Origin of the sequence: Acidovorax sp. sif0632, assembly GCF_019218805.1 — a bacterium.
GTDB classification, from domain to species: domain Bacteria; phylum Pseudomonadota; class Gammaproteobacteria; order Burkholderiales; family Burkholderiaceae_C; genus Acidovorax; species Acidovorax facilis.
Map to the genome: position 1 here is coordinate 1 of NZ_JAHUWW010000006.1, position 55,211 is coordinate 55,211.

54 protein-coding genes (1 of these 54 running past the window's edge) are annotated in these 55,211 nt (G+C 65.0%); 15 read left to right on the plus strand and 39 right to left on the minus strand.

Translation table 11 applies throughout. The features are described from left to right. Positions 1 to 188 precede the first annotated feature (188 nt). Complete coding sequence (locus KW832_RS18110) at positions 189 to 797, plus strand: SIR2 family protein (protein ID WP_218301189.1); 609 nt, start codon at positions 189 to 191, stop codon at positions 795 to 797. A 271-nt stretch (positions 798 to 1,068) separates the two neighbouring features. On the opposite strand, the gene mmsB is transcribed toward KW832_RS18110, so the two are convergent. The 11 genes from mmsB to KW832_RS18165 all read right to left on the minus strand — a co-directional run bounded on the left by mmsB (position 1,069) and on the right by KW832_RS18165 (position 11,000). Then, the gene (gene mmsB, locus KW832_RS18115; protein ID WP_370633162.1) at positions 1,069 to 2,028 is read right to left on the minus strand and encodes a 3-hydroxyisobutyrate dehydrogenase; all 960 of its coding nucleotides are present in this window, start codon (positions 2,026 to 2,028) and stop codon (positions 1,069 to 1,071) included. A 7-nt stretch (positions 2,029 to 2,035) separates the two neighbouring features. Continuing rightward, positions 2,036 to 2,176 carry a hypothetical protein gene (locus KW832_RS25940; protein WP_218301188.1) on the minus strand — a complete coding sequence of 47 codons (141 nt, stop codon included), beginning with the start codon at positions 2,174 to 2,176 and terminating at the stop codon, positions 2,036 to 2,038. Positions 2,177 to 2,206: 30 nt separating this feature from the next. Next, the gene (locus KW832_RS18125) at positions 2,207 to 2,677 is read right to left on the minus strand and encodes a TfoX/Sxy family protein (protein ID WP_218301187.1); all 471 of its coding nucleotides are present in this window, start codon (positions 2,675 to 2,677) and stop codon (positions 2,207 to 2,209) included. 278 nt (positions 2,678 to 2,955) lie between these two features. Beyond that, positions 2,956 to 4,122, minus strand: a complete 1,167-nt coding sequence (locus KW832_RS18130; protein WP_218301186.1) for an acyl-CoA dehydrogenase family protein — start codon at positions 4,120 to 4,122, stop codon at positions 2,956 to 2,958. Positions 4,123 to 4,164: 42 nt separating this feature from the next. Continuing rightward, positions 4,165 to 4,587, minus strand: a complete 423-nt coding sequence (locus KW832_RS18135; RefSeq protein ID WP_218301185.1) for a lysozyme inhibitor LprI family protein — start codon at positions 4,585 to 4,587, stop codon at positions 4,165 to 4,167. A 163-nt stretch (positions 4,588 to 4,750) separates the two neighbouring features. Then, positions 4,751 to 6,274, minus strand: a complete 1,524-nt coding sequence (locus KW832_RS18140; protein ID WP_055396084.1) for a CoA-acylating methylmalonate-semialdehyde dehydrogenase — start codon at positions 6,272 to 6,274, stop codon at positions 4,751 to 4,753. Positions 6,275 to 6,552: 278 nt separating this feature from the next. Continuing rightward, positions 6,553 to 7,098 (minus strand): phage tail protein, encoded by a 546-nt coding sequence (locus KW832_RS18145; RefSeq protein ID WP_218301184.1) that lies wholly within the window; start codon positions 7,096 to 7,098, stop codon positions 6,553 to 6,555. Positions 7,099 to 7,109: 11 nt separating this feature from the next. Further along, entirely contained in the window at positions 7,110 to 8,300 is a 1,191-nt protein-coding gene (locus tag KW832_RS18150) for an ABC transporter substrate-binding protein (RefSeq protein WP_218301183.1), read from the minus strand. Continuing rightward, positions 8,297 to 9,322: a sulfotransferase family protein gene (locus tag KW832_RS18155; RefSeq protein ID WP_218301182.1), complete on the minus strand. Its 1,026-nt coding sequence runs from the start codon at positions 9,320 to 9,322 to the stop codon at positions 8,297 to 8,299. The genes KW832_RS18150 and KW832_RS18155 overlap by 4 nt, the downstream gene beginning before the upstream one ends. Beyond that, entirely contained in the window at positions 9,310 to 10,161 is an 852-nt protein-coding gene (locus KW832_RS18160) for an aspartyl/asparaginyl beta-hydroxylase domain-containing protein (RefSeq protein WP_218301181.1), read from the minus strand. The genes KW832_RS18155 and KW832_RS18160 overlap by 13 nt, the downstream gene beginning before the upstream one ends. Next, entirely contained in the window at positions 10,158 to 11,000 is an 843-nt protein-coding gene (locus KW832_RS18165) for a collagen-like protein (RefSeq protein ID WP_199726989.1), read from the minus strand. Before KW832_RS18165 ends, KW832_RS18160 begins: the two co-directional genes overlap by 4 nt. A gap of 479 nt (positions 11,001 to 11,479) precedes the next feature. On the opposite strand from KW832_RS18165, the gene KW832_RS18170 reads away from it, so the two are divergent. Then, positions 11,480 to 12,373: a LysR family transcriptional regulator gene (locus KW832_RS18170; RefSeq protein ID WP_055396113.1), complete on the plus strand. Its 894-nt coding sequence runs from the start codon at positions 11,480 to 11,482 to the stop codon at positions 12,371 to 12,373. A 125-nt stretch (positions 12,374 to 12,498) separates the two neighbouring features. Beyond that, complete coding sequence (locus KW832_RS18175) at positions 12,499 to 12,987, plus strand: NUDIX hydrolase (protein ID WP_218301180.1); 489 nt, start codon at positions 12,499 to 12,501, stop codon at positions 12,985 to 12,987. Positions 12,988 to 13,046: 59 nt separating this feature from the next. Here KW832_RS18175 and KW832_RS18180 read toward each other — a convergent pair whose 3' ends face one another. From KW832_RS18180 to KW832_RS18195, 4 genes are all read right to left on the minus strand, one after another. Further along, positions 13,047 to 14,312: an SEL1-like repeat protein gene (locus tag KW832_RS18180; RefSeq protein WP_218301179.1), complete on the minus strand. Its 1,266-nt coding sequence runs from the start codon at positions 14,310 to 14,312 to the stop codon at positions 13,047 to 13,049. Between the two features lie 35 nt (positions 14,313 to 14,347). Further along, complete coding sequence (locus KW832_RS18185; RefSeq protein ID WP_255577829.1) at positions 14,348 to 16,108, minus strand: DUF4384 domain-containing protein; 1,761 nt, start codon at positions 16,106 to 16,108, stop codon at positions 14,348 to 14,350. A 67-nt stretch (positions 16,109 to 16,175) separates the two neighbouring features. Beyond that, positions 16,176 to 16,604 (minus strand): hypothetical protein, encoded by a 429-nt coding sequence (locus tag KW832_RS18190; RefSeq protein ID WP_218301178.1) that lies wholly within the window; start codon positions 16,602 to 16,604, stop codon positions 16,176 to 16,178. A 151-nt stretch (positions 16,605 to 16,755) separates the two neighbouring features. After that, positions 16,756 to 17,229 carry a hypothetical protein gene (locus KW832_RS18195; RefSeq protein ID WP_218301177.1) on the minus strand — a complete coding sequence of 158 codons (474 nt, stop codon included), beginning with the start codon at positions 17,227 to 17,229 and terminating at the stop codon, positions 16,756 to 16,758. 509 nt (positions 17,230 to 17,738) lie between these two features. Here KW832_RS18195 and KW832_RS18200 point away from each other — a divergent pair. The 6 genes from KW832_RS18200 (at position 17,739) to KW832_RS18225 (ending at position 22,093) form a co-directional block, all read left to right on the plus strand. Continuing rightward, a complete protein-coding gene (locus KW832_RS18200) occupies positions 17,739 to 18,521 on the plus strand; it encodes a response regulator transcription factor (RefSeq protein ID WP_218301215.1) in 783 nt (260 codons plus the stop codon). 59 nt (positions 18,522 to 18,580) lie between these two features. Continuing rightward, positions 18,581 to 19,237 carry a sensor histidine kinase gene (locus KW832_RS18205; protein WP_218301176.1) on the plus strand — a complete coding sequence of 219 codons (657 nt, stop codon included), beginning with the start codon at positions 18,581 to 18,583 and terminating at the stop codon, positions 19,235 to 19,237. 421 nt (positions 19,238 to 19,658) lie between these two features. Beyond that, complete coding sequence (locus tag KW832_RS18210) at positions 19,659 to 20,453, plus strand: expansin EXLX1 family cellulose-binding protein (RefSeq protein ID WP_218301175.1); 795 nt, start codon at positions 19,659 to 19,661, stop codon at positions 20,451 to 20,453. A gap of 52 nt (positions 20,454 to 20,505) precedes the next feature. After that, positions 20,506 to 20,958: a YiiD C-terminal domain-containing protein gene (locus KW832_RS18215; protein WP_218301174.1), complete on the plus strand. Its 453-nt coding sequence runs from the start codon at positions 20,506 to 20,508 to the stop codon at positions 20,956 to 20,958. Positions 20,959 to 21,006: 48 nt separating this feature from the next. Further along, positions 21,007 to 21,384, plus strand: a complete 378-nt coding sequence (locus tag KW832_RS18220; RefSeq protein WP_218301173.1) for a PH domain-containing protein — start codon at positions 21,007 to 21,009, stop codon at positions 21,382 to 21,384. A 130-nt stretch (positions 21,385 to 21,514) separates the two neighbouring features. Next, on the plus strand, positions 21,515 to 22,093 hold the full coding sequence (locus KW832_RS18225; RefSeq protein WP_218301172.1) for a hypothetical protein: 579 nt from the start codon (positions 21,515 to 21,517) through the stop codon (positions 22,091 to 22,093). 139 nt (positions 22,094 to 22,232) lie between these two features. Here KW832_RS18225 and KW832_RS18230 read toward each other — a convergent pair whose 3' ends face one another. The 7 genes from KW832_RS18230 to KW832_RS18260 form a co-directional block, all read right to left on the minus strand. Further along, positions 22,233 to 22,391: a DUF3309 family protein gene (locus KW832_RS18230; RefSeq protein WP_007856361.1), complete on the minus strand. Its 159-nt coding sequence runs from the start codon at positions 22,389 to 22,391 to the stop codon at positions 22,233 to 22,235. Positions 22,392 to 22,603: 212 nt separating this feature from the next. Beyond that, positions 22,604 to 24,232: a DHA2 family efflux MFS transporter permease subunit gene (locus KW832_RS18235; RefSeq protein ID WP_255577830.1), complete on the minus strand. Its 1,629-nt coding sequence runs from the start codon at positions 24,230 to 24,232 to the stop codon at positions 22,604 to 22,606. A gap of 16 nt (positions 24,233 to 24,248) precedes the next feature. Then, a complete protein-coding gene (locus tag KW832_RS18240; RefSeq protein ID WP_218301171.1) occupies positions 24,249 to 25,574 on the minus strand; it encodes an HlyD family efflux transporter periplasmic adaptor subunit in 1,326 nt (441 codons plus the stop codon). A gap of 184 nt (positions 25,575 to 25,758) precedes the next feature. Then, a complete protein-coding gene (locus KW832_RS18245; RefSeq protein WP_370628756.1) occupies positions 25,759 to 27,213 on the minus strand; it encodes an efflux transporter outer membrane subunit in 1,455 nt (484 codons plus the stop codon). Between the two features lie 63 nt (positions 27,214 to 27,276). Beyond that, positions 27,277 to 27,789: a MarR family winged helix-turn-helix transcriptional regulator gene (locus KW832_RS18250; RefSeq protein ID WP_218301170.1), complete on the minus strand. Its 513-nt coding sequence runs from the start codon at positions 27,787 to 27,789 to the stop codon at positions 27,277 to 27,279. Between the two features lie 215 nt (positions 27,790 to 28,004). Further along, positions 28,005 to 28,646: a zeta toxin family protein gene (locus KW832_RS18255; RefSeq protein ID WP_218301169.1), complete on the minus strand. Its 642-nt coding sequence runs from the start codon at positions 28,644 to 28,646 to the stop codon at positions 28,005 to 28,007. 6 nt (positions 28,647 to 28,652) lie between these two features. After that, the gene (locus KW832_RS18260; RefSeq protein WP_218301168.1) at positions 28,653 to 28,994 is read right to left on the minus strand and encodes a ParD-like family protein; all 342 of its coding nucleotides are present in this window, start codon (positions 28,992 to 28,994) and stop codon (positions 28,653 to 28,655) included. Positions 28,995 to 29,143: 149 nt separating this feature from the next. Here KW832_RS18260 and KW832_RS18265 point away from each other — a divergent pair, with 149 nt between their 5' ends. After that, entirely contained in the window at positions 29,144 to 30,097 is a 954-nt protein-coding gene (locus KW832_RS18265) for a ketopantoate reductase family protein (RefSeq protein WP_218301167.1), read from the plus strand. A gap of 12 nt (positions 30,098 to 30,109) precedes the next feature. On the opposite strand, the gene metE is transcribed toward KW832_RS18265, so the two are convergent. Further along, positions 30,110 to 32,491, minus strand: a complete 2,382-nt coding sequence (gene metE, locus KW832_RS18270; protein ID WP_218301166.1) for a 5-methyltetrahydropteroyltriglutamate--homocysteine S-methyltransferase — start codon at positions 32,489 to 32,491, stop codon at positions 30,110 to 30,112. A 108-nt stretch (positions 32,492 to 32,599) separates the two neighbouring features. Here metE and KW832_RS18275 point away from each other — a divergent pair, with 108 nt between their 5' ends. Then, positions 32,600 to 33,526: a LysR family transcriptional regulator gene (locus KW832_RS18275; protein WP_218301165.1), complete on the plus strand. Its 927-nt coding sequence runs from the start codon at positions 32,600 to 32,602 to the stop codon at positions 33,524 to 33,526. Here the strand turns inward: KW832_RS18275 and KW832_RS18280 are convergent. Next, positions 33,504 to 33,932 (minus strand): nuclear transport factor 2 family protein, encoded by a 429-nt coding sequence (locus KW832_RS18280; RefSeq protein WP_218301164.1) that lies wholly within the window; start codon positions 33,930 to 33,932, stop codon positions 33,504 to 33,506. The genes KW832_RS18275 and KW832_RS18280 overlap by 23 nt on opposite strands. A gap of 93 nt (positions 33,933 to 34,025) precedes the next feature. On the opposite strand from KW832_RS18280, the gene KW832_RS18285 reads away from it, so the two are divergent. Then, positions 34,026 to 34,892, plus strand: a complete 867-nt coding sequence (locus tag KW832_RS18285; protein ID WP_218301163.1) for a LysR family transcriptional regulator — start codon at positions 34,026 to 34,028, stop codon at positions 34,890 to 34,892. 101 nt (positions 34,893 to 34,993) lie between these two features. On the opposite strand, the gene KW832_RS18290 is transcribed toward KW832_RS18285, so the two are convergent. The 4 genes from KW832_RS18290 to KW832_RS18305 form a co-directional block, all read right to left on the minus strand. After that, a complete protein-coding gene (locus KW832_RS18290; protein ID WP_218301162.1) occupies positions 34,994 to 35,962 on the minus strand; it encodes a 2-hydroxyacid dehydrogenase in 969 nt (322 codons plus the stop codon). A gap of 70 nt (positions 35,963 to 36,032) precedes the next feature. Then, entirely contained in the window at positions 36,033 to 36,506 is a 474-nt protein-coding gene (locus KW832_RS18295; RefSeq protein ID WP_218301161.1) for a nuclear transport factor 2 family protein, read from the minus strand. A gap of 142 nt (positions 36,507 to 36,648) precedes the next feature. After that, positions 36,649 to 37,560 carry a 5-dehydro-4-deoxyglucarate dehydratase gene (gene kdgD, locus KW832_RS18300; protein ID WP_121420251.1) on the minus strand — a complete coding sequence of 304 codons (912 nt, stop codon included), beginning with the start codon at positions 37,558 to 37,560 and terminating at the stop codon, positions 36,649 to 36,651. A gap of 198 nt (positions 37,561 to 37,758) precedes the next feature. Next, positions 37,759 to 38,730 (minus strand): tripartite tricarboxylate transporter substrate binding protein, encoded by a 972-nt coding sequence (locus KW832_RS18305; RefSeq protein ID WP_121506279.1) that lies wholly within the window; start codon positions 38,728 to 38,730, stop codon positions 37,759 to 37,761. A gap of 378 nt (positions 38,731 to 39,108) precedes the next feature. Here KW832_RS18305 and KW832_RS18310 point away from each other — a divergent pair, with 378 nt between their 5' ends. Both KW832_RS18310 and KW832_RS18315 read left to right on the plus strand, forming a co-directional pair. Next, positions 39,109 to 40,206, plus strand: coding sequence for a beta-propeller fold lactonase family protein (locus tag KW832_RS18310; RefSeq protein WP_218301160.1), 1,098 nt, complete (start codon positions 39,109 to 39,111; stop codon positions 40,204 to 40,206). A gap of 102 nt (positions 40,207 to 40,308) precedes the next feature. Further along, positions 40,309 to 41,307 carry a tripartite tricarboxylate transporter substrate binding protein gene (locus KW832_RS18315; protein WP_121506281.1) on the plus strand — a complete coding sequence of 333 codons (999 nt, stop codon included), beginning with the start codon at positions 40,309 to 40,311 and terminating at the stop codon, positions 41,305 to 41,307. A 92-nt stretch (positions 41,308 to 41,399) separates the two neighbouring features. On the opposite strand, the gene KW832_RS18320 is transcribed toward KW832_RS18315, so the two are convergent. Further along, on the minus strand, positions 41,400 to 41,669 hold the full coding sequence (locus tag KW832_RS18320) for a DNA-binding transcriptional regulator (protein ID WP_255484928.1): 270 nt from the start codon (positions 41,667 to 41,669) through the stop codon (positions 41,400 to 41,402). Between the two features lie 266 nt (positions 41,670 to 41,935). Here KW832_RS18320 and KW832_RS25945 point away from each other — a divergent pair, with 266 nt between their 5' ends. Further along, positions 41,936 to 43,930: a tetratricopeptide repeat protein gene (locus KW832_RS25945; protein ID WP_218301159.1), complete on the plus strand. Its 1,995-nt coding sequence runs from the start codon at positions 41,936 to 41,938 to the stop codon at positions 43,928 to 43,930. Here the strand turns inward: KW832_RS25945 and KW832_RS18330 are convergent. The 10 genes from KW832_RS18330 to prpC form a co-directional block, all read right to left on the minus strand. Then, positions 43,927 to 44,268, minus strand: a complete 342-nt coding sequence (locus KW832_RS18330) for an EthD family reductase (RefSeq protein ID WP_218301158.1) — start codon at positions 44,266 to 44,268, stop codon at positions 43,927 to 43,929. The genes KW832_RS25945 and KW832_RS18330 overlap by 4 nt on opposite strands. A gap of 114 nt (positions 44,269 to 44,382) precedes the next feature. Next, positions 44,383 to 46,227 carry an ABC transporter ATP-binding protein gene (locus tag KW832_RS18335; RefSeq protein ID WP_218301157.1) on the minus strand — a complete coding sequence of 615 codons (1,845 nt, stop codon included), beginning with the start codon at positions 46,225 to 46,227 and terminating at the stop codon, positions 44,383 to 44,385. A 122-nt stretch (positions 46,228 to 46,349) separates the two neighbouring features. Beyond that, positions 46,350 to 47,027, minus strand: a complete 678-nt coding sequence (locus KW832_RS18340; RefSeq protein ID WP_218301156.1) for a hypothetical protein — start codon at positions 47,025 to 47,027, stop codon at positions 46,350 to 46,352. Positions 47,028 to 47,085: 58 nt separating this feature from the next. Next, entirely contained in the window at positions 47,086 to 47,553 is a 468-nt protein-coding gene (locus KW832_RS18345) for a CopD family protein (RefSeq protein WP_121420245.1), read from the minus strand. Positions 47,554 to 47,647: 94 nt separating this feature from the next. Next, positions 47,648 to 49,030 carry a diguanylate cyclase domain-containing protein gene (locus KW832_RS18350; RefSeq protein WP_121420244.1) on the minus strand — a complete coding sequence of 461 codons (1,383 nt, stop codon included), beginning with the start codon at positions 49,028 to 49,030 and terminating at the stop codon, positions 47,648 to 47,650. Positions 49,031 to 49,196: 166 nt separating this feature from the next. Continuing rightward, positions 49,197 to 50,057 carry an oxaloacetate decarboxylase gene (locus KW832_RS18355; RefSeq protein ID WP_218301155.1) on the minus strand — a complete coding sequence of 287 codons (861 nt, stop codon included), beginning with the start codon at positions 50,055 to 50,057 and terminating at the stop codon, positions 49,197 to 49,199. Between the two features lie 76 nt (positions 50,058 to 50,133). Next, positions 50,134 to 51,324, minus strand: a complete 1,191-nt coding sequence (gene prpF, locus KW832_RS18360) for a 2-methylaconitate cis-trans isomerase PrpF (RefSeq protein ID WP_218301154.1) — start codon at positions 51,322 to 51,324, stop codon at positions 50,134 to 50,136. Further along, a complete protein-coding gene (locus KW832_RS18365) occupies positions 51,321 to 51,704 on the minus strand; it encodes an endonuclease domain-containing protein (RefSeq protein ID WP_218301153.1) in 384 nt (127 codons plus the stop codon). The genes prpF and KW832_RS18365 overlap by 4 nt, the downstream gene beginning before the upstream one ends. Positions 51,705 to 51,774: 70 nt before the next feature. Next, a complete protein-coding gene (gene acnD, locus KW832_RS18370; RefSeq protein WP_255577851.1) occupies positions 51,775 to 54,441 on the minus strand; it encodes a Fe/S-dependent 2-methylisocitrate dehydratase AcnD in 2,667 nt (888 codons plus the stop codon). Positions 54,442 to 54,475: 34 nt separating this feature from the next. Then, positions 54,476 to 55,211, minus strand: partial view of a 2-methylcitrate synthase gene (prpC, locus tag KW832_RS18375; protein ID WP_218301152.1) — the 3' portion only. Its footprint extends 422 nt past the window's final position; 736 of the gene's 1,158 nt are visible here — the last part of the coding sequence; the start codon falls outside the window, past its right edge; the stop codon is at positions 54,476 to 54,478.

The window sequence follows — 55,211 nt, forward strand, 5'->3', positions numbered from 1 at the left end:
TGCAGGGCTATCAACATGGCTTCACTCCCCGGGTGGATTGCAAGGACTCTATCAACTCCTTTAGAACCGCTCGCGCCATGAAGAGTGGATAGCGTTTGGAGTCTATGCAATCGTCCGGGATGCGACAGCTACGAAACAAAAGCTTTGATTTGGATTCTCGATTAATAAAATCAATTGTGGAAATGTGTATGCCACGACGAACCGGGGCAAAAGTTAAATCTGTTATTACATACAATTTTGACGACCTCCTCGAACGACAACTGGAAAAGAACAGAATTCTCTGCCGCTGTATTTATTCGGATACAGAAACATATGATCCAGATGAGCTCCCCGTTTACCACGTTCACGGATTTTTGCCAGAGGATAGAAAAAAATACGATCGACTTGATAAATCAACACTAGTTTTCTCGGAGGAGGGCTATCATCGTATTTATTCTGACTCATATCATTGGTCAAACCTTGTGCAATTAAATAGCTTGCGTGAGAATAATTGTCTAATGGTGGGACTATCAATGGCCGACCCTAATTTGCGACGACTTCTTGACTTGTCAGCTAAGAATATTGAGCGCAGCAAACACTATGCATTCATGAAGCGATTGACAAGAGAAAATTTTTGTTTTGAGCGCAAAGACGGCATGTCGGAGCCAGTGGTAAATGACCTCCCACTTGCTGACAAATTCCTCGATGGCCACCACACTTTAAACGAGCAACTGATGAAAGAATTAGGTGTGAGCGTTATTTGGTATGAAAACTATGATGAAATTCCGCAATTTATTGAAGAGGTTGTGCGTCAATAATTTAGCAAAGAATCTAACTGCCAGTTTAATGCGGAAAAAATGCTCAATTTTCGCCATATTAACTTGGGTATTTCACGGCACACGACGGAAAGATAGTCGGTAAATGCATGCTACGCCAATTGAACCGGTTTTGCGCGTCTATATCGTTGATGCCGGAATACCATCAAATACAAGTGTCGCCCACGCGTTGTGTGAGTAGTTTCTTCCTCCCGGTCACCCCAAGAAAAAACGCCAGCAGACGCTGGCGTTTTTTTAGTGAAAGAGTGCTCAATCACCCCTTCTGCACCATCTTAATAATGCTGGAAAAATCCAGCGCCCCATGCCCCGCCAAGCTGTGCGCCGCATACAGATTGCGCGCCATGCCACCCAGCGGCGTGGCAGCCTTCACCGCCATCGCGTTCTCTTGCGCCAGGCCCAGGTCCTTGAGCATCAGGTCCGTGCCAAAGCCACCCGCGTAACCCTTGCTCGCAGGCGCGGTTTCCATCACGCCGGGGAAGGGGTTGTACTTCTCCAGCGCCCAGTTGCCGCCCGAGCTGCGGCGCATGATTTCGCTGAGTACCTTGGGGTCCAGGCCGTTGGCTACGCCCAGGGCAATGGCCTCGCTGGTGCCGGCCATCAGAATGCCGAGCAGCATGTTGTTGCAGATCTTGGCCGTTTGGCCCGCGCCCACGCTGCCTGCGTGGAAGATGTTGGCGCCCATTTTTTCGAGCACGGGGCGGGCGCGTTCCAGGTCGGCGGCGTCGCCGCCCACCATGAAGGTCAGCGTGCCCGCAATGGCACCGCCGGTCCCGCCCGACACGGGGGCGTCGATAAAGGCCACGCCCTTGGCCTTGGCGGCTTCGGCCACCTTGCGGGAGGTGGCGGCGGCGATGGTGGAGCAGTCGATGATCAGCGTGCCGGCAGGCAGCTGGGCCAGCAGCTCGCCCGCGCCGAGGAACAGGCCTTCCACATGCTGGCTGGCGGGCAGCATGCTGATGACGACTTCGGCGCCTGCGACAGCCGCCTTGGCGTCGGTGGCGATGGGCACGCCGTCTGCGGCCAGCTTGTCGCGGGCGGGCTGGGAGAGGTCGAACGCGCGCACTTCGTGGCCTGCCTTGTGCAGGTTGTGTGCCATGGGGCCGCCCATGTTGCCGAGGCCGATGAATGCGATTTTCATGGTGTGTTGCTCCTGGATGTCGTTGTGATGGTGAAAAGGAAAGGGAATGGGAATAGGTGCAGGTTTGTTATGAATTTGATAGCTAGAAGCGCTTGTCCATCGCGCGGAAAGGGCTAAAAAAGCTTGAAATTTCGGGGCTGATGTTGTCCTTCTGGCTGGCGTGCCTGGGCCGGGGGCTGCCAGGCGGTGGGCAGTGGCGCATGGTGTCGATGTGGAGGTGCATGGCGGTGGGCCTTGGGGGCGGCGAGGCGGGTCAGTCGTCGGCTTCGAAGATGCTGTGTTTTTTGACGGGGGCCTTTTTTTTCGGCTTTGCGCTGGCGCTGGTGCGGGTGGCCGCTTTCTTAGCCGCAGCCGGGGCGCTTGTTGTCTTCTTCTTGCGCGGGGATGCCTTGGCCAGTGGGTTGTAGGCCAGGGCTTCCTGAACCCAGTAGTTCCACTGCGCGCGGGTGGCGTAGCCGTTGGGCTCCACCCAAAAGTAGCCCTGCATGCCGCCGCCGGGCGAGAGTTCGCGGGTGTTCTGCATCTCCTGCAATGCGCCGTGGCGGTCCGGTGGCAGGCGCACCAGCAGGTCTTCGCCCTTGACGGCGATGCACACCTTGCCGTCCACAAAGAATGCATAGGTGCCGAACAGCGGCCGCTCTTCCACGTCGCTGCGATGCGCGAGCGCCGTGCGGATGGCGTCGATCAGGTGCAGGGTTTCGTCGGAGAGGGGGCGGGCGGGCATGGTGGCTGGTTCAAATGGCGCGGCTAGATAGCTGGCTCAGAGGGCTGTCGCTCCCTCTCCCCGTGTGGGAGAGGGCTGGGGAGAGGGGTGAAACCGGCGTGGCGCGGGTGCAGCCCCCTCTCCCCAACCCTCTCCCGCGAGGGGAGAGGGGGTAGCCCCCGGCGCTGCTGCGGGTGCGTGGGCTGGTGTTCCTGTCTGAGAGAGGTGCTTCATGAGGAAAATTGGCCGTTTCCGCGCATTGGATAAGCGCTGGTAGCTATGAAAACAGGAGTAAACGCTCAGCGAATCACCTCCGTCGCATCCCCATCCAGCATGCGCCGCGCAATGATGACGCGCATGATTTCGTTGGTGCCTTCCAGGATCTGGTGCACGCGGGCGTCGCGCAGCAGGCGCTCTAGCGGGTATTCGCGGATGTAGCCGTAGCCGCCGTGCAGTTGCAGGGCGTCGTTGATCACGGTAAAGCCTGCGTCGGTGGCAAAGCGCTTGGCCATGGCGCAGTAGGTGGAGGCGTCGCGCGCTCCGGCGTCGAGCTTGGCTGCGGCCAGGCGCACCATCTGGCGGGCGGCGACGAGTTCCGTCGCCATGTCGGCCAGCTTGAACTGCAGAGCCTGGAAGCTGGCGATGGGTTTGCCGAACTGCTTGCGGTCTTGCATGTACTGCTGCGCGGCGTTGAGCGCGCCTTGTGCCGCGCCCACCGAGCAGGTAGCGATGTTGATGCGGCCACCGTCCAGGCCCTTCATGGCGATCTTGAAGCCTTCGCCTTCGCGGCCCAGCAGGTTTTCGGCAGGGATACGCACGTTGTCAAAACTGATGGTGCGTGTGGGCTGGCTGTTCCAGCCCATCTTCTGTTCCTTCTTGCCGTAGCTGATGCCGGGTGTGTCGGCAGGCACGGCAAAGGCGCTGATGCCGCTGGCGCCCGATTGCGCATCGCCGGTGCGGGCCATGAGCACCAGCACGTCGGTGCTGCCCGCGCCGCTGATGAAGGCCTTGGCGCCGTTGATGACGTATTCGTTGCCGACCAGCTCGGCGCGGGTCTTGAGCGAGGCGGCGTCGGAGCCAGCGCCGGGCTCGGTGAGGCAGTAGGAGGCGAGCTTTTCGCCAGTGGTGAGCAGCGGGCCCCAGTGGTCGCGCACGGCAGGCGTGGCCCAGGTGCCCAGCATCCAGGTGGCCATATTGTGGATGGTGATGAAGGCGGTGGTGCTGGGGTCCACAGCCGCCATTTCTTCAAAGACCAGCGTGGCATCCAGCCGGGGCAGGGCGAGGCCACCGGCGGCTTCGGGCGCGTACAGGCCACAAAAGCCCAGCTCGCCCGCCTTGGCAATCGCCTCGCGCGGGAAGATGCCTTCCTCGTCCCAGTGCGCGGCGTGGGGTGCGAACTCAGCTTGTGCAAAGTCGCGGGCCGTCTGGGCAAAGGCGCGTTGTTCTTCGGTGAGTTCAAAGTCCATGCTGCTTGTCTCGTTGGTTCTTGTTGTTCTGGGGTGGAGTTTTTAAGGCTTGGCAGACGGATGGTCCAGCGTCAGCCAGCGCATCAGGCCTCTGCGGCGGTTCTCGGTCTCTGCGGTGAGGCAGTCGTGGTACAGGCGCGGCCACTCGGGTTCTGACTCACTGGCGCGTGTGGCCTGCTTGCAGCGCGTGATGCGGTCGCGCTGCCAATTGGTGTGCTCCTGGCGCAGCTGGGGGCGTTCATGGGCCGACAGGGCGCGCATCACATCACCGTAGAGGATGGCGATCTGCGTGTCCGCGACCTGGTAGGCCTTGACTGCGCACGCGTTGGTCTCTTCCAGGCTACCGGCGTCGCGGCACGCGGCGCCTGCCTGGGCGAAAACACCCGGGCTCAGCAACAACGCACCCCCGGCGGTTGCAGTTACGGCCACCGCTGACACCCAATTCTTCAGTTTGAAAATTTGCATGTCCTGCTTTTACCACCGACCAATGCAGTCAAAACCGGCGCGACCCAATGCCAACGCCACCGTGCAAGGGCCGCCATCTCACGGTTCAGGCACGGGTGGCGTCCCCCTTCCGCATCGCGCAGCGATGCAGAGAAAGGGGGAAGCGGCGCAGCCGCTCAGGGGGTTATTTCAGGCTAATTGTGGTGTTGACACCCTGGCTCACCGTGCTGTCATCAAACCAGCGGGCCGTTACCGTCTTGGTCTGCGTGTAGAACATCACGACCTGCTTGCCGTATGGACCCAAGTCACCCAGCTTGGAAGCGCGCGAGCCGGTGAACGAGAACAGTGGCACTGGCACGGGGATTGGCACGTTGATGCCGACCTGGCCCACGTCGATCTCTTCTTGGAACTTGCGCGCTGCCGCACCCGACTGGGTGAAGATGGCAGTGCCATTGCCGTTGGGGTTGGCGTTGATGAACTCGATGGCTTCGTCGATGTCGGCGGCGGGCACCAAGGCCAGCACGGGGCCAAAGATTTCCTGGTCGTAGATGGCCATGCCGGGCTTCACGTTCGAGAAGATCGTCGGGCCCACAAAGTTGCCCTTTTCATAGCCGGGCACCACGGGCTTGCGGCCATCGAGCTCCAGCGTGGCGCCGTCGGCAATGCCGCGCTCGATCAGGCCTTCCACGCGGGCGAGGGCGGCGCAGGACACCAGTGGGCCCACATCGGTGCCCTTTTCGGTGCCGCCGTTGACCTTGAGCGTCTTGGCCTTGGCCACCAGCTCGGGAATCCACTTTTGTGCCTCGCCCACCAGCACCACCACGGGCAGGGCCATGCAGCGCTGGCCAGCGGCGCCAAACGAGGCACCGGCAATCGCGTTGAGCGTTTGCTCCTTGTTCGCGTCGGGCAGGATGATGGCGTGGTTCTTGGCGCCCATCATGCATTGCGCGCGCTTGCCGGCCAGGGTGGCGCGGTTGTACACATGGGTGCCCACCTTGGTGGAGCCCACGAACGACACGGCCTTGATGTCCTTGTGGTCGCAGATCGCGTTCACGGCCATTTCGCCGCCGTGGATCACGTTGAGCACGCCGGGTGGAATGCCTGCTTCGAGCGCCAGCTCCACCAGGCGCATGGTCACCATGGGGTCTTGCTCGGAGGGCTTCAGCACAAAGGTGTTGCCCGTGGCAATCGCCATGGGGAACATCCACAGCGGGATCATGGCCGGGAAGTTGAAGGGGGTAATGCCTGCGCACACGCCCAGTGGTTGCAGCAGGGTGTAGGTATCGACACCACCGGCCACGTTGTTGGCCAGCTCGCCCAGCTGCAGGTTGCCGATGCTGGCGGCGTGTTCGACCACTTCGAGGCCACGGAACACGTCACCTTCGGCGTCCGGCAAGGTCTTGCCTTGTTCTGCCGTCAGGATCGCGGCCAGCTCGGCCATGTTTTCGCGGATGAGCTGTTGGTACTTGAGGAAGATGCGGGCGCGGGTGCCGATTGGCGTCTTCTTCCAGGTCTTGAACGCTTCCTTGGCCGAGGCCACGGCGGCGTCGATTTCTTCAGCGGTGGCAAACGGCACGCGGGCCAGCACCTCTTGCGTGGCGGGGTTGACTACGTCGCGCCATTCAGTGGTCTTGGATTCGACGAACTGGCCGCCGATCAGCAGCTTGACGGTGGGGGCCAGTGCGGCCACGTTGGTGGGTGCGTTCATGGGTTTGTCTCCGGGGTGTGGTGAAGGGCCTGCAAAGGGGCCAACCTGTGCATGGTATGCGTGCAAATATGTAATTGCAATGCGTCAAATTGCAATTTGGATGTGCTTCTACGCACATTGCTTGCCTTGCACCTTCGCCCTTCAGCTCATGGGCCTCCGGATGCTGGGAAGCCCTGGGGGTCCGCGTTTCGCTCAATCGGCGGTAGGGCCCGCCTTCAGAAAAAAAAGGGGCAGGCCTTGCGGCCTGCCCCTGTTTCTGATGCTGCAGCGCGGTGCATTCAATTTCTAGAGGGAAAAATGCCTTCCAAGGCGATGATGAAGCTCACAGCGAGAGAGGGTTGCATCACGGAAACGGGCGAGTTGTTTCCAGCGCTTCCGGTGTTGCCATTGCTCACCGGAAGTTGCGTATTGGCGCTGGCACTGGGCGCGTACTGCGCATTGCGCTGGTTGGACGCTGCCGGTACGTTACCTGGACCGGGTTCCATGAGCGTGCCAAGCGTGGTTGTTGCGGGTGAAGAGAGAGACACGGTGTGCGTGTGTGCCGGTAAATTTGTGGAGAGCAACGTGACATTTTCAGCGCCGCTAACCTCACCCAAGCTGCGAAATGAAAGCCCCGGACCCGAACCTTGGCCCATGGGAACTCGACCTCGCAGATCGGGCAAAGCAAAGGTGGTTGATCCGTTGCCGCCATAGGTGGTGCCAAGCAGGGAAAACAATGCAGTGTTTTGGGCAATGGAGAGAATCTGGCCATTGCAAAACGCCCAGCCGTTGGGGGCAAAGGTGCCTCCGAACATTCGTATTTCACCGATAAACGGATTGGACATAGGTGTACTCCTTAAGTCAAAAGATAGCCAGTGGTCCAGCCGCGTTGTGCAACGGCTGCTGCTGGTGTGGGGTGTGAGGTAGGGTGTTGTCGTCGGGCGCTGACGCCCAGGAAGGTGTTTTCCCACAGGGGGCCTGCGCTGTCGGTGCCTGCATTCACCCATTGGCGCTCCCCGCGGGGGCCTACAAGGGGGGTGTGGTGCAGGTCGGCCCAAAGGTCGCGCATGTGGGTGCCTAGGGGGGCAGTGACCAGGGCTGTTCCCAGAGTAGCGCCCGCCTCGGCGCCTAGCAGTGCAGCGGCCGTCCAGCCCAGGCCCGCTTGGGCCAAGCGGGCCTTCCAGCCTGCGTCGGCCGATTCGGCCTGGGGCCAGGTCGCAATCGTGTGTGCATGTACACCTGGGTTGTGTTCAGACAGCCACGGCAAGCCCGCCAGATTGGTGCGCAGCGCTGCAGAGTGCTTTTGCCACCATTGGGCAAAGCGCTGCGACTGGGAGCCCGAATACAGTGCAACCACTGCGTCGGGCTGGTGCGACATGATGGACTGCTTCAGGCCCCCAAATTCGGAGGCGTTGCCCGGCATGTCGGCTATGCGGCGGCCCACAATCTGCCCACCCAGCGCCTGCCAGCGCTGCTGAAAAGACTGCAGGAAGTCAAAACCCGACTCGTGCCGCCCCATGCTGAGAAAGGCGCGCGGGCCGCATTGCGCGTACACCCGGTCGGCGAGGGCTGTGGCCATGGCACAAAGTTCCAGGCTGTGGCGAACCGTCAGCGGGTGGGTATCAGACTGCGAAACCATGTCTGCGCCCGTGTCGCTGATCCACAGTGGCACGCCTGCCGACTCTGTCAAGGGCGACACCTTGTTTGCCAGCGCGGGAGGCATCCATCCCATCACCGCGTCAAACGGCCTGGCTTGAAGCGCCGCACCCACTGCCTTGGCAGGCGCTGATGGCAGCAAGCCTGCAGTCAGCCAGGTCAGGGCGACTTGGGACGAGGCTCCGGCCTGGGCCAGCCCCAACTCCACACCTTGCTGGTAGTCACGGGTCAGCTCCGGCAGTTTTGCAGAGCTGGGGGCGATGGCCAAGATGCGCCAGCGTGGGTTTGCTGTGCCCAGGGAGTTCAGGAAGGGGGTGGAAGCCTGAACGCCGGTGGCCGCTGCAGCCCCGCCGGTGGCCAGAAAATGACGTCGATGCAGTGCCGCGATCATTGCAGTGCTTCCTCAGACTGGGTGGTAACTGCCGCAGGGTGGCTGCGCCGCTTGGCGTGGAGCCTCTCGTAGTGAGGTGCGATCCACTGCGCAGTCAAGGATTGGAGAAGGTCGCTTGCCATGCTGTGTTTGGTTTGTGTATCTGGTTCAAAGACTTCGTGGGGTTGCTTGCCGTGCCGTGTGGCGCGCTCGCGCATTCTTTCGCGATCCTCTTGCGAGACCTGCCAGCGCATGTGGGGGAGCACCTGCGTTTCGATGGCATCGGGCAGTTGGGCGTAGTCGAGCAACAGCGCGCGTGTGGGGTCGAACTGCTGCGCCATGGCTGCGTAGATACTGCCAAGCACCTGGGCGCAGTGCAGCTCAGCAGACATGGCGGGCATTTCGCCAGGGTTGACCCCACCAAAGTTCAGGCCCAGCGCGCCCGGGATCATAAAAAACGCACGCTCGCGCATCTGGGACACCAGCACCGCGAGCGGCTCGCGGGTGAGGAAAACCCAAGGCGCATCAGGCCAGGCTTTTGCAAACAGCGGTGCCTTGTCGGTGTTCCAGGCGTCCTGCTTGAGGCTCATGGTTTGCAGCGGCGGGCTGGTGCTGTCGCAGCGTTGCGCCCAGGCGCTGGTCCACGCGCGCAACGCACGGACCACCTGGGCTTCGTCGATCAGCTCACTGGCCAGCGCCTGTCTTACCAGGAAGTCCACGGGGCCAGGCTCAGACAGTTGCAGGTGGTGGGGGCTTTCTGCCAGCGTCTGTGTGATCAGGGTGGACCCGCAGCGCGACACATGGAAGATGACGAGCGAAGGATCGAGACCTGGGGATCGCTCATGCCAGGCTAGCAGGTCGTGAAGCGGCGTCTGGCGCCGAAACGCCAGGTGGAAGGGGTGCCTCAGCTGATTCTGGATGCCATGCTGGAAAAACGGTTCACGCAGCGGCGCGTCCAGCAGGCGAGCCCAGTCCACCATCACCTGGCCCTGTGCGATGTAAAAGCGAATGGGTCGCCAGCCGCTGAAGTTCACAGTACCCATTGCTCAGTCCATGCGCGGCGCCCGGCCTTCATGGCCGACTCCACGTCCGATGCGTCAAATTGAAAGCCCGCGGCCTGCCCCATGTGCACCGACTCACGCACGAAGTCGGCCAGGTTGGTGATGGTGCTGAGTCGCTCTGCATAGTCAGCGTTGGTGCCCACCAGGTCGCGGAACTGGATGAACTGGCGCCACGGGTCATCCGCGTCGGGCAGGGGGTCACCGCAGTCGCTCGCGCGCAGGGCATCGACCAAGCGCATGTCCACCGAGGTGTCGGCCACCAGGTGGACTCGGCTCAGGGTTCCACGGTTGCGCACCCGGTGCGGGCGCGACACATCCACATACCAGCATTCGCCAGCGCGCAGCGGAATGCGCTCTCCATCCACATGGAAGAACACCCGTTCGCCGGTTTGTAGCGGCACATGCAGGCGAGCCTCACCGCGCCCCACACACAGGTCGGCGTCGGTGTGCTCCTTGATCTCGCAGCCCGGCAGCAATTGCATCAGCCGCACGGACTTCCATGGCAATGCCATGGTGTCCAGCATGGCGCGCAGAGTGGGGCATTGGTCCAGGGCCGGTGTGTCGGCATAGCGCGAGGCAGCCACATCCACGGGAACGACATCGATAGGTGCCTCGGGCGCAGAACGCAGCGCCAACGCCTGCCATCCCCCGTCATGGCGGCCTTCATTGAAATGGGTGCGCCAGAGGGAGGCCGGCAGCGCATTCACCTCTGCCAGGGCGGCGGGGGTGTCAAACCGCCAGGGCAGCCGAGCTGTCTGCGCGCCCTGCACCCACAGGCCCCGTGGTGGCAGTTCAGCAAGCGATGATTCCGCAGACGTCATTGCGTGCAGATGGCGTAAGCACTGCAGGCGGTCGTCAAAGCGGGAACGCGGTAGGAGTTGAGCAGGCGGACTGACCAGCCCTGCACCCCGGCCGCACAAGCACCGCCTTCGACGGGGCGGTTGGCCGCCACATATACACCGTCTGCTTCAATCCCCCCAGCGCCACTGGCCCCTTCGTACCCGCCGCCGATGACTTTCTCGCCCGCATTGCAGCAGGAGGTCACAGCGCAGCTGTCTGCCGTGCCTGTGCCAGTGGCTGGCCGAATATTGACAGTGATCGCGTTGCTGCCTGCAGGACCCTGGGGGCCGGTGGCCCCTGTGGCACCTGCCGGGCCCACCGAGCCGGTGGCACCCGTGGCGCCGGTGAGGCCTGCTGTTCCCTGGGCGCCGGGTGTTCCCGCTGGTCCGGTAGCGCCTGTAGCACCGGCCGAGCCCGTGGCACCCGTTGGACCTGCGCTGCCCGTGGCGCCGGTGGCACCGGCCGGGCCGGTGGCGCCTGTAGCCCCTGTCAGGCCCGCCGGGCCTGTTGCTCCTGTTGCACCGGTGGCGCCTGTCGCTCCGGTGGTGACCCCGGGAGCACATTGGCCCAGACGCCCGGTCGGGCCGTCAAAACACAGCACATTGGCATTGGTGTTGGCCGTTCCCGAGAGACTGGGAACCCGCACTTCGCCAGAGTCTTGTACGCGCAGGCGCTCGGTATTGCCCGGCCCCTTGACCACGAATCCACCACCTGCCGGGGGCGTGAAACTTATATCCGCAGCGTGGACGGACACAGTGGCCAGTGCCAGGCAGGCTGGACCAGCCCAAAGCGACTTATAGGGAAAAGTGGTGCGTTTCATAGAGGTTGAGGGCTAAGGATGCGGGTGGGCAAAGCAGGGCAGGACAGGCCCCGTGGTGCGAAAAGATGGGAGGGGTGACAAATGGCCCGTGGCCGCGAAGGTGAACGCCCTGGACAGGGGCGGGAGCCGGTGGGACCCGTTGCACGGCATGGGCATGCCGGCAGACAGCCCCGGAGGCTGCGCGAATGCGTTCATCTTTTCTCCCTTGCGCTGAACTGTTGCTGGCCGCCATGGCGGGTGTGTAGACCCGTTTGGCTCTGGTTGCGGTGCGCTGCCCTGTTCTGTGTGCAGGTTTCAGCGCGGGCGGAGTGTGCAATAGAAAGCATACTGTGTAAATTGTTAAATTACATGTATCAAACGATACGTGGCGACATGACGTACCTATCCAGTGGGTCTTGGTGGGCCGGACCGGGCTGATTTCGGCGGCGCTGGGCCGGGTGTTCTTCCTCCATCTCTGCGCGGAGCGCCACAATCGGGCCATGGATTGGGACCATTTCCGCTATTTTCTGGAGCTGGCGCGCGCTGGCACGCTGGCAGGCGCCGCCCGCCGCCTTGGGGTGGAGCACACCACTGTGTCGCGCCGGTTGCAGGCGCTGGAAAAGCAGGTCGGCTCGGCCCTGTTTGCCCGTGAAGCAGGCGGCCACCGGCTGACCGAGGCCGGGCGGCAGCTGATGCCCAAGGTGGAGGCGATGGAGACGGCCTTTCTCGCGGTCGAGAGCGCGGCCCCGGGTGTGCGCCAGGGCCTGCACGGCCTGGTGCGCATTGGCACCACCGAAGGTTTTGGCAATTTGATCCTGGCGCCCCAACTGGCCCGCTTTGCGCTGGGCCACCCGGGCCTGGTGGTGGACCTGCTGGCGCTGCCCCGGCTGGTGCACCTGTCGCGGCGCGAGGCGGACATCGTGATCTCGCTGGAGCGCCCGGCGCGTGGGGCGGTGCTGGTGGTCAAACTCACTGACTATGTGCTGCAGCTGTACGGTGCGCGCAACTACTTGGCGGGTCATGCGCCCATCCATACGGCGGATGATTTGCGCGGCCACACCTTCATCAGCTATGTGGATGACCTGCTGTTCAGCAAAGAGCTGCAGATCCTGGACGAGCTGCACCGCCCGGCGCACTTTGCGCTGCGCAGCACCAGCATCCTGGCCCAGTACGAGGCCGCGCGCGTGGGCGCCGGGCTGGCGGTGCTGCCTGCGTTTGTGGCTGCACAAGACCCGTCGTTGGTCTCGGTGTTGCCCGGCGTGGCGCGGTTTCAGCGTACGTTCTGGATGTCGATGCCAGCAGAGAACAAACACGTTGCGCGCATGCAGGCCACCTGGGCTTTTTTGCGCGAAACCGTGGCTACGCAGCAGGGGCTGTTGATGCCTTCTGCCTAGGTCTAAATAGCTATAGTATTGATAGCTTGTGCCGCCTGAATTATTTGCGCCTCCGGCACTTTTGCCTGCAATCCTTTTGGCATGTGACAACCAAGCTCTCAAATCCGTCTGCACCTGTCCCACGCGTGCGTCAGCGTGTGGCAGCGCTTATCACCCAACAGGGCCGGGTGCTGCTGCACTGCGCGCAAGGTGACCCCTTCTGGGCGTTACCGGGGGGTGGTATTGAGCCAGGAGAGACTGCAGCGCAGGCGCTGGTGCGTGAGTTACAGGAAGAGCTGGGGCAGGCGGTGGAACCGGGGGCGCTGTCTTGCGTGGTGGAGAACTTCTTCCTTCATGCAGGCCAGCTGCACCATGAAATTGGACTGTGCCTGCATGCCAGCCCGCTGCAGGATGGCCCCTTGGCAAACGGGGAGGGACCGTATGAAGGAGTGGAAGGAGGGCGCAGGCTGGTGTTTGCTTGGTTTTCCAGCGATGACCTGGCGCACATGGACATCCGCCCGACCATCCTGCGCAGCTATTTGCGTGAACTCCTGGCGTGTGGCTCAAGGGGCGTGGCTCACCTTGTGCACCGGGAGGAGCCTCTGCCCTCCATACCGGCTACTTCGCCCGCATAGAGGACTCACTTGGTTGCCCTTGCCTGCACCAGTGGGAACTTGGGGGAGCGAGGGCCGGTTCAGCGGCGTGGATAGAGCCCAGTCGTTCGCCACTGCAGTGGCACCAGGTCATACAAGGGACTTGGCTCCCGCTGCCAGCCATTGGGTGGCGCCGAGGGGCGCGCGCTGGCGGACGAGCCGTTGACGCCCATGTGGAGACCGGCAAGCTGCTGCATCCATGTGACGTCGATGGTGCCGCCTTGCAAAGGCCTTGAGAAAATCAGCTCTAGCATCTTGCGGGCCTGCGGGTCGCCGCTGCTGGCCGCCACCTGGTACAGGCGCACAGCCTCGGTGTAGTTGGCGGGTACACCGTCGCCTCGGTGGTACCGCTGGGCCTCCACGTACCAGTCCGCAGCGCTGTAGCGGGCTGATCGGATGCGGGCGTCGGGATCGTTGTGGAAGCGGCGGGCCAGAAGGCTGGCGTTGGCGGCAGCGGCCTCAGACTTTGCAGACGCTGATTGAAATTGAACCATCGCCTGTTCGATATCGCCGCTGGCGATGAACTCCAGCCCCAGTTCGTTGCTGGCCTGCGCACTGCCTGCACGCACGGCTTGCGTCAACAGTTTTTGCAGCGGTGGGTTGGCCGCCGCTGGCGCCACCGAGCCGGGGTACCGGTCTGGTGAGGGCGAACGGGGCTCGGCCAACGGGGCCAATGCCTTGGCCGCATGCCATTCGAGGTATTTGGCAAGCCCTGGATCGGTACGGTCCACCAGCGCAATCCAGTGCATGGCGGTTGAAGGATTGGGTGCTGCCACGCAGCCGCTGAGCTGGCACCATGCGAGGCCCGCAGGTGCCAAGGGGTGGCCGAGCAGTTGCGCACGTTCAAACCAGTGCTGGGCCTGCGCCGGGTCTGCGGGCATGGCCAGGCCGTGCAGCGCCAGAAGCCCCAAGAGCCACGCCGCATCGGCAGGCGATAGGTCGCCGGATGATCGCGCTGTGGAGACAGGGGGGGAGCGCGGCTTGCGTGTTGGTGCCCCGTCGCGTTGCGCGGCGCTGCGAAGTTTTTGCAACATCTTCTCCTGCATGGGGTCGTCAGACCCGGGCACCTGGGGGGACGTCGCGTTCAGGGTGGCGCGATCGATGAAGGTGGTCTCTGCGGGCGTGGGAAGCGCACGTACCGAGGCCAGCACAGGCGCCGCAGTCACCACCGCCAAGACCAGGCACGCTGCTGTACCCGAGGCCTGCGCCACAGCGCCGTGGAGTGCGCGCCAAGTGCCGTGCGGCGTGCGCAGCCCTTTGATCGTGGACTGCGGGCGCGCCGTGGTGGTCGAGGGGGTTGTGGTCATGGCGTGTGCGCGCACAGTGCTGTGCCTGTGGTCTTTCACTTGCGCGGGGCGGGTTGTGCAGGCGCAGTGGCTGCAGCGGGCAGGGCCCGGCGCGGAACGACCTGCCAGTACACCGCGTTGCCGGTGTAGCCCTCGCTGCCCCAGGCGGTGGCGAAGGCTTCGTTCAAGCGCTCCAGCGCCCGGTAATTAGGGATGGGCTTGAGCGGCGGGCCGCGCAGCGCTTCGGGCAAGCGAGGCGTGCTGTCCTCGTCGGTGGCAAAGCAGGCCACGCCTTCAGTGCCGGGGCTGGCTGCGTCCATGATGAAGCCGGGGTTTGGGCTCATCCAGTCGGGGATGCGTATGGCCTGGTTGGCGGACACCCAGCCGGTGGTGTTGGCCTGGTTGGGCAGCAGGCGGATGACCGTGCCGGTGGCATCGGCCAGAAAACACTGCAGGTAGGAGGCGCGCGACACCGTGGCCGACAAGAAGACCTGTTCACCCACCTCGAACGCGGTGCGCTCCAGCAATACGTTCTCAATCTGCAGATCGATGCTGCGGGCAGGCGGCGGGTCTCCGTACTTTGCTGCACCCGGATTGTTGCTCACCACGTTGACTGCGGCATCGGGCGTGGCGGGCCCGACTGCGATGTGCTGCACGGGTTCTGAGTGCGTGCTGGCCCAGCCAATGCGGGCCAGGGTCCCGTCTGCGGATAGGCCGACAAAGTGGCGCAGCGCCCGTTCGTAGGTCACAAAGTCCACCACGCCCGTCACCACCATGCCGTTGTCGGCCTGAAAGCGCGCCAGTGCCCTGCGCAGCGCTGGGTCGTTGTCCGGCAGGGGTTGCGTGACGGGGGCGAGGTAGCCCCGACTGACCAGCGAGCGCGCAATGAGCTGGGTGCGCACGGCGGGCGAGCCTTCGTCAAACCAGTCGCGCAGCTGCCGCTGAAAGTCGGGATGGTTTTGCTCCAGCGTCAGGCATTGCCAGTAGGGCACCCGGGCCCATTTGCCAATGAGTTCAATGGTTGCCAGATCCACCAGGGTCCGCACGGCGCCGCCCGATCCCTGCGTGTAGTCGCGCCCCACATTGAACTGGACTCCATAGGTGCCGATGCGCCCGGCCAGATCAACGCCTTGGCCGCCGTTGCCGATGATGACTTCGTTGGCCGAGTCGAGCCCGGGTATCAGCGTGCGGGTGCGAAAGTCGCCCAGGTGCATCTCCAGTCCGATGATGGTGGCGTTGCGGCTTTGGCTGTAGCCCATGTCGATGCGAGGGCCGGAGAGCCCGGTGTCAAACCGGTTGTTGATCACGTTCTGGTCCACGAACGAGATGGCACCCGACAGGTACAGCGCGGGCCGCTGCAGCTGCATCTGGTTGTTGTTGAGCAGGATGGTGGTGAGGTTCTGCACCGTGTCCTGGCGCGCGATGTCTACCTCATAGTCCACAAAGCGGAACGCATTGCTCAGGCGCGACATCTGCGACAGTGCGGTGATCACCATGTCCTTGGTGGCCACGGTGACGCGGGTGGAGTAGTCAGGAATCTGCTTGCTGGTGATCAGTGTGGTGGGCAGCTGTGCGTCGCGCAGCATGTGGTCCATGCACATCAGCGAGTCGGAAAAGCTGGAGATGGAACGGGTAGGGCGCACCACAGGGCGGTCGGTGATGGAAGCGAGGCTCTGAAATTCCTGGTCCTTGCGCGGGTCCCTGGGTGTGGAACAGCCGGCCAGTCCGAGCCCGATGGCAAGCCAAAGCACCCCATGGATCGCGCGCTCCAGGGGGCGTGGGGTGCGGGGGCGTGGGGGGCGAGAGCATGCGGGCATAGCGGGGCTCAACGGGGTGGGCGGCATGTTCTCTCTCCTGGCGGCCGGGCGCTTGGCGCCAGGCCTGTTACTTGCAGATATTGACGAGATCGCCACGCAGCACCACCACCTGCGGCGCCTGGTTGGGGACGTATTTGGCCGAGCCCGTGGTGTTGGCCGACACGGTGTTGCTGCCCACCTCTTGGACGCAGGTCTTTTGCATGCCCTGTGCGTTGGCGGTGGTGACCACGTCGTTGTTGGTCAGCACGCCGGTGGTGTCGTCCGAGAAGGCCTTGGCTTCGTAGCGGGCGATGCGGGCGCGCAGCCACGATGGCATGGTGTTGCTGCCGTCCAGTCCCGTCGAGGCTGCCACTGGCCCTGTGGGCTGCATCTGGACCGAGAGCTTCTTGGTCAGGACGACCGGGTCCTCCCCGGGGGCCTGCGACCGCGCGAGGCCCGGCATCAGGGCACAGGCCATCAGCAGGGTTGCGCATGGCGCCAGAAAACGTGTGTTCATGGAACACCTCCTATGGTGAGAATGAGGGGCCCACCCGCGCTGCTCTTTGCAGCCTTGCCGGTGTGCCCCTGGCACGAACTCATCCGGGCACTGATGTGCTGCCGGAATCAGGCCTTCGCAGGCCTATTCACCAGCCATGCTGGTGGCGATCTCAGTGGGGCCAGCCAGCGGTCTTGGTGGGCTGGCAGGTGAAGCAGGCGTTGTTGGAGGCAATGTTTTGCACAGCCTTGCTGTTGCTGCCGCTGGAGAGGTTGTTGACCGACGAGTTGATCATCGAGGTGAATTGGCTGGAGTTGCCAATGATGGTGACTTCGCCCACGTTGGAGGACAGGTTCTGGCTGGCGTAGGCTTCGCTGCCGCTGGCGGTGTTGGTCACGTTCCCGCCAGAGCCCGTCACCGTCTGGGTCGAGTTGCCACTGATGGTGACGTTGCCGGTGTTGGAGGCGAGGTTCTGAAAGGCTTCGCTCTTGGAGCCCGTCGAGTTGTTGTTGACGGACACCGATGTCAGTGACACTGACTGCGTGGAATTGCCGGTGATGGTGATGTCCGGAGTGGAAGGGACCGGACCGGTGGCCATGGCGGCGGAGGCGATGACGCTGAGCGTAATGAAAGCAAGGGTTTTCATGACAGATCCTTCAAGGATGACTTCTACACTGGCTGCAACCGCAGCGAACCTGCGATGCAGAGGGGGTTGGACGGCGCTTTCGGGCCTGGTTTTCTGAGAACCGGCGGCCGTTAGGCGCTGTCGGGTTCAGTGTCTGATCCGATGGGATTTGTGCGAATACACCGAGCGGGCTACCTCATACAGCGGAGCTGTTCAACCCTTGGGCCCGCGCAAAGCCTTTACCAGTAAGGCTTGGCAGTCCGCGCAACATGAGGGAGCCCGAAGAAAATCAGGTAGTAACCAATTGCTACTTGGGCAACATTGCCAAATATATTTGGACCATGTAACTTATTTGGCGCATTGTGTACGCTGCCGTACAGAAGGGCATGAGGGCGTTGGAGAACATGCATGCGAACGCAAGAGTTGCATGCAAATGCGTCAACCGACAGACCCAGTCCGTCGGGGCCCACCACCACGTCCGCAGGAGTTCACCCATGAGCAGCAGTTGGCAGGTCGATACACCATCGCAAATGTTGATGTCATCAGCGTTGCTTTTGCCGCAGAGTGCGCGCGACCTTGCATCGTTACCGTCGGGCCAGTTTGAAACGTATTCCAATCCGCCATCGGTCTGGCCCGCCTTTCTCACGGGGCAGGAGGCCAACCCGGTGCGGGTCTTGTTGGTGGACGACGACCCGCACATCCGCCGGGTGATCGCACAGGAGCTCATGGCCGATGCCCGCACCCTGCTGGTGGCGCAGGCGGGCAGTGTCCGCGAGGGGCGCAAGGCCATCAAGAACCATGAGTTCGATGTGCTCCTGGTGGACCTGAACCTGGGCGACGGTGACGCCTTTGATCTTCTGCACTACGTGAAGCCCGTGCGCCCATCGGCACAGTCTGTCGTGATCTCGGTCATGGAAAACGATGAGCAGGTCCTGCGGGCTTTCGAACTCGGCGCCACGGGGTATGTGGGCAAGAACTCATGGTTCGGCAACTATTCGCAGGCGGTGTTACAGGTGGCCAATGGTGGTGCCTCCATCACCCCCAACCTGGCGCGGCGGTTGCTGCAACGGTTTGACCGCACCAACTCTGCCGAGAACAAGCGGCGACAGCCTGATGAGGCAGACCGCCTGTCCGTGCGTGAAAAAGAAATCCTTCGCATGGTGGCCAGCGGCTACACCAGTGTCGAGGTGGGTTCGCGCCTGCTCATCAGCAGCATGACGGTCAACACCCACTTGCGCAACATCTACCGCAAGCTGCAGGTGCGCACCCGTGCCCAGGCGGTGCGTTTTGCGTCGCTGCGGGGGCTTTTCTAGCCCACGTCTTGTGAGGGCGCCGCAGCGCAAGTGCCACCCCTCGCAGTCCGCTTTCGCCCATGTTTCGTACCCGTCCGCCGTGGTTTGCCGTGGTCTGTATCGGCATCTGGCTGGTGCAATGTGTATTGATGGCGGTGGCGTTTCACTGGGCTGGATCCGTCCGTGCACCGGCGCAGCCTTGGTGGGAACTGGCGGCCTTGGGGGCGGCGTTGGCCTTGGGTGCCATGCTGTTGGTTCAGCTGCCCCGGGCCATGCAGTGGCGCCCCCGTGTCGGCCTGCGACCCAGCGCCGAGGTCTTGGCGCAGCGGCGTCGTATCGCCCAGGATTTGCATGACAACGTGGGTTCCCAGCTGGTCTTCGCGCTGGCCATGCTTGAGTCTTCGACGCTGCGTGAGCCCCAAATCCGAGCGGCGCTGGAGAAATGCCTGCTCGACCTGCGGTTGTTGGCAGACTCCATGGACAGCGAAGACGCACCGCTGGCTGACCGCCTGGCACGGCTCAGGTACCGGGTATGCCCCGTGCTGGCACAACGCGGCATCCGCATGATGTGGGACGTTGAAACGGGCCCTGATGCCGAGTTTCCACACGCTGAGAGCGCCACGCACCTGCTCGCCATTGTCCAGGAAGCCTTGAGCAATGCGCTGCAACACGCGCAGGCTACCGAGATCGTGGTGCGATCGATCACCCGGCCCGACCTCGCGGCCTGGTGCATCTAAATCTGCGATAACGGCAGAGGGATGGAGCCACCGCCCGGCCCGCAAGGCGCCGTGGCCGGGGGCTCCGGGATGGCGGGGATGGCACGCAGGGCCGCGCTTGCAGGCGGCGAATTGCAGGTGCTCCGGGGAGAGGGCGGCGGCGCTTGCATCCGGGCGATAGTGCCCTTGGCGCGTTCAGTGCATGGAGTGCGAGCGCGTTGATGGACAGCACACCCCACCTACGTCTTGTTGCGATTGTTTTCAAGCGGATCAGCGGCAGGCGCTGACTCCTTCCCTGAAATGGATAGGATCGCCTCGCCATTCGGTGCGCGGGCTGTATCGGTTCGCTGCGCACTCCGGCCTTGTACAGTCCGCCTGTCCGCCGCCAGCCGCGTATGGTCGGCTTCGGGCCGGTAAAACCACCCCTCGCAAATTGACGACGATGAACCACCTACTTTCCTCTGCCCGTCCAACACTCCGACTGGCGCAGCTGTCTGCCTTGATGCTGCTGGCGTCCTTGGCCGCCTGCGGTGGCGGGGGCTCGGCCGATGGGCCCGGTACGGGGGCTGATGCACCGTCTCCGTCGCCTGCACCTGCGCCCGCACCGGGGGCATCCCCTGCACCGTCCGCGCCCGGTGCGCTGTCGCCCACCTACACGGGCGAAGGCACGTTCTACGGCGCCACGGGCGAGGGCAACTGCACCTTCGACGCCAGCCCCGGCAACCTCCTGGTGGCGGCGATGAACGGCCCTGACTATGCGGGCGGCGCCGTCTGTGGCCAGTTTGTGGCGGTGACAGGGCCCAAGGGGGCCGTCACCGTGCGCATCACCGACCAGTGCCCCGAGTGCAAGTCTGGCGATCTGGACCTGAGCGAGTCCGCATTCGCCCGCATTGCCGACCCCGTCGCAGGCCGTGTTCCCATTCGCTGGCATGTGGTGCCGGGGGATGTGACCGGGCCGGTGAGCTACCGCTACAAAGAGGGCAGCAGCCGCTGGTGGGTGGCCATCCAGGTGCGCAACCACCGCCTGCCTGTCACCGGGCTGGAGATCAAGCCCAGTGGCAGCGCAGACTGGATCGCCGTGGCGCGGACCGACTACAACTACTTTGTGCACCCCAGTGCCATCGCCACCGGCCCGCTGCAGGTTCGCATCACCGCCCTGGGTGGCGCCACGCTGATCGACACGCTGCCAGAGCCCTCTGACGGAGTTGTGGTCGCGGGGGCCGGGCAGTTTCCGTGAGCGTCCTGTTTCGTCTCCATCTCGTCACCCTCTGACCCTCTGACGCCACGCCGTGAACCCTCTCGAACTTCAGTCGTATCTGCACCAGCACATCCCTTTGTCCCAAGCCATGGAAGTTGCCGTGGTCGATGCATCGCCGCACCAGGTGGTGCTGAGCGCGCCGCTGGCGCCTAACATCAACCACCGCGAGACGGTGTTTGGCGGTAGCGCGTCGGCCGTGGCCATCCTGGCTGCGTGGTCGATGTTGCACCTTCGGCTGTCTGCGGAGGGGCTGGGCAGCCGCCTGGTGATCCAGCGCAACACCATGGACTATCTGGCGCCCATCGACGGCACCTTCACCGCCGTGGCCCAGGCTCCTGCGCGAGAGACCTGGCAGCCGTTCACCCGCATGCTGCAGCGCAAGGGGCTAGGGCGGATCGCGCAGGCTTCCGCGCTGCACTACCAGGGGCAGCCTGCGGGCCAGCTGGTGGGGGAGTTTGTGGCCTTTGGGCCTGGCTATTCATAGCCGTTGAGGTACAACACGCGATCCAACGACTTCACCGGAGCACAAAACATGGGATTGCTTGATGGCGTGATGGGTAACGCATCCAAGATTGATGCTGCCAAGATTCAGGAGGAATTCAGCCGCATCCTGGCCCCGGGGGAGGTGGTGGAGCATGCCTACCAGCTGATCCGCGACTATTTTGTGTTTACCAACAAGCGGTTGGTGCTGGTGGACAAGCAGGGCATGACAGGCAGCAAGGTCGAATACCACTCTCTCCCGTACAAGAGCATCACGCACTTCAGCATCGAGACCGGAGGCACGTTCGACCTAGATGCCGAGCTCAAGATCTGGATATCCGGCTCTGCGGCGCCATTTCAAAAGCAGTTCAACAAGAAGCTCAGTATCTATGAGGTGCAGTCGGTGCTGGCTGGCTACGTGCTGAAGTAACGCACATTGCCCAGTTTCATCCGGGCATTGCAGCAATGGGGGTCGCGTACCCTCGGCTCACTGGGCGAAGCGGTGGCCTGTCCTTTTTGACACAGGCACCGGGGCTTTCGCCACACAGGAGTTCACAGCGATGTCCCCCCTTATCTCTGGCCTGGCTTCGGTCGCCTCCTTGATTTTCAACGCCACAGCCGGTGGCCCAGGCAAGTCGTCTGCGTCACGGCGCAGCGGGGCCGATGTGGAACCCGAGCCGTCTGCCGTGCTCACCCTGAGCCCGCAGGCGGAGGCTCTGGCGGGCTTTGCAGGCAAAGGCATCCTGGTGTCGCAGGGCAAGTTGGAGAACACCCTCGGTGCGGTGGCACGCGGCAGCGCGGGTTCGGCCGCCAATGCAGCGTCGGCCGCATTGTCGGGCCGCCCAGTGTCCACTCAGGATTTTCAGGAACTGCTAACCCTTTTTGGCGCCGACGATGCGCAAAAGGCGCAACTGACGGCGGGCTTTGATGCGAACAAGGACGGCTCTATCACGCAGGATGAATTCTTGAAGGGCCTGGCCAAGACCAAGGGCGCTCAGGCGGGCAGCGACTTCTCGCAAGCCGTGATGCAGTTGATGGATCGCAGTGGCAATGCCGATGGCAGTGTGGCGGACAAGGAGTTTGCTGCGTTTTCGACCGCGTTTGCCGCGACGGGCGCCAAGCGGGCTGGGGTGGCGTAAGCGGCGGCTTCGTCTGGGCGCGATACGCGGTTCCGTTCACAAAAAAGCACAATGGCCCGAGACGGGCCGTTGTGCTTTTTGCGGTGGCCGCTGCCCACTTTTCAGGGGCTGGCGGCATGTGCGCAGTGCGGTCAGAGGTCTATATCCGACCCATGAGCAGCAAGATCACCAGGATCAGCACCACCAGGCCAATCCCGCCGCTGGGTCCGTAGCCCCATGAGCGGCTGTGGCCCCAGGTGGGCAGCGCGCCGACCAGGATGAGGATCAGGACGATCAGGAGAATCAGCGAGAGTGACATGGCGGTTCCTTGTTGTGGGTTGCGGTGAATGCATTGTTGGGTGCATCCAGCGCGCTACCCGCAGGTGCCACGCCCGCACGGTGGTCAGGGTTTTCCGACACGCCGTGTGGGATGGAGGGCTGAGGTCGTGCTGATGGGAAACAATAAAGTGCTATTGAAAATATAGCTGCTAGCGCTTTATGGATAAGCGCTAGCGGCCAATTTGGCTCAAATTAGTGCGCCCCGGCTGCATCTGCAGCACCTGCGCCCCCCGTTCTGGCGGGGCGGCGGGTCAGCCAGATCAGCCCGATCAACAGCAGGAACAAGCCGGCCGAGCCCAAGAAGATGTCGTTGGCCGCGCGTGTGAACGCCTGCTGGTCGATGAGCCGGTTGATCTGCGCCAGCGCCTGCATCTGCGTGAGGCCGGCCGCAGTGAGGTTGTCCAGCGTCTGTGCAAACACGCCCTGGCCCTGCACCAGCCCTTCGGTCAAGTGCGCGTGGTGCATGGCGGCGCGGCTCTCCCACAGCGTGGTGGCGATCGACGTGCCCATGGCCCCGGCGGTGATGCGCACAAAGTTGGACAGGCCCGCAGCTGCAGGGATACGCTCTGGCGCGATACCCGCCAAGGTCAGCGTGGTCAGCGGGATGAAGAAGAACGCCATGGCCGCGCCTTGCAGCAGGGTGGGGATCAGGATGTGGATGAAGTCCGTCTGCACCGTGAACTGCGAACGCATCCACAGCACCGTGCTGAACACGATGAACGCCCCCGTGGCCATGCGGCGCGGGTCCCACTGGCCCACCTTCTTGCCGACCAGCGGCGTGAGCAAAATGGCAAAGATGCCCACCGGCGCCAGCGCCATGCCGGCCGAGGTGGCGGTGTAGCCCATCCATTGCTGAAGCCACAGCGGCAGCAGCACCACGTTGCCGAAGAAGAGGGCATAGGCCACCGACAGCGCCAGCGCGCCAAAGGTGAAGTTGCGGCCCTTGAAGAGTTTCAGGTCCACCACCGGGTGCTTCTCCGTCAGCTCCCACACCAGAAACACGGCAAACGCCACCACCGCAACCACCGCCATAGTGATGATTTCGCCCGAGGCGAACCAGTCCAGCTCCTTGCCCTTGTCGAGCATGAGCTGCAGCGCGCCCACCCACAGCACCAGCAGGCTGAGGCCCACCGTGTCGATGGGCAGCTTGCGGATGGGCGTCTCGCGCTGGCGGTAAATGCCCCAGGTCAGCACCCCGGCCAGCAGGCCCACGGGCACGTTGATGTAGAAGATCCACGGCCAGGAGATGTTGTCGGTGATCCACCCGCCGAGCAGCGGGCCCACCACGGGCGCGACCAGCGTGGTCACGCCCCACAGTGCGAGGGCGGTGCCTGCCAGCGCTTTGGGATAGCTGGCCAGCAGCAGGGTTTGGCTCAGCGGAATCATCGGCCCCGCCACCAGGCCCTGCAGCACGCGGAAGAACACCAGCATTTCCAGCGACGAGGCAAAGCCGCACAGCCAGGAGGTCAGCACAAAGAGCATCACGCTCATGGTGAACAGGCGCACCGCGCCAAAGCGCTGCGTGAGCCAGCCGGTGAGCGGCACCGAGATCGCATTGGCCACGCCAAAGCTGGTGATGACCCAGGTGCCCTGGCCGGGGCTCACGCCCAGGTCACCGGCAATGGCGGGGATGGAAACGTTGGCAATGGACGAATCCAGCACGTTCATGAACGTGGCCAGCGACAGGGACAGCGTGCCCAGCAGCAAGGCCGTGCCTTGCAGCGGCGGGTAGGCGGCGGGGGCCGGTGGTTGCGCTGCTGCGGGCGCCGCCTTCGCGGGCGCCTGATCGGCTGCGTCTGCAGTGGGGTTGGCGGCGGTCATGCGCTATCCACCCCGTTTACTGCACCACAGGCGACTGCACTGCCGAGGCCACCGGGGCCGAGGCGTGTTGCTGCTGGCTTTGCGCGGGTGCCTTGCCCACCTTGGGCGATGCCACGGCCACGGCGGCCTTGCCATTGCGGCCCAGGTTGGCGGCAATGATGTGGGCCACTTCGTCGTCGGCGGCCTTGAACTGCGCGTCGAACACAGCGGTGGCGGCCACGGGCGTGGTGCGCTGTGTGTCGGCCAGCGTCTTGCCGCTCTGGTCGGCAGTGTCCACCTTGACTTCCATCGACAGGCCCACGCGCAGCGGGTGCTCGGCCACTTCCTTGGGGTCGAGCGCAATGCGCACGGGCACGCGCTGCACCACCTTGATCCAGTTGCCGGTGGCGTTCTGCGCGGGCAGCAGCGCAAAGGCGGCGCCGGTGCCTGCGCCCAGGCCCGTCACCGTGCCGTGGTAGGTGACCTTGGTGCCGTACACGTCGGCTTCCAGCTCGGCAGGCTGGCCGATGCGCAGGGTCTTGAGCTGGCTTTCCTTGAAGTTCGCGTCCACCCACAGGTCGTTCAGCGGCACCAGCGTCATCAGCGGGGCGCCGGCCTGCACACGCTGGCCCACCTGCACGCCGCGCTTGGCCACGTGGCCGTCCAGCGGTGCGACCAGCTGGGCACGCTGCACGGCCAGGTAGGCCTCGCGCACGCGGGCCGAGGCACGCGCAACGTTGGGGTGCTGCTCGATGGATGTGCCCTCGGTTTGCGTCTGGCTGGCGGCCAGTTGCTCTTGCGCGGCCAGCACGGCCGACTGAGCGGCGGCCACGGTGCTCTTGGCAGCGGCCAGCTGGGCAGTAGCGTGCTGGAACTCTTCCTTGCCCACGGCGCCGCTGGCCATCAGCGGGGCGCGGCGGTTCACGTCGTCCTGCAGGCGTGCGGCGTCGGCCTGGACGCGCGCCAGGTCGGCGCTGCGCAGGCTGACCTGCGCCTTCAGGGTGGCGTTGTTGGCATACAGCGTGCGCACTTCGCGCACGGTCTGGGCGAGCTGGGCCTCGGCCTGCTCCAGCGCCACGCGGGCGTCGGCGGGGTCGAGCTTGACCAGCAACTGGCCGGCCTTCACGTAGTCTGTGTCGTCCGCGCCGATGGAGACGACCGTGCCGCCGACCTGGGGCGTGATCTGTACCACGTTGCCCGCCACGTAGGCGTTGTCGGTGGTCTCCACATGGCGGCCGTTGGCCCAGTGCCAGCCACCCCAGCCAATCGCCACCAGCGCAACGGCGGCGGCAATGAGGGTGAGGCCGCGGCGGCGGGCGGTGTTGGCTTCGTTGGCGGTGAGGGGTTCGCTGTGGGCGGTCATGGCGGTGGTCTTTCAGGAATGTGTTGTTATGTGTTTTTGATCGGGTCGGGCCTTGCCAGCTACTTACGCAACGGGCGCGGCCGAGGCCAGTGCACCCGTGGAACTGGCTTTGCCAGGCCACTGGGTGCGTTCCCCTCCCGCGAAGCGAGAGAGGGGGAAGACGCGAAGCGGCTCAGGGGGTGTTTCATACCGCCGTGTCATCTGTCCAGCCGCCGCCCAGGGCCTTCATCAGCACCAGGCATGTGTCGAGCTGGCGAGCGCGCAGGTCCACGGCCAGGCGGCGCTGGGCCAGCACCTGGCTTTCGGTGCTCAGCACCACTAGGTAGTTGCCCAGGCCTGCGCGGTAGCGCTCCTGCGCAAAGCGGTAGGCCTTTTCGGCACTGGCCACGGCTTCGTCTTGCAGGGCCTGCTGGCGGGTAAGCGACTGGATGGAGGCCATTGCGTCACCGGCTTCCTTCACTGCATCCAGCACGGCGCCGTTGTACTGGGCGATGGCCGCGTCCAGCTCGGCAGCGCGGCCGCCCAGCTGTGCGCGCAGGCGGCCGCCGTCAAAGATCGGCAGGCGCAGCGCAGGCGTCACACCCATCTGGCGCGAGCTGCCGTTGAACAAGCGGTCCAGCCCCAGCGAGTTCAGGCCAATGAACGCGCCGATGTTGATGTTGGGATAGAACTCGCTGCGTGCGCTGTTCACGCCTTGCGTCGCAGCCTCCACGCGCCAGCGCGCGGCCACCACGTCGGGGCGGCGGCCCAGCAGGTCGGCGCCCAGCACCTCGGGCACGGCGGTGGGTTGCAGTGCGGCGAGTTGCGGCGTGACCGTGGGCAGCGCGTCGGGCGCCTGGCCGGTCAGCACGGCCAGTTGGCGGCGGCCCAGGGTGATCTGCTCTTCGAGCGCTTCGATCTGGGTGCGGGCATCGGGCACGGCGGCCTGGGCCTGTGTCAGCTCGACCTGGCTGTCCAGGCCTGCAGAGGTGCGCTCCTGGGTGAGTTTGCGTTGCTCCTCGCGCTGGGCCAGGGCCCGCACTGCAACATCGCGCTGCGCCACCAGCCGGGCCAGCGCCACATAGCTGCGGCCCACCTGGGCGGCCAGGGTGTTGGCGGCGGCAGCTGCATCGGCCTGGGCGGCGCGGGCCTGGCCCAGTGCGGCCTGCAGCTCGGCAGCGTGCTGGCCAAAGAAGTCGGGCGACCAGCTCAGCGTGGCCTGCACGGTGCCGCTGTTGTAGGTGTTGCCAGCAACGGGAGCAGGCACCAGGCCGTTGGCGGTGTAGCGCTGGCGGGTGGCGTCCACGCCCAGGGTGGCTTGCGGGCCGTTGGCGGCCTCGCGCACCTGGCTCAGCGCCACGGCTTGCTCCAGCCGCGCGCGGCTGACGGCCAGGCTGGGGTTGCCTTGCAGGGCTTGGTCGATCAGGGTGTTGAGCTGCTCGTCACCCAGCGCTTTCCACCACTGGCTGGGGGCGGCGGTGTCGGTGGCTGCGGCGTTCAGGCCCGCGGCCGAAGGGGTGGTTTGCGCCAGCGGTGTGTGGGCCGGGCCGGGGCTGGCGCAGCCCACCAGCAGGAGGGCGGCGGCCAGCGCCAGGGCCGATACCGCGAAATGGGCCGCCAGGGCCGAGCGGGTGGAGGGCAGGGGGGATGGGGTGTTCACGGGGTTCTCCAGAATGGTTTTGGGGTGTTGTGTGGAGGAAAACGGTGTGGGCTGTCTGTGTGTTCAGTCGGCGTCTGCGCCGCGCTGCTGGCGCAGCGCTTCGCCATTGGCCAGCATGCGGCGCAGCAGGCGCAGCAGCAGTTGCCATTCGTCATGGGTGAAGTCGCTCAGGTGGCCGTTGAGCACGTCGGCCAGCACAGGCGGAACTTGGGCAGCCACCTTGTCGCCCTCGGGGGTGAGCGCCAGTTGCACCACGCGGCGGTCGGTGGTGGAGCGCTCGCGCGCCACCAGGCCCTTGGCCTCCAGGCGGTCCAGTGCGCGGGTCATGGAGGCCGGGTCGGTCTCCAGGTCCCGCGCCAGGCTGGCCACGGTGGTGGTGGGGCAGCGCGAGATCTTGAACAGCGGCAGCCACTGGGCGTAGGTCAGGTCGTGGGCGGACAGCTGCGTATCGGCCTGGGTGCGGATGGACGTCATCACCTTGCGCATCAGGTAGCCCACGCTGTTTTCGGGCTGGAGCTGGTTGGGGCTGTAAAAGCCAGGGCCGGGCTGCGACGGCGAGGAGGTGTGGGAAGTCATGGAGGGTGAATTTAATTGACTAGACAATGATTGTCTTGGCAAATAGATAACACCCGCGATGTACTCAGGGTTTTTACGGGGTCATGATTGCTATCAAATGGATAGCTATAGATGAATACAGACGTGCGCAGGGAACCAATTTGGCATTGAGCCGACGGTACAGCAGATGAGAGTGGGCCGCCCGCGCAGGCCCGTGCAGCGCGTGGTCGTATCGGCTATTGACCGGTCAGGCGCTGCGCCCAGGCGGGCAGCGGCTGGGCCAAGGGGGTGACTTGGGCGGGAGAGCACACGGCCACCAGCTGCGGCCCGGTGCCGGTGGCCTCGGCAGCGTCATACAGATAGGACACATCCGCCTGCCGCACGGCCTGGGCCAGGTTGTCCATGGTGCGGGGGTAGCGGGCCAGGATGCGTTCGGGCGGCACCGGGTGCCCACCTTCGCGCACGCGCTGCGCCACGCGGGCCAGCAGCCAGGCCGGGTCGTCCAGCGCCACGATGTACAGGGCCACGGTGTAGCCGCAGCGCTGGGCTTCTTCGATCAGCGCCAGTTTGGAGGGGTGCGAAAACACGGTTTCGCTGGCGAAGTCTGCGCCTTCGCGCAGCAAGGTGGCACGGCGGTCATCGGCCCATTGGCGGGCGGCTTCGGACCGGGCTTCGGGGTCAGCAATGTGCTGCAGGTGCGCCTGTTCGTACAGATCGGCGTTCACAAACTCCAGCGGCGGGCCCAGGATGCCTTCGCGCACCAGGGCGCGGTACAGCGTGGATTTTCCCGCGCCGTTCGGGCCTGCAAGCAGGTGGAACCAGCGGGGTGGCGTGTTGTGGCGGGACGGCTGGGAGGGCTGCCGGGCGGGGGCCACCATGCAAGGTCAGGCAACAGGGGCGGTGGCTTTGGCCTGGTTCTCCAGCACTACCTCACGCACCCGCTGCGCGAGCGTGCCGCGCGTTTGGGCTGCCAGCAGGCGGGCGGTAAGGGCGTCCACCGACGTGGGGGCCGCCAGGGTGGCGGTGCGCGCCGCAGCAGCTTCGTACTGCTCGATGGCGCTGCGGGCTTCCTGCACGCTCAGGCCCGTGTGTTCCACGATCTGGCCCAGCGTGGCCCAGTATTCGATCTGGCTGGCCACCGAGCGGCGCATGGGCTGCGCGGCCCGGCGGGCCTGCTCCACCAGGTGGGCGGGGAGCTTGACGGAAGAAAAGGCAGTGGCGGACATGGCGATCTCCTGATTGGCGCATTTTGCGCCAATCAGGGTGTGAAAGCAAAGTGCTCTGCCGGCCTCACTCTCTCCGTGTAAGGGTATAGGGCGATACCATGCGCGCTCAAACCTTCATTCACCCGCTGATTCAGCCTGCAGACTGCCCTATGACCGAATCTCCCTTGCTCGCATCCGCCCCTTCCGCCATCCCACCGCTGCGTTTTGCTGTGATGGGCGCGGGCGCCGTAGGCTGCTACTTTGGCGCCTTGCTGGCCCGGGCGGGCCATGCCGTCACGCTTATCGGGCGGCCGGCCCATGTGCTGGCCGTGCGTGATCACGGGCTGCGGCTGCAGACGGCGGCGATGGATGTGCAGGTGCCTCTGGCGGCCAGCACCGAGGCCAGCGCCGTGCAGGGGGCGGACGTGGTGCTGTTCTGCGTGAAGTCGTCCGACTCGGAAGACGCGGCGCAGCAGATTCGCCCCCACCTGGCCTCCGGCGCGCTGGTGCTGACCTTGCAGAACGGCGTGGACAACGACGAGCGCGTGCGCGCCGTGCTGCACGCCAGCACCCCCGTGGCAGCCGCTGTGGTCTATGTGGCTACTGCCATGGGCGGCCCCGGGCATGTGGTGCACCATGGCCGGGGCGAGTTGGTGATCGCACCTTCGCCGCGCAGCGACGAGGTGGCTCGCCAACTCACGGCGGCGGGCATTCCCACCCAGGTGTCAGACAACGTGCGTGGCGCGCTCTGGGCCAAGCTGGTGCTCAACAGCGCCTACAACGCGCTGTCGGCCCTGTCGCAGCAGCCCTATGGCCCGCTGGTACAGGTGCCCGGCGTGACGCAGGTGATTGCCGACATCGTGGCCGAATGCTTGGCCGTGGCGGCAGCCGACAGGGTGACGATTCCGGGCGATGTGCAGGCGGCCGTGCGCGGCATCGCCAGCACCATGCCCGGGCAGTATTCGTCCACCGCGCAGGACCTGGCGCGTGGCAAACCCACCGAGATCGACCATCTGAATGGCTATGTGGTCAAGCGCGGCGCCGCTTTGGGCGTGCCGACGCCGCTGAACCACGCGCTGCAGGTGCTGGTGAAGCTGGCCGAGATGAAGCGCGCTGCGGGCTGAACCGGGGGGCCGTCAGGCCAGCGCCGCTTCTTCCAGCAACCGCTCGCGCACTTCCTGAGCGGCCTGCACCATGTGGCGCAGGGCGGCTTCGGTCTCGGGCCAGCCCCGGGTCTTGAGGCCGCAGTCGGGGTTCACCCACAGGTGCTCCACGGGCACCACCTCGGCGGCTTTTTCCAGCAGCGCGGCCATCTCCTGCACGCCTGGCACGCGGGGCGAGTGGATGTCGTACACGCCGGGGCCGATTTCGTTCGGGTATTTGAAGTCGCCAAAGCCTTGCAGCAACTCCATGTCCGAGCGGCTCGTTTCGATCGTGATCACATCGGCATCCATGGCCGCAATGGCGGGCAGGATGTCGTTGAACTCGCTGTAGCACATGTGGGTGTGGATCTGCGTGTCGTTGCGCACGCCGCTGGCACTGATGCGGAAGGCGCGCGTGGCGCGCTCTAGGTAGCTCTTCCACCCCGCGCGGCGCAGCGGCAGCCCTTCGCGGATGGCGGGCTCGTCGATCTGGATGATGGCGATGCCAGCGGCCTCCAGGTCGCACACCTCGTCGCGGATCGCCCAGGCGATCTGGTCGGCCGTGGTGGCGCGCGGCTGGTCGTCGCGCACAAAGCTCCATTGCAGGATGGTGATGGGCCCGGTGAGCATGCCTTTCATGGGTTTGGTGGTGAGGCTCTGCGCGTACTGGGTCCAGGCCACCGTCATCGGCGTGGGGCGGGCCACGTCGCCGTAGATGATGGGCGGCTTCACGCAGCGCGAGCCATAGCTTTGCACCCAGCCGTTGGCAGTGAAGGCAAAGCCGTCGAGCTGCTCGCCAAAGTATTCGACCATGTCGTTGCGCTCGGCTTCGCCGTGTACCAGCACGTCAATGCCCAGCGCTTCCTGCTTGCGCACGGCCAGGGCAATTTCCGCTTCCATCTTTTGTTGGTAGTGGGCTGCATCGAGCGCACCGCGCTTGAAAGCGGCGCGTGCGGCGCGGATCTCGGCCGTCTGCGGGAACGAGCCAATGGTGGTGGTGGGCAGCAGCGGCAGCTTGAGCCGCGCGCGCTGGGCCTTTTGCCGGGCGGGGAAGGCGCTGGCGCGCTGATCGGCCCCCGGTGCTGCGGCGGCCAGGCGGGCTGCCACGGTGGCGCGGTGCACACGCGGGCTGGCGCGGCGGGCGGCCAGGGCGGTGCGGGCGGCGTGCAGTTCGTCGTCCACCGATGCTTCGCCCTGCGACAAGGTGGCGGACAGCACGCGCAGCTCATCGAGTTTTTCCACCGCAAATGCCAGCCATGACTTCACCTCGGCATCCAGCTGCGTTTCGGCTTCTAGGCTGAACGGCACATGCAACAGCGAGCACGACGGTGCCAGCCACAGCTCGCCCTGGTGCTTGTCGGCCACGGGGCGCAGCTTTTGCAGCGCCGCATCCAGGTCGGTGCGCCAGATGTTGCGGCCGTCCACGATGCCCACCGACAGCACTTTGTGCGAGGGCAGCCAGTCGGCCACGCCCACCAGCTCGTCGGGGGCGCGCACGGCATCCACATGCAGGCCGGCCACGGGCAGCTGGCAGGCCAGGCGCAGGTTCTCGGCCAGCGGCGAGAAGTAGGTGGCCAGCAGCAGCTTGGGCGCGCTGCGCGCCAGTTGCCAGTAGCTGGGCTCAAAGGCATGGCGCCAGGCGTCGGGCAGGTCCAGGCCCAGAATGGGTTCGTCGATCTGCACCCATTCCACGCCCTGGGCCTTCAGGCGCGCCAGCACGGCTTCGTACACGGGCAGCAGTTGGGCCAGCAGGCTGAATCGGTCAAAACCCGCCGTTTTGGATTTGCCCAGCCACAAAAAGCTCAGCGGCCCCAGCAGCACGGCTTTGACGCGGTGGCCCAGTGCCTGGGCCTCGGCCACTTCGGCAAACAGGCGCTCGCTGGCCAGGTGGAACTGGGTGTGGGCGCTGAACTCGGGCACGAGGTAGTGGTAGTTGGTGTCAAACCACTTGGTCATCTCCAGCGCGGGCTGGCCTGCGGTGGTGTGTTTTGCGTTGCAACCGGCGCTGCAACCTTGGTGGTCGTCTGAGGCGTGCGCCGACACACCCCGCGCCATTGCAAAGTAGCGCGCCAGCTCGGGCGTGTGGGCGTCAAAGCCAAAACGCGCAGGCTCGCAGCCCAGCAGCTGGATGTGGTTGGCCACATGGTCGTACAGCGCAAAGTCGCCCACCGTCACACAACCCAGGCCTGCATCGGCCTGCGCCTGCCAATGGAGCTGGCGCAACTGGGCGGCAGTGGTGTGTAGCTCGGCCTCGGTGCTATCGCCGCGCCAGAAGGATTCGAGCGCGAACTTCAGCGCGCGCTGCGCCCCCATGCGCGGAAAGCCCAGGGTGTGCGTGAGCACAGGGCGGCGGGTGGTTGGAGCGGCGAGCGACATGGTGATTTCCTTCTTCTGAATGGAGCAATGCAATGAAGGCACCGATGGTCGCGCGGGCTCGTTTATTATTCAAACGAAAGTTTTAGTCGATTAACTTGAAAATTAATAATGAATCAGTCGATTCTGGAAGTGCGCCACCTGCGCACGCTGGTGGCCTTGCGTGACAGCGGCAGCCTGGTGCGGGCCGCGCAGTTGCTCAACCTCACACAGTCGGCGCTGTCGCACCAGATCAAGCTGCTGGAAGACCGCTACGGCCAGCCGCTGTTTGAGCGCAAATCGGTGCCGCCGCAGTTCACCGCCGTGGGCGAACGCCTGCTCGCGCTGGCCGATGCGATGCTGCCGCAGGTGGAAGGGGCCGAACGCGACATTGCCCGCCTGGTGCTGGGGCAGGGCGGGCAGATGCGCATTGCGGTGGAGTGCCACACCTGCTTTGACTGGCTGATGCCCGCGATGGACGCGTTTCGCACCCGCTGGCCTGAGGTGGAGTTGGACATCGTGAGCGGCTTTCATGCCGACCCCGTGGGCCTGCTGCACCAGGGCCGGGCCGATGTGGCCATCGTGTCAGAGGTGGATGCCGACGAGGCGGGCGTGGACTACCACCCGCTGTTTGCCTTTGAGATCCGCGCGCTGCTGGCCAACACGCACCCGCTGGTGGCCAAGCCGCATCTGGTGGCGCAGGACTTTGCCGACCAGACCATCATCACTTACCCCGTGCCCGACGAAATGCTCGATTTGATCCGCCAGGTGCTGGAGCCCGCCGGCGTGCGCCCCCCGCGCCGCACCACCGAGCTGACGGTGGCCATGCTGCAGTTGGTGGCCAGTGGGCGCGGCGTGGCGGCGCTGCCGCTGTGGGCGGTGCAAAGCTATCTGGACCGGGGATACGTGACGGCGCGACCCATCGGAGAAAAAGGCCTGCGCGGCGAGCTGCACGCCGCCTGCCTGCCCAGCCTGTCGGGCAAGCCGTACCTGCAGGATTTTGTGCAGGTGACGCGGGAGACAAGCTTCGTGACGCTCAAGGGCGTGGAGCTGTTGTGATTGGATCCGGCGCGTACTTGTCGCCCACTTCCTCGCGCAGCGGGTGGGTGTCATAGACGATGTTCATGTCGCGGATGCGGGTGCTGCCAGCATCGAACGTGAACACATCCACGCAGGTAAACGTCACTTCGCGCCCATCGTTCAAGGTCCAGTCGTAGCGGAAGTAGGCGGCTACCCGCACGGCGCCGCCGTTGTCTGGCTGGGCGGACACGAACAGATCCAGCACGGTGATCACGCTGCCGCTGGAAGCCTGGGCCAGCTTCTTGAAAAAGTCGCTCGCGCGCATGGTGCCCAGAAACGGCGAGTGCACCACGCCATCGTCTTCAAAGCAGGCAATCAGCCCGTCGGTATGGCTGGCGTGCAGTTGGGCGAGGTAGGTGCGGACGGTGTCGAGTGGCGTGGTCATGGGCAGGAGCGTGGTGGAGAAAGATGCCCAGAGCTTCGCCGCGCCCGGCGGCTGCGACAAGAGACAATGGCGCCTCATACATAAAAGCTGCTTATGTATCTGCGCTACCTGCACTACCTCCAAGCTGTCATCGACCAAGGCTCGTTTGCGCGCGCGGCGCAGGCCTGTGGGGTGTCGCAGCCCGCCATCAGCCAGGGCATGAAGGCGCTGCAGGCGCAGTTCGACACGCCCCTGCTGGTGCGGGATGGGCGCCGTTATGTGCCGACCGACCTGGCCCGGCGAGTGGTGGCCGAAGGCGCGCCGCTGGCCCAGCGCATCGACGCCTTGCCGCAGGCCCGCCGGGCCGCTGTGGACCGCAATCGGTTGCGCGTGGGGCTCACGGCCTCCGCCGCGCTGGTCTGTGGGCCGCTGCTGTACGAGGCCTGGTGCCTGCCGCAGCCCCAGCGTTCACTGGAGATGACCACCACCGACGAGGGGAGCCTGCTGACGGGCCTGCTGCATGGCAGTTTCGACGCCGTGATTGCGCCCCGGCCGCGCCAGTTTGCCCACCCAGATGTGGTGCAGTGGCGCTTGTACGAGCTGCAGCCGCAAATTTATGCACGGCGGCGCCACCCGCTGGCGCGTGCCCGGTCGCTGTCCGATTTGCAAGGCGCCGCCTGGGGCTGTGTTGGCCCGAGCGTGAGCGGCCCGGTGGACGTGCTGACCGAGGCGCACCGCGTGCGGCGCATGCCAGTGCCGCTCATGGCCGTGCGCTGCCCGGACTTTGCCAGCCTGCTGAACCTGGTGGTGGGCTCTGACCTGCTGGCCGTGCTGCCACACCCCGCGCTGCTGGGGGCTGCGGCAGAGCAGGTGGTGCCGCTGCAACTGGCCGAGGCACTGCCGCTGTATGGCATGTGGCTGTTCGAGCGCAAGGCGCGCAAGCCCCGCCTGGGGCCGGAGGTGTTTGTGGGGCGGGTGTGAGGCAGGGGCGCCCGGGTGTGGAGCTTGATGCTACTTATTTGATAGCTAATCAGGCATGATAGACGCGCGCAAACGGCCTAAAAAGCTTGAAAAACCAACGGTCAGCCAGCCACCGTGCCTGGCACCGGCACCCGCACGGCACCCGAGGTATGGAACGCATGCAGGTTCTCCAGCACCAGGTCTGCCATCGCACGGCGGGTTTCGTGCGTGGCACTGGCGGTGTGGGGGGTGAGCACCACGTTGTCCAGCGCCATCAGGGCGGCGGGCACATGGGGTTCGTTGTCGAACACGTCCAGGCCCGCACCGGCGATGCGGCGCTCGGCCAGGGCGTCGATGAGCGCCGCCTCATCCACCACGCTGCCACGCGCCACGTTGATGAGGTAGCCCTGCGGGCCCAGGGCGTCGAGCACATCGCGGTTGACCAGGTGGCGCGTGCCCGCGCCGCCCGTCACCGTCAGCACCAGGTAGTCGGCCCATTGCGCGAGGGTGGTCAGCGACTCGAAGTAGGGTAGCGCGCAGCCCTCGGCCGGGCGGCGGTTGTGGTAGCCCACCTCCATGCGGAAGCCCGCCGCGCGCTCGGCCACGGCCTGGCCGATGCGGCCCATGCCCACGATGCCCAGGCGTTTGCCCGACACCCGCGTGCCCAGCGCAAACCGCGCCTTGGGCCATTGGCCCTGGCGCACAAACCGGTCGCTGGCGGCAATGCCGCGCGACACGTCCAGCATCAGCGCAAACGCCATGTCGGCCACACAGTCGTTGAGCACGCCGGGGGTGTAGCCCACCTGCACGCCCCGGGCAGTGGCGGCGCCGATGTCGAGCGCGTCAAAGCCCACGCCAAAGCTGCTGATGACCTGCAGATGGGGCAGTGCTGCGATCACCTCGCCCTGGAGCCCGATGGACGCCGTGGTGACCACGCCCGAAAACTCCGCACCGTGCGCCGCCAGAAAACCCTGCGGGTCGGCCTGGTCCGCCAGGCAGGCCACGCTGTAGCGCGCGGCCAGTTCGGTTTCGAGGGCGGGCAAGGGCAGGCGGCCGATTTGCAGGAGGCGGGGCTGGGAGGTAGCTGTCATGGGGCTGTGAAGGGTTTCGGGGGCGCCGGTATAAAATAAAGGGCCGCGCGTGGCGGCCCTGCGGGCTACATCATGCCGCTACACGTACGGCCTGGCGGGCCAGCAGCTTCCACTGGCCGCCTTGCTGTTGCCACACGCCCAGGATATTGATCTGCACCTTGCCGGGCTTGCCCGAGTCGTTGGTGTCGGCCGTGAGGGTGTGGCGCACGATGGCAGAGTTGCCCACCACCTTGATGGTCTGGTCGGTGATGGTGATGGTCACGAAGTCAGACTTGCCCGCCACCAGATCGCCAATGAAGCTGTCCTTGGTGTCCACGCGGCCGCCCGAGTGGCCATAGCTCAGGTCGTCGGCCACGAGGGCAGTCAGCGCAGCGGGCGTGGGGTCGATCATTGCCAAGCGCAGGCGTTCGGCAGCGGCGGCCACAGCCTGCTCGGAAGCGGTCGGTGCAGGGGTCGCCGCGGCGGTGGTAGCGTGGCTGGCGCAGCCGCTCAGCGTGACAAGGGCCAGGGCGCTCGCTGCGGCGAGGATGAGGGTTTTGAGCATGTTGTCTGTCTCCTGATGGTGTTGTGTGTTGGCGTGCCGCGCTGGCACCACACGCCCGTGCACGGCCAGGCGCGTGGTGTGTGGAATCGCTGAAAAAAGGGCCTGGAGAACCAGGCCCTTGGAGGCATCCGTCAGGCCACACTTACTGCGGGCCGAGCTTGTCGATCAGCGCCTTGAGCTCTTCCATCTCGCCGGGCTTCAAATCCGTCAGCGGCGCGCGCACCGGCCCGCCGTCGTGGCCCACGATGCGGGCACCTGCCTTGATGATGGACACGCCATAGCCTTCCACGCGGTTGCGGATGGCCAGGTAGGGCATGAAGAAGGACTTGAGCAAGCGGTGCTGCGTGGCCGTGTCGTCGCTGGCCACGGCCTTGTAGAACTCCATTGCAGTCTTGGGGATGAAGTTGAACACCGCCGACGAATACACCGGTGTGCCCAGCGCCTTGTAGGCCGCCGCATACACCTCGGCCGTGGGCAGACCGCCCAGGTACGAAAAGCGATCGCCCATCTTCATGTAGATGGAGGACATCACCTCGATGTTGCCCACGCCGTCCTTGAAGCCCACCAGGTTCGGGCAGCGGTCGGCCAGGATGGCCAGGGACTCGGCCGTGAGTTTGGTGCGGTCGCGGTTGTAGACGATCACGCCGAACTTCACGCTCTTGCAGACCTGCTCCACATGGGCGATCAAGCCTTCCTGTCCCGCTTCGGTCAGGTAGTGCGGCAAGAGCAGGATGCCGTGGGCGCCCAGGCGCTCGGCCTCTTGCGCATGGGCAATCGCCGTGCGGGTGGGGCCACCGGCACCGGCAATGATGGGCACCTTGCCACGGCAGGTATCCACTGCGGTCTTGATGACCTGGCCGTACTCGGGGCCCGACAGCGAGAAATACTCGCCCGTGCCACCGGCGGCAAACAGCGCGCTGGCGCCGTAGGGGGCCAGCCATTCCAGGCGCTCGATATAGGTCTTGGGGCGGAATTCGCCCTGCTCGTCAAAGTCCGTGATCGGGAACGACAGCAGGCCGGAGCCCATGATGGTTTTGAGTTCTTGGGGAGTCATGTCAGTGCTGGGCGGTAGTTGGAAATGGGAAGGCGAGGGAGAAGGTGTGAGTGAATACTGCATGTCCGAGCAGGCTGCCAAAACGCGGCCGGTCTAGGCGCAAAGCGCAGCTATACGCGGGCTATGGCGAGCATTTGCAACGACGAGTGGGCGTGTTTTGGCGGGATGAGCGGGCATGAGGGGTTCGCTGACACCTTCTTAGTCGAGCTTGATGTTGGCGGCCTTCACCACAGTGGCCCAGCGGGCGCGCTCCTTGGCGAAGAACTGGTCTTGTTCGGCAGGGGTCATGGTGACCACCTCGGCGCCCTGGCCGGCCAGGCGCGAACGGATCTCGGGCGCACGAATGGCGGTGATCAGCGCCTTGTTGAGCTTCTGCACGACGGCTTCCGGCGTGCCACGCGGCACCAGAATGCCTTGCCATGTGCCCGATTCGAAACCGGGCACGCCCTGCTCGGCAATGGTGGGCACGTCGCCAATCAGCGGCATGCGCGTGGCCTTGGAGACGCCCAGCACCTTGAGCTTGCCGTTTTGCACGTGGGGCAGGGTGGCGAGCATGCCGTTCATCAGGATCTGCGTCTGCCCGGCCACGGTGTCCTGGATGGCAGTGACGCCGCCCTTGTAGGGGATGTATTGCCAGCGCGCACCGGCGGCGCGTTCCAGTGCCACGCCAGCGACGTGGGGGGCGCTGCCGGTGGCGGTGACGGCGAAGTTCAGGTCGTTCTTCTTCGAGTACGCCACCAGCTCCTTGAGGTTGCTGACGGGCACCGAGGGGTGCACCACCAGCAGGTGGGGCGAGTAGGCCAGCATGGTCACGCCACGCAGGTCTTTGGAGGGGTCGAACGACAGCTTGGTATAGACCGAAGGGCTGATGGCCAGCGCGCCCACGTCGCACAGCAGCATGGTGTAGCCATCGGGCTCGGCCTTGGCCACAAAGTCCGCGCCCAGGTTGCCGTTGGCGCCGGGTTTGTTCTCCACGATGACCGACTGCTTGAGCGCCTCGGACATCGCCTGGCTGATGGAACGGGCAATGATGTCCGAGCTGCCGCCGGGCGGGTAGGGCACCACGATGCGCAGGGTTTTTGCAGGCCAGTCAGCGCTTTGTGCGGTGGCGGAGGCCGCTGCCAGGGTGGCGATGCAGGCGAGAAGGGCGGCTCTACGGCGCAGGGTCATGGAATGTCTCCTGAGTAATGTTGTTAGTCATCGTACAACTAAGATTGCAAAATGGCAATACATGCCGTGAGAATTTTGGGTGGTCTTAGGGCGGATTGAGGGTTTTCACTAGCTCTTTCCTGACCGCATTCCTCCTCTGCCAGGCAGGTGGGGAATCCTTGCAGATTGTTCGTAGAAATTCGGGTAATCCCTGCGTGTGTAAGACAGGCTTGTGGTGACAATGCTGATCTTGTTGTACGACAACATATAACGTATGACAAAACCCAACCGCTCCGCCAACAGCTGGGTGCCTCAGCACACAGCCCGGCAGATGACCATCCACCCACACAACCCGCGGTCCAGGCCCTGCTACCGCGCAGACCCCTTCGGGAGACGGCAATGACCTCTACACCACGCACACGCACCCGGGTGGCACAACTGGCACTGGCAGCCGTTGCCGCGCTGTCCACCCCCGGCGCCTGGGCGGCAACCTGGGTGTATGTCGCCAACGCGGACAGCCAGGATGTCTCGGTGCTGGAACTGGACCGCAACACTGCCACGCTCAAGCCGGTAGACACCGTGCCGCTAGGCGGCACCGCCATGCCGATGGCCGTGAGCCCGGACAAGAAGGTGCTGTACGTGGCGTTGCGCTCGCAGCCTTTCAGGGTGGTGAGCCTGGCGATCGACCCCACCAGCGGCAAGCTGCGCAAGCTGGGCGAGGCCCCGCTGGCCGACAGCATGGCCAACATCGACACCGATGCCACGGGGCGCTGGCTGTTTGCGGCGTCCTACCCCGGCCACAAGATCACGGTCAACAGCATTGGCAAGGATGGGGCGGTGGGTGCGGTGCAGCAACTCATCCCCACGGCGCCCCACGCGCACGCCATCCACGCCGATGCGGCCAACCGCCATGTGTTTGCCACCAGCCTGGGCGGCGACAACCTTTCGGCCTGGCGTTTTGATGCCGAGAGCGGCAGGCTGACCGCCCATGAACCCGCGCTCACGCAGGTGACTCCCGAAAAATCCGGCCCGCGCCACTTTGTGTGGGATACCGCCCAGCGCACCATGTATGTGCTGAACGAGCTGGATGCCGCCGTGCATGTGATGGCCTACGACAAGGAGCGCGGCACGCTGCGCCCGGTGCAGCGCACCACGGCACTGCCCGCAGGCTTTAACGGCAAGCCCTGGGCCGCCGACATTCACCTGTCGCCCGACGGCCGCACGCTGTATGCGTCCGAGCGCACCTCCAGCACGCTGAGCAGCTTTCGCGTCGACGCTGCCACCGGCCAGCTGCAGCCGCTGGGCCAGGTGCCCACCGAGAAATCACCGCGCGGCTTTGCGGTGGACCCGTCAGGCCGATTTTTGATCGCGGCGGGGCAGGAGTCGCACCACATTGCGCTGCACCCCATCGGCCCGGCCACCGGCATCCCCGGCACACCCACGCGGGTGCCGGTGGGCAAGAGCCCCAATTGGGTCGAGATCGTCGATCTGCCCTGAGCGTCCATTGCATTGCACGCGCCAGCCGCACCGGCTTGTTTGCGCTCCGTTTTTCTATCGCCGTTCCGTTCACCATCCACAAAACACCCAGGAGACATCACCATGCAACGCAGAACCCTCATCCACACCGCCGCCCTGGCGGCCGCAGCCTTCAGCACCCTTGTCAGCCTGCCCGCCACAGCCCAGGGCACCTGGCCCACCGGCAAGCCCATCACCTACATGGTGCCGTTTGCTGCAGGTGGCACCACCGACACGCTGGCGCGGCTGATTGGCCAGCAACTGGGTACTGCCCTGGGCACCACGGTGGTGGTGGAGAACAAGGGCGGCGCGGCGGGCAGCATCGGCTCTGAAGCTGCTGCGCGCTCTGCGCCCGATGGCTACACCCTGCTGGGCGGCACCGTCAGCTCGCACGCCATCAACGTGAGCCTCTACCCCAAGCTGGGCTACGACCCCATCAAGTCCTTCAGCCCCGTCACGCTGATCGGCACCAACCCGGTCGTGCTGGTGGTGGCGGCCAACAGCCCTTACAAAACCCTCAAGGACGTGCTGGCGGGTGCGAAAGGCAAGCAAGGCGGCCTGTCGTCGGCCTCGGCCGGCACAGGCAGCTCGCAGCACTTGGCCGTGGAGTTGCTGGCGTACAAGTCGGGCGTGAAGTTCACTCACATCCCCTACAAGGGCAGCGGCCCGGCCATCCAGGATGTGATCAGCGGCCAGGTGGACATGATGTTTGACACCACGGTGGTGGCCGCGCCGCACATCCAGAGCGGCAAGCTGCGCGCCATTGCCGTCACCTCGCCCCAGCGCCTGGCCTCCATGCCCGACGTGCCCACCGTGGCCGAGTCCGGCGTGGCAGAACTCAAGGACTTCCAAGTGCAGTCCTGGCAGGCCATCTTTGTGCCGGCTGGCACGCCCACGCCCGTGGTCACGCGCCTGCACGACGAGATCCGCAAGATCCTGGCCCAGCCGGACATGCAAACCCGCCTGAAGGGCTTTGGCATGGAGCCCGCCGACATGACCGTGGCCCAGATTGCTGCGTTCCAGAAGGCCGAAGTCGAGAAGTGGGCTCAGGTTATCAAGGCCGCCAATATCAAGGTAGATTGAACGCCTGCCTAACTCTGATCTCCCTGTGAAGACTTTGCGGAACCGCCTGCGGGCTGTTCCGCTTTTTTATGGTGTCAGCGCATGCGAGTTGGTCAGCCGGTGGCGCTGCCGCTGCCGTCCGCAGAGCGCGCGGTCAGCAGAAAGTCGGGGTGCTGGCCGGTCAGCAGCAGGAACATCGCAAACACCGGCCCCTGCATGTTGCGCTCGTCGCTCATGCTCTCCAGCGCCTGCCAGGTGCGCGACTGCACGCCGCCCCGGCTGCCGGTCTGCAGCGGGTAGCCCATGAGTTCGGCCGCCTGGGCCTGGCTCAGCCCGGCGGCAGTGCGGGCGGCCTTGAGCTGATCGCCGGTGGGCACAGACATGGCGAGAGCGAGGGCAGGGCGTGGCGGCTGGGACATAGGATTGCTATAAAAGTAGGAGCTATTTGGTCTTGGTGGACGAGCGCAGAGGCCCATTTTTACCCAAAACTGCGCGCCAACATCAGGGTGTGGTGCTGGTGCGTCACTGGACAAATTGGTGGGGTGCGCCTCTGGGGCATGGCGGGGGGCCGCTCCTAGAATTCGCTCGCACTTGACGAAAGACAACACCACAACACGCCGCGCACCCAGCGGCATCCGAGGAGGGACCTGTGAGCTACACCATCCAGATCTGGGAAAAGCCCGTCGATTGGCCCTGGCCCACCACCAAGGCCGAGGCGGACGCACAGTACGAGCGTGCGGAGGCGGGCCCCCAGGTGCCGATGAACCCCAAGTTCGCGGCCTGGGCCCAGGCCGTCGAGCAGCGCTCTCCCGGGTTCTGGGACATCTACCTTGGTGGCCCTGAAATGACCGACCCCACCTGGGGCGTGGGCATCAACACCCGCGCTTCGGATTGGGGCGCTCCGTTTGACGATGGCTGGGAGCAGGCAGTGCGCCTGGGCCTGAACCTGTACGACCCGCAAAGTGGCGTGCACTATCTGGCCAATGGCGATGCCCCGGAAGAGCCCGACCTGCAAGTGCGCCATGCGACGCGAGCCCGCCAGGCGGGCGACGACGCCACCGCCTGGGCCGAATACCGCCACTGGGCTGCGCGCGGCAACCCCCACGCCCTCTACGCCCTGGGCCGTGCGCTGCGCTTTGGCACCATGGGCCAGCGCAGGCACTTCGACCTGGCGGCCGCGCTGCAGTTGATGGGTGCCCACGACGCAGAGACCCGCAAGGATGCCCAGGCCTTCTATGGGCGCTTTCCGGAACAAGCCAAGGAGCGTGTACAGGCACTGATGGTGCGACTGAAGGCTGCCCCTGGGGAGCAATTGCTGCGCATCGTAAACGAAGAGCGCAAGGCGGTGGACGACGCTGTGGCCCGCTGCGAACAGTTGGCGCTGTACTCGCGCAGGCGCATTGAAGCCACCGACGCCCTGGAGCCCGCCGCAGCACAGGGGCATGAGGTCGCGGCTTTCCTGCACGCGCTGGATGTCGTGATCGGCTGGGAGCAGCCCAACTACGAAAACGCCCGCACCTGGTGCCAGCGTGCGGCCGAATGGGATTACGAGCCCGCCAAGCGCCTTTTGGCCGTGATGCACGAGCGCGGCTGGGGTGGGCCAGTGGACACGCAGCAGGCCGCGAAGTGGAACACCGCCGCGCAAGAGCAGCGGCAGCAGGCGCTGAAAAAGAAGCAGGCCCAGGAAGCGTCAGAATCGCCGGGTGGCCTGAGCCTTGCGCCCATGACCCCGGCCGCGCCTGCGCCGGCGCCGGTGGTGTGGACCGGCAACCTCCTGCGCGACCTGCCGGGCTGGTACGCCCGCGAGGGCGATCCGCACGCCGCGTTTCACCTGGGCACCAGCGACGAACATGGCCGCTATGGCGGCCCCGTGAACCTGGCCCAGGCCCGCGCCTGGTATGCCCAGGCGGCCGAGGCAGGCCACGCCGACGCCACGTACAACCTGGGCACCTTCGTCGAAAGCGGCAAGGGCGGCCCCAAAGACGCAATGGTGGCCAAGGCGTTGTTCATGCTGGCCAATACGCGTGGCACCACCATGCAGATTGCCGACCTGCGCATCAAGCCACAGGACCAGGGGCCTGTGCGGGCGGTGGTGACGGCCTTGCGCGAGCCGGGGCGGCTGCGCGCCGTGCTGCAGGAGCGTGGGCTGTCGCCCAGCATCGCAGCGCCTGGCGCCTCGTCATCTGCCGCAGTGGCTGGTGCAGTTGCTGCAGGACTGTCCGCCACGGAGTGGGGGCGGGCCGATGGTGCCCCTGCAGCCCCCGTAGCGCCTGCGCGTGCCCAGCCTTCCCAGCCGCCGTCGCCCAGCCGCTCGCGCAGCCGGGTGGACGATGAGGAGGAGGAAGACGACGGGCACAGGCACGGCGCACAGTCCTCGTTTTCCCTCCACCTGGGCCATGTTGCGCTGGCCATCGGCGTCGCCAATGCCGTGCTGCTCATCGCCTTCTTCAAGCCCGGTGCGAGCTTCCGCATGGGCATGTTTGGCCTGGGACTGGTCGCAGCCTTTGGTGCCTGGCGCACAGCGCGCGACTTTGACTGGTCGCCCCTGGCGCGCGCTGTGGTGGCCGTATTGGCCGCAGTGCCGATGGTGGGCATGGCCGTATGCCTGGGCCTGCTGTTCAAGGCGGTGCGCGAGCGCGGCTAAGCGCGTTCTTGACCGGTCGTTACCTCGTGCGCCAGCATCTGCGCAAAGTACGACTCGGGCTGGATGTTGGTGTAGTTAGGAATGTCTGCCGACAGCTCGGCCATCGTCGCCTTGGCTGCCGTTTGGGCCTGCTTCAGGTCGCTGAAGAATGCGTTGGTGAGCGCCACCACCTGGCCCGGGGGCGGCTCGCCAGGGTAGAGAACACGGTCGCTCTCCAGCCGCACCAGGCCCAGCGGCTGCAATGCGGCGCGGGCGATGCGCATGTGCTCGGAGTGGTAGTAGTCGTGGTTGAAGGTGGCGCCTTCACGCCAGCGGTAAACGGCGGTGACTTTGATCATTGGTGCGATTCCATCCGGTGGTTGAAACCCGCCACCGTAGGGACAACACACCCGCCGCACAGCCGCGTGCGCGACAGCGTGTCGCCCATGTGGCTCGCATCCGTCCTCGCCGACTCAGTCTTCTTCCGATTCGCCCAGGAACCCGCCGCTCTGGTGCCCCCACAGCCGGGCGTACACGCCGCCCTGGCCCAGCAGCTGGGCGTGGGTGCCTTCTTCGACGATGCGGCCTGCGTCCATCACGATGAGGCGGTCCATGGCGGCAATGGTGGACAGGCGGTGGGCAATGGCGATCACAGTCTTGCCTTGCATCAGCCCGTCCAGGCTTTGCTGAATGGCGGCTTCGACCTCGGAGTCGAGCGCGCTGGTGGCTTCGTCCAGCAGCAGGATGGGCGCGTCCTTGAGCATCACGCGTGCAATGGCCACGCGCTGGCGCTGGCCGCCCGAGAGCTTGACGCCGCGCTCGCCCACATGTGCCTCGTAGCCGGTGCGGCCCTGCAGGTCGGTGAGCGTGGCGATGAAATCCGCCGCCTCGGCGCGCTCGGCCGCCTGGTGCAGGTCGGCCTCGCTGGCGTCGGGGCGGCCGTACAGGATGTTGTCGCGCATGGAGCGGTGCAGCAGCGAGGTGTCTTGCGTGACCATGCCGATGTTGCGGCGCAGGCTGTCCTGCGTGACATGGGCGATGTCCTGCCCGTCGATCAGGATGCGGCCCGACTGCACGTCATGAAAGCGCAGCAGCAGGTTGACCAGCGTGGACTTGCCCGCGCCCGAGCGGCCAATCAGGCCGATTTTCTCGCCGGGGCGGATGGTCAGGTTGAGCCGGTCGATGACCGGGCGGGCCCCGGGGCCGCTGCCGTAGGCAAAGGTCATGTCCTCAAAATGCACTTCGCCCTGCGTCACAACGAGTGGTTTAGCGTCGGGCGCGTCCACCACGGTGCGCGGCTTGGTCAGCGTATTGATGCCGTCCTGGATGGTGCCCACGCTCTCGAACAGGGTGGTCATCTCCCACATCACCCAGTGGGCGTGGCCGGACACGCGCAGGGTCATGGCGGTGACGGCGGCCACGGCACCGGCACCGACTTCGCCCGCCGACCACAGCCACAGCGCGGTGCCGCAGGCGCTGAGGATCATGGCGACCACCAGGATGTGGTTCACGATCTCGAACCGGCTCACCAGGCGCATCTGGGCATAGCCCGTGAGCTTGAACGCGTCCATGGCGGCACGCGCAAATTCAGACTCGCGCCGCGTGTGCGAGAACAGCTTGACGGTGGCGATGTTGGTGTACGCGTCGGTAATGCGCCCGGTCATTACCGAGCGCGCATCGGCCTGCGCCTTGCCCACCTTGCCCAGGCGCGGCACAAAGTACCAGCAGGCCAGGCCATAGGCCACCATCCACGCGGCAAAAGGCGCCAGCAGCCGCGCGTCGAACCCGGCCAGCAACACGAGGATGGTGACAAGGTAGATGCCCATGCCGATCACCACGTCGGTGGTCGTGAAGATCATGTCGCGCACGGCAAGGGCCGTCTGCATGATCTTGGTGGTGATGCGGCCCGCAAACTCGTCCGCGTAGAACGCCATGCTCTGGCCCAGCATCAGCCGGTGAAAGTTCCAGCGCAAGCGCAGTGGGAAGTTGATGGCCAGCACCTGGTGCTTGATGCTGGTCTGCACGGCCACCAGCAGCACCGAGGCCAGGAGCAGGGCGGTGATGCCCATCAACTCTCCTTTGCGCTCGGCCCACAGCGCACCCGGGGCCGTGCTGGAGATCCAGTCCACCACATGGCCGAGCACCGCAAACAGCAGCGCTTCATAGATGGCAATGGCCGCAGACAGGCCTGCCATGGCTGCTACATAGCCACGCAGGCCACGGGTGCCATCCCACACAAAGGCCATGAAGTCTTTGGGGGGCAGGTGAGGTTCGGCGGGGGGATAGGGGGGAAGGCGGCTTTCGAAAAAACGGAACAAAGTCAGAACTCCTTGTCCACCATGGTACGTGCGGTGGTACCGCTCTGTGGCGCCCGGCCGCAATGCACTCAGGACCATGAGGGTCAGCCCCATGGGTGGGGAATTGGGGTAGGAGCAGGCCCCTACGCCGACGGTTTGTAGACCACGCGGATGCGCGGCACTTGCTTCACGCCGGGCTGTTTGGTCAGAAAGCCGTACAGAAACTCGGTCAGGCTTTTTTCGCACAGCGCCAGCACGGCCGGATCGGACGCCATGGCCTCGCCCTGCTGGCGAGCGCGTTTGGCGGCCTCCTGGCTCAGCTTGATGACAGCGCCCTTGTTGTCGGTCAGCAGCCCGCCCGAGAGGATGCGGTGCTTCAGGTTGGTAACGGCTGGTGCGGCCACCAGCGCGGGGCGGTGGATGTGCACCTCGATGCCGCCGTTGGTGGCGTGCAGCTCGTAGCTTTCGGGGCGCAGGTCAAAGCCGAAGGCGTATTCGGCGGTGTAGGTGATGGCCACTACCCCGGTGGATGCGATGCCCAGCACCGATTTTTCGATGATCTGCGTGGCGCCTTCTTCGCGGACCACGGTGGCGGCGAGCAGCTTCATCTGCTCGGCCAGCGTCTGTTTGCCTGCGGTGAGGTAGCTGGTGTAGCGGGTATAGCCCAGCAGCGCATTGTTGAGTTCGGACACTTGGCGCTGCAGTTGTGCCGTTTGTGCCAGGGCACTGTCAACGCGGTGCTGCGCCCACCAGCTGGCCGCGCCTGCGGTGAGCAGGCACACGGCCAGGGCCGCACAAGAGATCCAGGCAATGCGTTTCATCAATGGGGTACAGCGCAGGGCGTGTGGTGGCCAACAGGTCGCTTGCGGGCGCCCACCGTTAGACGAGCAGCGTGACCACCACGATCACCACGCCCAGGGCCAGATTCACGCCCACCCAGCTGCGGATGCTGCCCAGGGCCTTGCCGCCGGCGGGCCAATCCGATGCAGCCACCGCCCGCTGCAGGCGTCGGAACAGCGCAAACCGGATGTGCCCGAAGATGACCATCATCGCCAGGCCCAGCGTGGCCATGATGGTCCAGTCCAGTGGCATGGCAAAGCTGCCCCCGGCCTGCACCGTTTGTTTGGCCACGCGGCCGATCATCCACAGCCCGCTGCCCAGCACCACCAGCACGGACACCCCCACGGCGGCGAAAAAGCGCTGCAGCACATCGTGCATGAGCCGCACGCGCTGCGGGGGCTCCAGCGACTGCGCTGCGGGGCGCAAAAAGAAATGGGCAAACACCATGCCACCGATCCACACGATGATGGACAGGACATGGGCGAGCTGGAGCGCGTTGTAGAGCATGGCGTGGAACGTTTGGAATAAAGGGTTTGGGTGGAAGTAAAAGAGAGAGGGCGCGGCGGGTCTGCTTAGCAGGCTGGCGGTGCGGCAACCAGCGTCAAGGCACCAGCCCATCCCGGGGTGAAGCCACCCGCACCTGGTTGCCGCCGCTTTTCTTGGACAGGTACATCGCCTCGTCGGCATGGCCCAGCAACCGGTGTTCTTCGCCCCCATGCTCGGGGTAGATGGCCACGCCGATGCTCGGCTGGATGCTCAGGCGGATACCTTCCAGGTCAAATGGCTGGCCGAAGGCTGCCAGGATCTTGTCGGCCGCTGCGGCGGCGTGTTCGCGGGCATGGCCGCCTTCGAGCAGCACCACAAATTCGTCGCCGCCCAGGCGCGCGACGGTGTCCGAGCCGCGCACGCACTCCAGCAGCCGCTGGGCCACCCGCTGCAGCAGCAGGTCGCCCATGGCATGGCCCAGGGTGTCGTTGACCTGCTTGAAGTCGTCCAGATCGAGGAACAGCAGCGACAGCAGGCTTTGGTCGCGCCGCGCGCGGGCCAGTGCGGTCTTGAGTCGGTCCAGAAACAGCTGGCGGTTGGGCAGGTGCGTGAGCTGGTCGTACTGCGCCATGTGCTCCAGGCGCTCATGCATCTGCTTGCGCTCGATGGCGGCTGCGACCTGGGTGGAGACAAACTGCAGCAGCTCCTTGTCTTTTTCGGTGTAGCGGGCCTGCTCGGTGTAGCTTTGCAGTACCAGCGCACCGATGGCGCCTTTCTGGGTTTGCAGCGGCACGCCCAGCCAGTAGAGCGGTGCGTGTTCCTGGGGTAGCTGCCGACGCAGTTGCGCGGCGCGGGGGTCGGCGTTGTCGGGGGTATCGGGCGTCAACAGAAGGGTGCTGCCGCTGTGGATCACCTCGGCACACAGCGCATCCTGCACTGGCGCCGGGGGCGTGGGGGCGGCGCCCGGTTCGTTGACGTGGTACGGAAAACTCAATGAATCACTGCAGGCGTCGTAGAGCGCGACCGCGAAATTGGTGGCAGGCAGCAGGCGCCCGATGATCTGGTGGATGTGCTGGAACAGCGCCTGCAGGTTGTGTGTGGTGTGAGCGGCTTCGGAGATGGCATAGATCACCGCCTGCATGGACTCGGTGAACTTGCGCTCGGTGATGTCGTGCGCCACCGCCAGCCGCCGCTGCTTGTCAGGCAACCAGCGCGCAGTCCAGCGGACGTGCGCGATGGAGCCATCCTTGCGCACATAGCGGTTTTCAAACTGCAACTGCAGATGGCCATCCATCACACGCTGCGCCTGGCTTTGGGTGACGGCCAGGTCTTCGGGGTGCACCAGGTCGAACATGCGCTTGCCAATGACTTCCTCGGGGGCGTAGCCAAAGATGCGCTCGAACGCCGGGCTTACAAACTCAATGGTGCTGTCCACATGGACGACGCAGACCGCGTCGAGCAGCAGGTCCACCACGTTCTCAGAAGGGATGCTTTGCATGAAGGGAAGCGCGCACAAGGTGCCAAGAAGACCCATTGTGCCGTGCGCCCCCTTGTTGTGCGGCATGGATGCAGCCCGCAACCCAAGGGATATCCATTAGGCGGTTGCTGAATGCTATCCAATTAATAGCTGTTAGCGCTTGTGGTTAAAGCGCTGGATGCACTTTTTATGTGTACTTTTCTTCCAGCGCATCCCAGGCCATTTTTTGCACCAGCCGCTGGCGCTCGGCAAACGGCGCCACCAGAGCGGGGTCTTCATCAATGCGTTGGGTGTCGCGCAGCACGGTCAGCGCCTTCTGCATGCCCGCCACCGCGCCCTGCAGCGCGGCGTTGGCGTACAGCACCAGGCCGTAGCCCAGGGCGGCCAGTTCTTCAGCGTTGGTGATGGGCGTCTTGCCGCCGATCACCATGTTCATCAGTTGGGGCGCGGCCAGCCGCTGGGGCAGGGCGCGGATCTCGTCCAGCGTGGTGACGGCCTCCACAAACAGGATGTCCGCGCCCGCCTCCTGAAAACGCTGGGCGCGCTCCACTGCCGCTTCAAAGCCCTGGGTGGCGCAGGCATCCGTGCGTGCCAGGATGAGGGTGCCTGCGTCGCGGCGCGCGTCCACGGCGGCCTTGATCTTGCCCAGCATCTCGTCGGTGCTGATCACCTCCTTGCCGCTGAAGTGCCCGCAGCGCTTGGGGCTGACCTGGTCTTCGAGCTGGATGCAGTCGGCACCAGCGCGCTCCAGTGTTCGCACCGCATGGTAGGTGTTGAGAGCGTTGCCAAAACCGGTGTCGGCATCGACGATGAGCGGCAGCTCCACCGCGTCGCGGATGCGGGCCGTGTGGTCTGCAATGTCGGTGAGGCCCATGAAGGCCTGGTCGGGCAGGCCGAACCACATGTTGGTGACGCCCGCGCCGGTCACGTAAATGGCTTCAAAGCCCAGGTCGGCCACCACGCGGGCGGAAAGCGCGTTGAACGCGCCGGGCACGATGACACCCCGGCGGGCGTGGGCCAGGGCCTTGAGTTGTTGTTTGGTGTTCATGAATTGCAAGGGACTTGATTTGCTACTGTTTTTGTAGCTGTTAAGGCTTTATGGACGGGCGGAAAGGGCCAAAAAATCAAAAAATACCGCCGGGCACACGCACCCAGCCTTCCATCAGGATGCGGGCGCTGCGGCTCATGAGGGCCTTGGTCACTGTCCACTGGCCGTCGGTCTGAACTGCCTCGGCCCCCACACGCGAGGTGCCCGAAGGGTGGCCAAACCGCACGCTGCTGCGCACGCCCCCGCCCGCTGCCAGGTTGACCAGCGTGCCTGGGATGGCTGCCGCCGTGCCAATGGCCACCGCCGCCGTGCCCATCATGGCGTGGTGCAGCTGGCCCATGGAGAGAGCGCGCACCAGCAGGGCGATGTCCTTGGCGTCAATGGCTTTTCCGCTGGAGGCCGTGTAGCTGGCAGGCGGCGCGACGAAGGCGATCTTGGGGGTGTGCTGGCGCATGGCGGCCTCGCCCAGGTCACGGATCAGCCCCATGCGCAAGGCGCCGTGGGCGCGGATGGCCTCGAAGCGTGCCAGCGCCGCCGCATCGCCATTGATGGCACCTTGTAGCTCGGTGCCGGCGTAGCCCAGCTCTTGTGCATTGAGAAAGAGGGTGGGAATGCCCGCGTTGATCAGCGTGGCGGCAAAGCTGCCGACGCCCGGGACTTCCAAGGTGTCAACGACATTGCCAGTCGGGAACATGGCGCCGCCTTCATCCCCATCGTCGGCGGGGTCGATGAACTCCAGCGCCACCTCGGCCGCCGCAAAGGTCACGCCATCCAGCTCAAAGTCGCCCGTCTCCTGCACCTCCCCATGGGCAATGGGCACATGCGCCACGATGGTCTTGCCGATGTTGGCCTGCCAGATGCGGATGGGGATGGTGCCGTCCTGCGGAATCCGCGCCGCATCGATCAGCCCCATGTGGATGGCGCAAGGCCCCACCGCGGCCGAGAGGTTGCCGCAGTTGCCGCTCCAGTCCACGAAGGGCTGGTCGATGGATACCTGGCCAAACAGGTAGTCCACATCGTGTCCTGGCCGCGTACTGCGCGACAGAATCACCGCCTTGCTGGTGCTCGATGACGCATTGCCCATGCCGTCGATCTGCTTGCCGTACGGATCAGGGCTGCCCAGCACGCGCAGCAGTAGGGCGTCGCGGGCGGGGCCGGGTTTTTGGGCGGGGGCGGGCAGGTCTTCTAACTTGAAGAAGACACCTTTGCTAGTGCCGCCACGCATGTAAGTGGCGGGGATTTTGATTTGAGAAGGATGGTTGTTCATGGTGTTCCTCCCCTCGCCCCTTGTGGGAGAGGGGCCGGGGGAGAGGGGGTGCCCGCACGCACAGCATTCCAGATGCTTTCCAGCACCGCATCCGTGTTGTGCAGGATGTCGTTGTTCCAAAACCGCAGCAGGGTGAAGCCCTGGCTGTGCAGCCAGGCGTCGCGGGCAGCGTCGTGCTCCGAATCCACATGCTGCCCGCCATCGGCTTCCACGATCAGCCGCAGACCGAAATGCACAAAGTCCACGATATAGGGGCCGATGGGTTGTTGGCGGCGGAACTTCTGGCCGTCCATGCGGTGGGCACGCAGGTGCCTCCAGAGCAGCTGTTCGGCGTCGGTCATGTTCTGGCGCAGGGTTTTGGTGAATTGGCGTTGGTCCATGGGTAGGCCCCCTCTCCCCCGGCCCCTCTCCCACAAGGGGCGAGGGGAGCAAGATAAATAGCAGCGATTGTCATCGTGCGCGAGCCCCTCTCCCCTCGCGGGAGAGGGGTTGGGGAGAGGGGGCGACCCCAGCCCGCGCCGCCAAAAAATCCTGCGCAAAACGCTGCAGCACACCACCCGCCGCGTACACCGAAACCTCCTCTGCAGTGTCTAGCCGACAGCGCATGGGCACTTTCACCACCTCACCCAGCTTGTGTTGAACAACAAGCATCACCGTCGCACCGGGCATCAGATCACCCTCCACGTCATACACCTCCCTCCCATCCAGCCCCAGCGTGATGCGATTGACCCCCACCTCAAACTCCAACGGCAACACACCCATCCCGATCAGATTGGTGCGGTGAATACGCTCAAAGCCCTCGGCAACCACCACCTCCACCCCCGCCAGCCGCACACCCTTGGCGGCCCAGTCGCGGCTCGACCCCTGGCCGTAGTCGGCACCGGCAATGATGATGAGCGGCTGGCGGCGGTTCAGATAGGTTTCCATGGCCTCCCACATGCGCATGACCTGGCCTTCGGGCTCCACGCGGGCGAGCGATCCCTTTTTCACTTTGCCATCCACCACGGCCATCTCGTTGACGAGCTGCGGGTTGGCAAACGTGGCGCGCATGGCCGTGAGGTGGTCGCCCCGGTGCGTGGCGTAGGAGTTGAAGTCCTCCTCGGGCACGCCCATGCGCGCCAGGTACTCGCCCGCTGCACTGTCCGGCAAGATGGCGTTGGATGGCGACAGGTGGTCGGTGGTGATGTTGTCGGGCAGGATGGCCAGCGGGCGCATGCCCCGCAGGGTGCGCGGGTGGGCGGCCAGTGCGCCGATGCCCTCGGTGTCCCAGTAGGGCGGGCGGCGGATGTAGGTGGACTGTGGGCGCCAGTCGTACTGGGGCGACACGCGGGGGCCTTTGTCATGCCGCAGGGCGAACATGGGTTCGTACACGGCGCGGTACTGCGCAGGCTTCACGGCAGTCTTCACCACGGCGTCGATTTCTGCGTCGCTGGGCCACAGGTCTTTGAGGCGAATCGCCTGGCCGTCCACCACCGCCAGCACGTCTTTTTCGATGTCAAACCGTACCGTGCCCGCAATCGCATAGGCCACGACCAGCGGGGGCGAGGCCAAGAAGGCCTGCTTGGCATAGGGGTGGATGCGTCCGTCGAAATTGCGGTTGCCCGAGAGCACGGCGGTGGCGTACAGGTCGCGGTCAATGATCTCCTGCTGGATGGCAGGGTCGAGCGCACCCGACATGCCGTTGCAGGTGGTGCAGGCAAAGGCCACGATGCCAAAGCCGAGCTTTTCCAGGTCGGCCAGCAAGCCCGCTTCCTTCAAATACAGCTCCACCGCCTTGGAGCCGGGCGCCAGCGAGGTCTTGACCCAGGGCTTGCGCGTGAGGCCCAGCCGGTTGGCGTTGCGCGCCAGCAGCGCTGCGGCGATCACGTTGCGCGGGTTGCTGGTGTTGGTGCAGCTGGTGATGGCGGCAATGACCACGGCGCCATCGGGCATCGTGCCGTCCTGCGGTGCGGGCATGGCCCAGGGGCCCGCGATGCCTTGGGCGGCCAGGTCGGACGTGGCAACGCGCGCATGCGGGTTGGAAGGGCCGGCCAGGTTGCGCACTACGCTCGACAGGTCGAACACCAGGTTGCGCGCGTAGACCGCATCTTTGAGGGTGTCTGACCACAATCCCGCTGCCTTGGCATAGGTCGCGACCAGCTTCACTTGTTCCGCCTCGCGGCCCGTCAGCGTCAGATACTCCAGCGTCTGTTCGTCGATGCTGAACAAGGCCGCCGTGGCGCCGTATTCGGGAGCCATGTTCGAGATGGTGGCGCGGTCACCAATCGTAAGCCTGGGCGCGCCTTCGCCAAAAAACTCCAGGTAGGCGCCCACCACCTTGGCCTTGCGCAAAAACTCGGTGAGCGCCAGCACCACATCGGTGGCGGTGATGCCGTCCTGGCGCTGGCCGGTCAGCTCCACGCCCACAATCTCGGGCAGCCGCATCATCGATGCACGCCCCAGCATCACGTTCTCGGCCTCCAGGCCGCCCACGCCGATGGCGATCACACCCAGCGCATCCACATGCGGTGTGTGGCTGTCGGTGCCCACGCAGGTGTCGGGGTAGGCCACGCCCTGGTCGGCGTGGACCACGGGCGACATTTTTTCCAGATTGATCTGGTGCATGATCCCGTTCCCCGCCGGGATCACATCCACGTTGGCGAAGGCTTTTTTCGTCCACTCGATGAAGTGAAAGCGGTCTTCGTTGCGGCGGTCTTCGATGGCGCGGTTCTTGGCGAAGGCATCGGGGTCGAACCCGCCACACTCCACGGCCAGGGAATGGTCCACGATGAGCTGCACTGGCACCACGGGGTTCACCTGGGCCGGGTCGCCACCCTCGTTGGCAATCGCATCGCGCAGGCCCGCCAGGTCTACCAGGGCGGTCTGGCCCAGGATGTCGTGGCACACCACACGTGCGGGGTACCAGGGAAAATCACGGTCGCTGCGGCGCTCGACAAGCTGGCGCAGGCAGTCATCAATGGTGGCCGGGTCGGCGCGGCGCACGATGTTCTCGGCAAACACGCGGGCGGTATAGGGCAAGGTGGCCCAGGCGCCGGGTTGCAGGGCGTTGACGGCCTCGCTGGCGTCGAAGTAGTCCAGCTGCGTGCCGGGCAGTTGCTTGCGGTACAGGGTGTTCATGGCCATGGGGCTGGGTACTGGGTCGTCTTGGTTTTTATTTGCGGTCCTGGATTGGTACGAACGCCAGGTCTTCCGGCCCGGTGTAGTTCGCACTCGGCCGGATGATTTTGTTGTCCTGCCGCTGCTCGATGATGTGCGCCGCCCAGCCGCTGGTGCGTGCGATGACGAACAGCGGAGTGAACATGGCGGTAGGCACACCCATCATGTGGTAGCTCACGGCGCTGAACCAGTCGAGGTTGGGGAACATTTTTTTGACCTCCCACATCACGGTCTCCAGCCGCTCGGCAATGTCATACATCTTGGTGCTGCCAGCCTCTTGCGACAAGTTGTGCGCAACGCCCTTGATGACGACATTGCGTGGGTCGCTCACGGTGTAGACCGGGTGGCCGAAGCCAATGACCACCTCCTTCGCCTCCACGCGGCGGCGGATGTCGGCCTCGGCTTCGTCCGGGCTGTCGTAGCGCTTCTGAATCTCGAAAGCCACCTCGTTGGCACCACCATGCTTGGGTCCGCGCAGCGCGCCGATGGCGCCGGTGATGGCTGAATACATGTCGCTGCCCGTGCCGGCCACCACGCGGGCGGTGAAGGTGGATGCATTGAATTCGTGCTCGGCATACAGGTTGAGCGAGGTGTGCATGGCACGCTCCCAGGCAGCGCTGGGTTTGGTGCCATGCAGCAGGTGCAAGAAGTGCGCACCGATGGAGTCGTCATCGGTCTCCACCTCGATGCGACGGCCCGAACTGGCCCAGTGGTGCCAATAGAGCAGCATG

What these genes read in the sequence shown, in the direction of transcription:
- acnD (WP_255577851.1), bottom strand. Translation starts at nt 54,441, where the DNA reads ATGAACACCCTGTACCGCAAGCAACTGCCCGGCACGCAGCTGGACTAC.
- KW832_RS18365 (WP_218301153.1), bottom strand. Translation starts at nt 51,704, where the DNA reads ATGGACCAACGCCAATTCACCAAAACCCTGCGCCAGAACATGACCGAC.
- KW832_RS18240 (WP_218301171.1), bottom strand. Translation starts at nt 25,574, where the DNA reads ATGACCGCCCACAGCGAACCCCTCACCGCCAACGAAGCCAACACCGCC.
- prpF (WP_218301154.1), bottom strand. Translation starts at nt 51,324, where the DNA reads ATGAACAACCATCCTTCTCAAATCAAAATCCCCGCCACTTACATGCGT.
- KW832_RS18155 (WP_218301182.1), bottom strand. Translation starts at nt 9,322, where the DNA reads ATGGGTACTGTGAACTTCAGCGGCTGGCGACCCATTCGCTTTTACATC.
- KW832_RS18225 (WP_218301172.1), top strand. Translation starts at nt 21,515, where the DNA reads ATGTCCCCCCTTATCTCTGGCCTGGCTTCGGTCGCCTCCTTGATTTTC.
- KW832_RS18260 (WP_218301168.1), bottom strand. Translation starts at nt 28,994, where the DNA reads ATGTCCGCCACTGCCTTTTCTTCCGTCAAGCTCCCCGCCCACCTGGTG.
- KW832_RS18190 (WP_218301178.1), bottom strand. Translation starts at nt 16,604, where the DNA reads ATGAACACACGTTTTCTGGCGCCATGCGCAACCCTGCTGATGGCCTGT.
- KW832_RS18200 (WP_218301215.1), top strand. Translation starts at nt 17,739, where the DNA reads ATGTTGATGTCATCAGCGTTGCTTTTGCCGCAGAGTGCGCGCGACCTT.
- metE (WP_218301166.1), bottom strand. Translation starts at nt 32,491, where the DNA reads ATGTCGCTCGCCGCTCCAACCACCCGCCGCCCTGTGCTCACGCACACC.
- KW832_RS18305 (WP_121506279.1), bottom strand. Translation starts at nt 38,730, where the DNA reads ATGACCCTGCGCCGTAGAGCCGCCCTTCTCGCCTGCATCGCCACCCTG.
- KW832_RS18280 (WP_218301164.1), bottom strand. Translation starts at nt 33,932, where the DNA reads ATGACCACGCCACTCGACACCGTCCGCACCTACCTCGCCCAACTGCAC.
- KW832_RS18340 (WP_218301156.1), bottom strand. Translation starts at nt 47,027, where the DNA reads ATGAAACGCATTGCCTGGATCTCTTGTGCGGCCCTGGCCGTGTGCCTG.
- KW832_RS18180 (WP_218301179.1), bottom strand. Translation starts at nt 14,312, where the DNA reads ATGACCACAACCCCCTCGACCACCACGGCGCGCCCGCAGTCCACGATC.
- KW832_RS18185 (WP_255577829.1), bottom strand. Translation starts at nt 16,108, where the DNA reads ATGCCCGCATGCTCTCGCCCCCCACGCCCCCGCACCCCACGCCCCCTG.
- KW832_RS18265 (WP_218301167.1), top strand. Translation starts at nt 29,144, where the DNA reads ATGACCGAATCTCCCTTGCTCGCATCCGCCCCTTCCGCCATCCCACCG.
- KW832_RS18110 (WP_218301189.1), top strand. Translation starts at nt 189, where the DNA reads ATGCCACGACGAACCGGGGCAAAAGTTAAATCTGTTATTACATACAAT.
- KW832_RS18165 (WP_199726989.1), bottom strand. Translation starts at nt 11,000, where the DNA reads ATGAAACGCACCACTTTTCCCTATAAGTCGCTTTGGGCTGGTCCAGCC.
- KW832_RS18310 (WP_218301160.1), top strand. Translation starts at nt 39,109, where the DNA reads ATGACCTCTACACCACGCACACGCACCCGGGTGGCACAACTGGCACTG.
- KW832_RS18195 (WP_218301177.1), bottom strand. Translation starts at nt 17,229, where the DNA reads ATGAAAACCCTTGCTTTCATTACGCTCAGCGTCATCGCCTCCGCCGCC.
- KW832_RS18170 (WP_055396113.1), top strand. Translation starts at nt 11,480, where the DNA reads ATGGATTGGGACCATTTCCGCTATTTTCTGGAGCTGGCGCGCGCTGGC.
- KW832_RS18130 (WP_218301186.1), bottom strand. Translation starts at nt 4,122, where the DNA reads ATGGACTTTGAACTCACCGAAGAACAACGCGCCTTTGCCCAGACGGCC.
- KW832_RS18350 (WP_121420244.1), bottom strand. Translation starts at nt 49,030, where the DNA reads ATGCAAAGCATCCCTTCTGAGAACGTGGTGGACCTGCTGCTCGACGCG.
- KW832_RS18210 (WP_218301175.1), top strand. Translation starts at nt 19,659, where the DNA reads ATGAACCACCTACTTTCCTCTGCCCGTCCAACACTCCGACTGGCGCAG.
- KW832_RS18315 (WP_121506281.1), top strand. Translation starts at nt 40,309, where the DNA reads ATGCAACGCAGAACCCTCATCCACACCGCCGCCCTGGCGGCCGCAGCC.
- KW832_RS18250 (WP_218301170.1), bottom strand. Translation starts at nt 27,789, where the DNA reads ATGACTTCCCACACCTCCTCGCCGTCGCAGCCCGGCCCTGGCTTTTAC.
- KW832_RS18290 (WP_218301162.1), bottom strand. Translation starts at nt 35,962, where the DNA reads ATGACAGCTACCTCCCAGCCCCGCCTCCTGCAAATCGGCCGCCTGCCC.
- KW832_RS18255 (WP_218301169.1), bottom strand. Translation starts at nt 28,646, where the DNA reads ATGGTGGCCCCCGCCCGGCAGCCCTCCCAGCCGTCCCGCCACAACACG.
- KW832_RS18320 (WP_255484928.1), bottom strand. Translation starts at nt 41,669, where the DNA reads ATGTCTGTGCCCACCGGCGATCAGCTCAAGGCCGCCCGCACTGCCGCC.
- KW832_RS18135 (WP_218301185.1), bottom strand. Translation starts at nt 4,587, where the DNA reads ATGCAAATTTTCAAACTGAAGAATTGGGTGTCAGCGGTGGCCGTAACT.
- KW832_RS18150 (WP_218301183.1), bottom strand. Translation starts at nt 8,300, where the DNA reads ATGATCGCGGCACTGCATCGACGTCATTTTCTGGCCACCGGCGGGGCT.
- KW832_RS18140 (WP_055396084.1), bottom strand. Translation starts at nt 6,274, where the DNA reads ATGAACGCACCCACCAACGTGGCCGCACTGGCCCCCACCGTCAAGCTG.
- KW832_RS18285 (WP_218301163.1), top strand. Translation starts at nt 34,026, where the DNA reads ATGTATCTGCGCTACCTGCACTACCTCCAAGCTGTCATCGACCAAGGC.
- KW832_RS25940 (WP_218301188.1), bottom strand. Translation starts at nt 2,176, where the DNA reads ATGCACCTCCACATCGACACCATGCGCCACTGCCCACCGCCTGGCAGC.
- KW832_RS18160 (WP_218301181.1), bottom strand. Translation starts at nt 10,161, where the DNA reads ATGACGTCTGCGGAATCATCGCTTGCTGAACTGCCACCACGGGGCCTG.
- KW832_RS18230 (WP_007856361.1), bottom strand. Translation starts at nt 22,391, where the DNA reads ATGTCACTCTCGCTGATTCTCCTGATCGTCCTGATCCTCATCCTGGTC.
- KW832_RS18295 (WP_218301161.1), bottom strand. Translation starts at nt 36,506, where the DNA reads ATGCTCAAAACCCTCATCCTCGCCGCAGCGAGCGCCCTGGCCCTTGTC.
- kdgD (WP_121420251.1), bottom strand. Translation starts at nt 37,560, where the DNA reads ATGACTCCCCAAGAACTCAAAACCATCATGGGCTCCGGCCTGCTGTCG.
- KW832_RS18355 (WP_218301155.1), bottom strand. Translation starts at nt 50,057, where the DNA reads ATGAACACCAAACAACAACTCAAGGCCCTGGCCCACGCCCGCCGGGGT.
- KW832_RS18330 (WP_218301158.1), bottom strand. Translation starts at nt 44,268, where the DNA reads ATGATCAAAGTCACCGCCGTTTACCGCTGGCGTGAAGGCGCCACCTTC.
- KW832_RS18235 (WP_255577830.1), bottom strand. Translation starts at nt 24,232, where the DNA reads ATGACCGCCGCCAACCCCACTGCAGACGCAGCCGATCAGGCGCCCGCG.
- KW832_RS18145 (WP_218301184.1), bottom strand. Translation starts at nt 7,098, where the DNA reads ATGTCCAATCCGTTTATCGGTGAAATACGAATGTTCGGAGGCACCTTT.
- KW832_RS18275 (WP_218301165.1), top strand. Translation starts at nt 32,600, where the DNA reads ATGAATCAGTCGATTCTGGAAGTGCGCCACCTGCGCACGCTGGTGGCC.
- KW832_RS18220 (WP_218301173.1), top strand. Translation starts at nt 21,007, where the DNA reads ATGGGATTGCTTGATGGCGTGATGGGTAACGCATCCAAGATTGATGCT.
- KW832_RS18125 (WP_218301187.1), bottom strand. Translation starts at nt 2,677, where the DNA reads ATGCCCGCCCGCCCCCTCTCCGACGAAACCCTGCACCTGATCGACGCC.
- KW832_RS18345 (WP_121420245.1), bottom strand. Translation starts at nt 47,553, where the DNA reads ATGCTCTACAACGCGCTCCAGCTCGCCCATGTCCTGTCCATCATCGTG.
- KW832_RS18205 (WP_218301176.1), top strand. Translation starts at nt 18,581, where the DNA reads ATGTTTCGTACCCGTCCGCCGTGGTTTGCCGTGGTCTGTATCGGCATC.